Source organism: Flavobacteriales bacterium, assembly GCA_025210295.1.
Classification (GTDB): domain Bacteria; phylum Bacteroidota; class Bacteroidia; order Flavobacteriales_D; family Parvicellaceae; genus S010-51.
Window position 1 is genome coordinate 115,344 of sequence record JAOASC010000047.1, and the last position, 57,671, is coordinate 173,014.

A 57,671-nucleotide genomic window follows, 5' to 3' on the forward strand; every position below is an offset into this window, starting at 1 on the left:
ATTTTTGAAATCTTAGCTAAACTTGATCAAATTCCTACAGCTACTGCTATTGACTATATGAAGACTGAATTTCAAAAGAGTGTTCGATAATCATCTACCCCATGAAATTAGCTATTGATACACCTAGTTATAATCATTATACCAATACTGCTTTAAACTGTTTGGTTGCTATAGAACGTTCTCATTCAAAGCTAATTGGTAAGACTTTTAAAAAATATAAAAAAGCCGAACTAATTCCCGAGGAAATTACAATTGAGGGTTATCAATTTATTCTCGATGAAGAGTATCAATCTTTGAAAATTGATTTTTCAGAAGTGTTAACTTTCCAAGTGAAAGATTTAGAAAAGGCTGATATTCGTTAAACCTTATTGAGTGTAAAATGCTGCCCAGTTTCAGCAACTAAAGAATAACTTGACCCCTCACCTTTTTCTATATCTAATACTAATTCATCAAGGTTATAAAGCGAAGGTTCAATTGTTGAATCTACATATAATTCTACTCCTCCAAAGGATTCAATACATACTGCGTCTTCTTCTAAATATGCTTTTTCATTAGGCAACAGTATAGGTGATAATGTATTTTTTTCATCTTTTACATAATGTAAAATCAATTCTTTATACTTTTCCTTATAGCTTCTTAAAGTCGAGGTAGCTTTTTCTGTAGCTTTAATTGATAACATATTTTACTTTTTTAGTTAGTTCTTTAAAAAACAAACTTTTCTATTCATAATAAAATGAAGCACCTACGCTAATAAAATTCCTTACCTAATCATCAACAACCTTATTCTATTAGCATAGGTACAAATCATATAGTTTTAATCGCCTCTAATCAATTCTCACCCATATTTATTGATATGATTTCTGCTCGCTTCATATTACTTTTAATTGCACGAGTTAATCTTTTTAACAATAGTCTATAATCTTAGTATAAAGGTATTTATAAGTTGTTTTAGTATGATTGAACATATCTATTAATAAATTGAACATATCTATTTTTTTTGCTTACATATTTTTTGTATCATTGATATATGGACGCATTATTAAGGCAACATCTTTCCAATCGTAAACTGTCAACACTTGTTGAAAACAGAACGATTTATAATGCCCAGTATGCTGAGTTAAATATTTTTGAAACTTTCGAATATGCTGAAAAAGTCAACTTAAAGTTTAATTATCCCATTATAGCAAGTATGCTAACTGGAAAAAAGATTATGCATACTGCCGATAAGCCTTTTGAATTTTTACCTGGAGAATCGCTCATCATGCCAGAAAATAATGAGTTGATTATTGATTTTCCTGATGCCGAATTGAATGCTCCGACCCAATGTTTAGCCCTTGGAATAGATACACATAAGATCGAAGAAATTGTACACTATTTTAATAAACGTGTTGAAATTGAACATGAAAATAATGGTTGGGAATTAGATCAAAGTACCTCACCTTTAATCAATAGCATGGCTGTGAATCAAGTACTCCATCGATTGATACATACATTTACTTCAAATGATAAATCTAAGGATATATTGATCGACTTAACGATTCAAGAGTTAATTGTTAGGCTCTTACAAACTAAGGCCAAAACTGTGATTCTAAACGATCTAAATGCTTCTTTTGAAGATACAAGAATTGGAAATACAATCCAATACATCAAAAAGAATTTTACGAACAAAGATATTACCGTCGAAACGCTTGCTGAAAAAGCGTGTATGAGTGTTTCTAATTTTCATAAAAAGTTCAAAAACACCTTAGGAATATCACCTATAGACTATCTCAACTCTGAGAAAATTAAATTCTCCAAAAAACTATTAATGGAAAATAAAGGAGATACTTTATCAGAAATAGCCTTTAAAACAGGATATAATAGTGTCAGTTATTTTATCCGAAAATTTAAAGAGCATGAGTTGATGACTCCTAAACAGTACATCAAATTATTTAACCCTAAACAAAAATAAGGTTATAAATTTTGATAAAGATTTACCAATTGCTCTGTTAATGCTCTTGGGTTGAAACGTTGCACATATTCATAGCCTTTTTCTTTCATTAAAACTTGTTGATTCGTATTCATTAACAAATCATCTATCGTATTCCCCAATAATTCAAAGTTATTGGTATCTAAGTATAAACTATGTTCGCCACCAGCTTCTGGAAAACATCCTCCTGCTGTAGTAATAACAGGTACTTTAGAATATAAAGCTTCTATAATTGGTATTCCAAAACCTTCAAAAACAGAAGGGTAAACAAACACTGATGCCATTTGATAGATTGACGGAAGCTCATGAATAGCAACATTTTCTAAAAAAATAAAACGTTTGCTATCTACCTTTAATTTGTCCATTTGAACTTTTAAAAAGTTCATATACTTTGTCTTTCTGCCTACCACTACAATCGGCAAATCATTTTTCATAGTGGGAACAGCTTGTAAAATTGCATTTAAATTTTTTCTTGTTTCAATTGTTCCTACATTCAAAATATAATTATCTGGCAAGTTAAACTTACGTTTTACCTTTAGTTTAAAATCATTTGAATATTGCTCTTTAAAATTTTGATGACAGGTTTGATAAATGACCTCTATCTTCGATGAATCTACTTTATAAAAATCAATAATATCTTGTTTTGTTTGTTGACTGATAGCAATTACCTTATCAGCATTTTGTGCAGCATATTTAAACTTTGTATTGTAAACATTTCGATCTATTTTTTTATACGTATTCGGAAAACGCTTAAAAATTAAATCATGAATTGTTACTAGATGCTTTACATTACTTTTTTTCTTTCTTCTTGGTATCTCATTGCTTAATCCGTGAAAGATATCTATACCATCTTTAACTAAAAACTTCTCTAAATCAACAGAACGCCAAATACCTTTAAACGTTTTATGTAAAGGTGATTCTGGAAAATGTGGATAAACATTATCATACTGCTCAACGAACTTAAACCTGGGATTATTCCCAATTTTTGGAGCATACAAATGATACTCAAAATCGGGATAATAAGTCAATAAGTTTTGGATTAAATCTCTACTATAGTTTCCCAACCCAGTATAGTTGTGGTAAGCTCTTTTGGCGTCAAAACCTATTTTCATTTTATCTTGTTGTTACAATCAATTTTCTGGCGTTAATTGATATGATTCTCGACAAAAATAACAAACCTAACAACAATATTCAAATGCTTTTGTGACAGTAAACCTGAGTTGAAAATGCTATAAGCATAAAATATAGTATATTTGTGTGAATTTTAGTGAAGCGTAGATAACATGGAAAATAACGAAGTCATAACCAAAAAGGCACCCAACCTATTAAAAAAATATACCAAAAGACTAAGAACTGATGTTTGGAGAGCTCATGAAGCTTATAACTTGTTTGAAGACGGGGACAAAATAATGGTTTGTATGTCAGGAGGTAAGGACAGTTATACCATGTTAGATATCTTGATTCATTTTCAGAAATACTCAGATGTAAAATTTAATATAGTTGCTGTAAACTTAGATCAAAAACAACCTAATTTCCCAGAGCACATCTTACCTGAATACCTTTCTGGATTAGGGATCGAATATAAAATCGTAGAACAAGATACTTACAGTGTAGTAAAAGAAGTGCTTGAGGAGGGCAAAACGACGTGTAGTCTTTGTTCAAGATTAAGAAGAGGTGCTTTATATGAAACGGCTAAAGAGCTGGGATGTAATAAAATTGCTTTAGGACACCATAGAGAAGATATTTTAGAAACATTTTTCCTCAACTTGTTTTTTGCAGGAAAACTTGAAGCCATGCCTCCAAAGTTTATTACCAACGATAAAGAATTACAAGTAATACGACCATTGGCATTCTGTAAAGAAGAAGAAATTATTATTTATGCACAAGAGAAAGACTTTCCAATTATTCCTTGTGATTTATGTGGTAGCCAGCCCAATATGCAACGTCAACTGACCAAACAATTGTTAAATAACTGGGAGAAAAAATTCCCCAATCGAAAAGCAATTATGTTTAACGCACTGAAGAACGTATCCCCTACTCACCTTTTGGATAGAGCGATCTATAACTTTCAAGATTTAGAATCTCTTATTATGGATGGGAAAGAGATTGAGGGAGAAGATATTGAAAAATATATCTAATACTCATTTTGGATTGAAATTTGATTTATTGAATAAAAAAAACGATTAACATGTTGAAATATATCATTGCGCTATTGTCAATTAGTTTAACCCTACAAACAATTGCACAAAATAAAAAAATCACCAATAAAGACATTTGGGCTTCCCGTACATTTTCTGCTAAAAATGTTTATGGAATCAATTCGATGAATGATGGGGTACATTTTACAACGCTGGATTACGACCAAAAAGGCTCAATGATTCAAAAAGCGAGGTACAACTCACCTACTCAAAAAGAAACCATTATCTCTGATGCTATTTTTGAAAAAAATGGAATCAAAGGGGTTAGTATAGAAGATTATCAGTTTAACCCGTCAGAATCTAAAATTTTAATTGCTACAGAAAGTGAAAAGATCTATCGCCACTCAAGAAAGTACAATTATTATATTTACGATCTTGCTACCAAAAATTTACAACCACTTACCGACTTTTCTAAAGGAAAACAAAGTTTAGCTGAATTTTCTCCTACTGAAGATAAAGTAGCTTTTACAAGAAAAAATAATTTATTCTTTGTTGATTTTACTACAGGAAAAGAAACTCAAATTACTACTGATGGAAAATATAATGAAATCATTAACGGTGGGACTGACTGGGTTTACGAAGAAGAATTTGGTTTTGACAAAGGTTTTGAGTGGTCTCCAGATGGGAGTAAAATTGCTTATTACCGATTTGATGAAAGTGAAGTAAAAGAATTTCAAATGGAGATTTATGGTACATTGTATCCAGAACATCAAAGATTTAAATACCCTAAAGCTGGAGAAGCCAATTCTCTAGTAACTGTTCATGTATATGAAATCAACCAAAATAGAACAACAGGTTTTTACAATGGCAGTGAAACTGATATTTATATTCCTAGAATCAAATGGGCAAATGCCAACACATTGAGTGTACAGAAACTGAACCGTTTACAAAACGAATTGGAGATCTGGATGGGTACTTTTTTACCAGATCGTCCTAACAATAAAAGTGTAGAGACTAAAGTTGTTTACGCTGAAGTATCTAAAACCTATATTGATATTCATGATAACATAACATTCTTAAAAGATGGAAAATCATTTTTATGGACCAGTGAAAAAGACGGTTTTAATCACATTTATAAAGTAGACTATACTTCTGGAAAAGAAGAACAAATTACTTCTGGAGAATGGGAAGTTACCACTGTTTATGGAATCAATGAAAAAACAAATAATATCTACTTTCAAGCTGCTCATAAAACTCCAATGCAAAGAGAAGTTTATAGTATAGACCTCAAAAGCAAAAAAGAAAATATTTTATCCAAAAAAGATGGTGTCAACTATGCTAATTTTAGTAATACTTTCGATTATTATTTCTTACACCACTCTGATGCTAACACGCCATTTACCGTAACAGTTCAAAGTACCCACCTTAAACACGCTCCAATTGTATTAGAGGATAATAGAATGTTAAAAGCAACTTTGGCAACTTACGATATTAGCCCCAAAACGTTTTTTACGGTAAAGAATAATGACGGAACAGCATTAAATGCTTGGATGATTAAACCTTCAGACTTTGATGAGAAAAAAACTTACCCACTTTTAATGTTTGTGTATGGTGGACCTGGAATCAATACCGTGAATGATAAATGGGAATATGGAAATTACTTTTGGTTCCAATCTTTAGCTCAGCAAGGATATGTCGTTGTTTCTGTAGACGCCAGAGGAACAGGATATAGAGGTAGGGAATTTAAACACAGTACTTACTTACAATTAGGGAAGTTTGAAACTGAAGATCAAATAGCGGCAGCTAAAAAATTAGGAGCAATGCCATATATTGATCAAAATAGAATTGGAATTTTTGGATGGAGTTACGGAGGCTACATGTCTTCATTATGTATCTCTAAAGGAGCAGATGTCTTTAAGTCAGCAATTGCAGTTGCCCCTGTAACCAACTGGAGGTATTACGACAATATTTATACAGAACGTTTTATGCGTACTCCTCAAGAAAACGGGAAAAACTACGACAGTAACTCCCCTATTAACCATGTGGATAAAATTAAAGGGAACTATTTATTAATACACGGATCTGCCGACGACAATGTTCACTTCCAAAACGCAATGGAAATGGCTAATACTTTAGTTGAAAAAAATATTCCTTTTGACTTTATGGCTTATCCTAATAAAGATCATGGAATTTATGGTGGTTTAACTCGTTTGCACTTGTATAACAAAATGACTCAATTTATCCTTAATAAACTCTAACCATGAAGCAGGTCTTTTTGATACTTATATCAACAAGTTTATTAATCGCATGTGCCTCCAAAAAAGAATCATCAACTAATCAAGGCGAAACAGTTGAAGTTGTCAATACTGAAAATGACGACTATGAGTTTAAAAACGTCAGTACTAGCGATTCTCTATTTGCTTCTATAGAACGTTCTCCTTGTTTTGGCCAATGCCCTGTATATTCGATGCAAATCTACAATAGTGGTTGGGTTAACTATAAAGGGAAGAATTTTGTACAGAGAACTGGAGAATTTACCCTTCAACTGAGTAGCTCACAAATGCTAGCGTTTGTCAACAAAGCAAAAGCTATTCAATACCTAGAAATGGACGATTCTTATGACAACCCGAGTGTAACAGATGTAGCTAGTGCTACCACCTCCATTGTGCTCAATGGAACTCGCAAAAAAGTATATCGTAGATTTGGTTTTCCTAAAGAACTTATCGAATTCGAACAACTATTTGATGACTTGTTAAATTCTGACCAGTGGAAAGAGGTAATCAATGAAAAGGATAAAAAGTTTTAATGACACTTTCATTCGTTAAACAATCTTAATTTTTCCTTGCTTCTTTGAAAACTTTTAAATAGTCTTTGTACCTTTAAGAAAAACAATGGTTATGAGTGAAGAACAATCAAAAGAGGAGTTTATTAATCCCATTGATGATGATCATATTACAGAAACCCCTAATACACTAACTTATGGTCACCATAGGGGCAGTCTTCCTATAATACCGACAAAAGAAGGGGACATTAAATCTAAAGCCCTCAGTGCAATGGAGCATCAAACTGATATACAATTGCTCCAGATAAAAGAACAAATGGCTTTATTAGCTGAACAAGCACAAAAAATTCAAAAACGAGTCGATATTTCACAACAAATATATAGTGCCAAAGTCCGTTTTGAACCACTCATTAACCATGTATATCATTTGTATAATAATGGAGATGAAAGCTTATTAGTGATGGTCGGCCCAAATGATTGGGGTAAAAAAGGTTGTCCTTATGAATTTGTCGCTTCAGTTCGTTTATTAGCTGATCATACCTGGGATGTTATGGATGGTTAGATAATTAGATGATGGGATAATGAGATAATTAGCTGATGAGATAATGAGGTAATTAGATGATAAATACACAGACTAAAACTGATAAAGACGTCTTATACAACAATTAATCAATGGATGTAAACCTTTTAAAGAGATACGAAACAGAGCTTCATAAAGCTCAAGATCAAATCAAAGTTGTTAAAAATAAAATCAACAGCATTGTCCTTGCCCGAGTTTTAGTCTTTATAGGCACTATTTTAGGATGTTATTTCTTAAGTAACCATACACCTATCGTTATCCTTCTGGCTATTACAGGTAGTTTAGTATTTGTCTATTTGGTACAAGTACACGCTAACCTCAGCAGAAAAAAACAATATTTTGTTAACAAAGAGAAATTAAATCAAACAGAAATTAATGTACTAAATGGACAATACAATGACTTACCTAATGGTAAAGAGTTCCTAAATCCAAAACATGAATACAGTTACGATATTGACCTTTTTGGTGACGGTACTTTTTTCCAATACTTTAACCGTACAAGCACAGATGGAGGAAAATTAGCATTAGCAAACTTATTACAAGAAAATGCTACTCAAAATATCATCGAAAAACAGCATGCCATCCAAGAGCTAACGCCAGATTTAGAATGGCGACAACATTTTCTAGCAACTTCTTCTGCTATTGATAATGACTACGCCTCCCAAGATGTCATTGACTGGATCAGTACTTATCAAAGTTATATACCAAAAGCATTTATTCCTGTTTTAAAGTTATTTCCATTTGCTTCCATAATCATTATTCTATTGCTTTCTGTAAACATTATTCCAACAACGTTATTTATTGTTTGGTTTTCCATTGGTATGTTTATTACAGGAAGATATATTAGTAAAACAAACGAAGTTTACCAACAAGCCAATAAAGTGGTTGATACCATTAACGAATATGCAGAGCTCCTTGAAGTTATTGAATCCAAAGACTTTCAAGCTTCTATCAATTCAACTAAAAAAGAAGCGATTAAAACCAATACAACTCCTGCTTCAACAGTCTTAAAAAAGCTAGGAACTATTCTCAATCGCTTAAACAGTAGAAACAATTTGATCGTTGGAATACTAGGAAACTCATTATTTTTATGGGAACTAAACGCAGTTGCTCAACTCGAAAAATGGATTGAACAACACCAAAACACTGTAGCCAATTGGTTTGATACTATTTATTACTTTGATGCTCAACTCTCGTGTGCGAATTACAGTTTTAATCATCCGAATCATACTTACCCCCAATTAACCAAAGAGGCCATTATCCTCAAAGCCGCAGCCGTTGGCCATCCACTGATTAACACTAACAAACGGGTTAACAATAATGTAACCATTCGAGATAATAACTTTATTATTGTAACTGGTGCCAATATGGCTGGAAAGAGTACATTTTTAAGAACCATCTCCTTAAACATAATATTAGCTAATGCAGGTATGCCTGTATGCGCAAACCATTTTGAATATCGACCTATACAATTGATTACAAGCATGAGAACTTCTGATTCTTTAAAAGATGAAGAATCTTATTTCTTCTCTGAGCTAAAACGTTTAAAATTTATTGTTGAAAAGATAAAAACAGCGACCTACTTTATTATTTTGGATGAAATTCTTAAAGGAACCAATAGCAAAGACAAAGAAATTGGCTCAAAAAAGTTTGTTCAAAAATTAGTCTCTTCTGGGTCTACTGGGATTATTGCGACTCATGATTTGGCATTATGTACTATTTCAGACGAATACCCTCAAGTTATTAATCATTATTTTGACGCAGAAATTATAAATGACGAATTATCATTTGATTACAAAATGAAAAATGGTGTTTGTCAAAACATGAATGCTTCTTTTTTACTAAAGAAAATGGAAATTGTGTAAGGATATATCAACTTATACAACTATTCTTTAAAACCCAAACTTATGAATAAAATTATTGCTGCGATCACTTTATTAGCCACTTTTACAACAATAACATACTCACAAGCTCCTGTAGATGGTTTTAATAAAGGAAAGGGTAACGCCACAATAGTTGGAGCATTCTCCAATGAAAATTACACGAAATATTATGCTGCAAATGGTTTAAGGAACTTAAAAAGAGGAACCCAAGCCTATAGCTTTTTTGGTGTTGTAGGGGTCTCAGATAGATTTGATGTTCAAATGAGTTTACCATTTGTAGTGTCAGGCCCTGAACAAAGCTTACAAGACCTTTCCATCTATATGAAGTATGCTCTACTGAGTAAAGGGAAAACAAAGCTATTGGGAGCTTTAGGACAAGCTACTCCTTTAACAAATTATCAAACAGAGGGGCTTTATGCACTAGGACAACAAGCAAGTGTCTTAGATACTCGACTAATCCTTCAACAAGACTTAGGAAATGGTCTTTTTGTAATGGCTCAAAGCGGCTATAGCAAACGTTCTTACCCTACTCCATCTTCTGTCCCTTTTTCTGCAAAAATTGGATACGCTTCTAGTAAAATATATGCTGACTTATGGCTAGATTATCAACATGCTTTTGGAGGAAGTGATTATGCAGATGGACAAGGTTTAGCTTTTACAACATTAGGAGTTGGGTATACCAGAATTGGAGGTCAACTCTATAAACCATTCAATCAGCATCTTGGCTTATCTGTTGGAGGTAGTTATGTTTTAGCAGGCAGAAATGTAGGTAAAGCTATGGTTCTTTCAGCTGCTTTGATCTATAACCTTTAAATAAACTTTTTGGATCTTAAGTTATAGGCAATTAAGGCTCGATTTTTGTTGAGTAATCGTTCCAAATTGTTTTAATTTTATGAAGATTACAGCTTTAATCACATTACTTACCATTGCGCATGCTTATTGCTCGCAAAACCTTAATGCTTACCTTGATGATAGAGGGTACTTTTATGGTTATTTTAACCAAAGTAAAATAAGACTTGAACATCAACCTATTAACTCTTTCAAAGTTGGATATAATGCGATAGCTTATGAGGACACCCGAGGCAGCCTTTTTTACTTTACCAAAGACCAACAAAAAATAGAGGTTGGAACTTTTCCTATTTATTATATTCCAACTGATTACTTATTTGGTTTTCAAGGTACCACTAGCTTAGGTGTAATAGATGGAACTGAAAAAAAAATACTTACCCACAATGTCGGAAAATATATCATCACAGACAGCTTAATTGTTTATAATGACAACATCAAAAAAGGATTTTATGTTTATTATAATGGGGCTAGTGCTCAACTAGAGAATAATATTATTGAAAGTGAAGTCACCAACTTTAAAGCAAAAGAAAATACAGTTGCTTATTTTAATGCACAAGGATATTTTAAAGTGTTTAACGCCAATGCTACCCTCGAAATAGACAGGCCCTCAAGTCCATATCACTATAGCGTAGGTCGAGATATTGTAGCTTTTACTGATTACGATAACGAAACGTTTAACATTGTTGAAAACGGAGAAGTCTTTCAATTAGAAGAAACCATTCCTCAATCATTTTATTGTGGCGACGGATTGGTAGCATATATTACCAATCAAGATGTATTTAGAATATACAAAGATGGACAGGTACAAGAAATCTGTGCCTATGCCCCATCCTATTATTTCACTATAGACGACCTCATCATTTATGAAAACCTAGGACGTTTTACTGTATATGTAGATGGTCAAAGTTATGAGCTTGAAAACTATCGGGTAGACAACTTTCAAGCTGATGGCCAAGCTATAGCTTATATTGATAATCAAGGTTGGCTGATCTACTTTTTTGATGGTAAAAAAGAAAAAATCACCAATCAAAAGATTAATAACTTCTCCCTCATAGGAAACACCCTTCAATACAGTCTAGGGATCAATCAATTTATGTTATTTGAAAACAAAAGGAATATTCAATAATTTATCCTGTTTCTTTAAACTTTTATCCAATAAAAATGTAAGTACACATAAATAAATATCTTTTTTCGAAATATAATTGTTAAATTTGGAGTACCCTAACCATAAAAATTTTTTAAGATGAGACTATCCCAACTGACTTATTCTAAAAAATGGATTTGTACAAAAGCTGCTCAACATGGCGACAACAAAAAACTGATTTTGTTTTTTGCAGATCGATTAGTTTTAGAAAACGACAAAACTGTTTATAATTCATTAAGAACGTTATATCCTAACGACGATATTATTTCGATATCAACATCAGGACAATTAAACGATACAGAGATTTACGATACGGAATCTGTGGCAATCGTTATTGAATTTGAAAAATCAACCTACAAAATATACTCTAAAGAGCACACTAAAGCTATTTCAAGTCAAGAAATAGGTCAACAGCTTGCCAACCAATTAAAATCAGAGCATTTAAAGCATGCCTTAATTTTTTCTGAAGGAACCCACATCAATGGAAGTGATTTAACCAAAGGTATTAGTCATTTATTTAACCATAAAATGTCTGTCACAGGTGGTATTGCAGGAGATGGAGTACGTTTCGAAAAGACATTAGTTGGATTGAATGACCAACTTTCTTCCAATTTAGTTGTAGCTATCGGTTTATATGGTAATCACCTTAATATAGGTTTTGGTGAAAAAGGTGGTTTTGAAACCTTTGGTCCAATAAAAACAATTACCAAATCACACCGCAATGAGCTGTATGAAATTGACAATCAAAATGCTATTGAGTTGTATAAAAAATACCTTGGTAACCATGCCGAAAACTTAGCAGAATCCTCTTTATATTTCCCTTTGTCTGTAAGAATTGATGAAAAAAAAGATTGTTTTGTTCGAACAATTTTATCCATTGATGAAGCAGAAAAAAAAATGACTTTCGCCGGGGATATCCCTGAAGGAGCGAATTTACGGTTAATGCGCACCAATATTGACAACTTATTGGTCTCTGCAGGAGAGGCTGCTGAAAAAGCAAAATTACCCAATGAACAAAAAAAAGATGAACTGGTATTAATTGTGAGTTGTGTTGGAAGAAAAGTAATTCTTGAGCATAGAGTTGAAGAAGAAATTGAAGAAGTAAAAGAGGCTATTAACAATCCTAATGCTTGTATTACTGGCTTTTACTCTTATGGAGAAATTTCCTCTACCTCCAATTTTAAAGGTTGTGATTTATACAACCAAACGATGACTATTACTACTATTTACGAAGACTAGCCCCACTATGAATTCGAACTATCATAAATTACTAAATAGGCAGATTAAAAAATATCTGAAAGACCCTGATTTGCAGCAAAATAAAGAACTTCAAGACTTTATTAATGCTGTTAATTCATCTTATATCAATAACGACAACTATTTAGAACTCAATAAAAATGCTTTTGATGTAGCCAGTCAAGAGTATGAAGAAATCAACCAAAAATTACAAATTGAAAAACAATTTACACAACAAGCTTTTAAAGAGTTACTAACGGTTTTAAGAAACTCTAGAACACTCTATGAAAAGGAAAAACTAGAAGAAGGCGATTTATTGACCATTACCTCATTGGTTCAACAAGAAATTAAAAACAGAAAACGTACAGAGGAACAATTAAGAAAGGCGAAAAGTGAAGCAGATAAATCCAACCAATCTAAATCGGATTTTTTATCTACAATGTCTCATGAAATTCGTTCACCTCTAAATGTCATCATTGGTATTTCACATCTTTTAAGTGAAGAAAAACACTTAGAAACTCAGCAAAAATACCTTTCTGCGCTAAAAATTAATGCAAACAATCTAAAACTGATTATAGATGATATTTTAGATTTCAGTAAAATTGAATCTGGGAAAATAGAACTCGAAGAAAGTAGTTTTTCAATTGCTCAACTCCTTGGGGAGATCAAAGATGGAAACCTGTTATTAGCACAAGAAAGAGAGAATCAAATTATTCTTTCGCACGACAACAATATTCCAGACCACTTACTAGGTGATAAAGTAAGATTGGGACAAGTGGTAACCAACCTTGTCAGTAATGCTGCTAAATTCACTTCAAAAGGTAAAATATTCATTACCTCCACCCTAGTGGACGAATCTCATTCATATAGTAAAATTAAAATCTCTGTAAAAGATACTGGAATTGGTATACCTGAAGAAAAACAAAAAGCCATTTTTGAAGAATTTAGACAAGCCTCTTCGTTTACTTCTAGAGAATATGGAGGAACTGGACTAGGGTTGGCCATCACAAAGAAACTCTTGGAAATGATGGGTGCTACCATTCAGCTAGAAAGTCAATCTGGTAAAGGAGCGGATTTTTTCTTTATACTTGAAATAGAAAAAGACTTAACTAACCATATCAATAACGAACAGTTAATGGATAAAGGAAGCAGCATTCTTTCTGAAGAACCTGCTAAAATTCTAGTAGTTGAAGATGCTTCTTTCAATTATTTAGTCATTAATGACTTACTCAAAAAAGAGAACATTGAGACTGTACATGCCGAAAATGGACTTATTGCTGTAGAAGAAATCAAAAGAAATGAGCAAGAATATGATCTTATTCTAATGGATGTGCAAATGCCTGTTATGAATGGCTTGGAAGCGACACAAGAAATTAGAAAATTTAACAAAACTCTGCCAATTTTTGCGTTGACAGCCTCTTCTACAACCGAACAAAAAAATAAAGTGTACCATGCTGGCATGAATGATTTCTTAACCAAACCTATAGATCCTAATGAGTTTGTTAAAAAGATAAAAAAGGCATTAGTTAATATCAAAAACAAAAAAATCTCAGTGAATTAATGCACTGAGATTTTAAGGTTATTCTTATCAAATAATGATTACTCTTTAGTTTCTAATTTAGAAAAGAGTTTAAGTTGTTGTTTTAGCTTTTCAATATTAGCTTTTCCATTTTCAATTTTTCCTTGCACACCTTTAAACAACGACTCACTTCCTTTTGAAGCTGAGAAGAATCCTAAGTTATTCTCATAATTAGCAATTTCTTTAGTCAACTCTGTAATACGTTTTCTAATCTTGTCTTTTTCAACTTGAATAGCTTTTACTGGATTAACACTAGACTTTAATGTCTCAAGTTTTGCCTCAAACATGGCTTTTTCTTTCTCTACTTTATCCAATTTTAAACCATCATAGAGTTTATCTAAGGCAGATTTATAAGCTTTGTATACACGATCTTTTTCCTTAAATGGAACGTTTCCTATAGCCAAAAATTCTTTAGAGAAATCCTTTAATTGAGTTAAAGTTGCTTTCGCATCATCTAAGGGTTTAAAAGCTTCTATCTTAGCGATCAACTCTTCTTTCAATTTTAAGTTCCCCTCATTTGAAGCATCCATAGCTTCAAAATGTTTAGCTCTTGCATCAAAAAAGGCATCACATTTACTTCTAAAGGCTTTCCATAACTTTTGTTCACTAGATCTCCCAGCATGTCCAATTTTTTTCCACTCGTTTTGAATCTTTTTAATAGACTCAGCAGTAGCACGCCATTCTGTAGAATCTTTTAATGCATCTAATTGATCTACTAAGCCTTGCTTTAACGCTGCATTCTTAGCAAATACATCATTTCTTCCTTTATAAAATTCCGACTTACGGTCAAAAAAGGAGTTACTCAATGTCCTAAATTCACTCCAAATGGTTTCGTTTTCTTCTTTAGGTACAAAACCAATTTTTTTCCATTGTTCTTGTATTCCTATAATTACCTTAGTTGCAAGCTCCCAATCTTGATGCTTCTCAAATTGCTTTGCTACTTCAGCTTTTAATTCTTCTATCAGTGCTTTTTTCTTTTGTAAATTTTCCTGTTGTACTTCTTTTTGAGCTTCATAATGTGCTTTGATTTTATCATAAATCTTTTGCACATTTGTCCAATACTCTTCTTTTAAATTTTCCCAATGTTCCTTATATGTTGGTCCTATTTCATCCCATTTATTTTGCAAAACACGAACTTGCTTTTCCAACTCTTTAATTTGAGGATGCTCTACCAATTCTTTAACCTGATGAATAACTTGATTTTTAAGTGAATAATTTTTCTTTAAATCATTATCCTGTAATGCTTTGTAGATATTAACATTGTAATTAAAGTCCTCATTAATTTTACTATACTCAGCTTGAAGTTTCTGAAACACTTTCTGCGGGACGTTTCCAATAGTATTCCATTGGTCTCTAATCTCTTTTACTTTCCCAAATAAAGCACCTAGATTTTCCTCTTCTTCAACTAGTTTTTTGAAATCAGCTATGATCTCTTTTTTCAAAACAGCATTTTTTTCTTCTTCAGCCTTAACTGCATCTTTAAATGCTGTTTTACTGTTCTTAAAATCCTGGATTAATTGCAAAATTTCAGCATTCAAAGCCTTATTTTGTTCAAATAGTTCTAGCGCTTCTTTATTCTCTTCATCAATCTCTACCTCCTGTTCTTTTTCTTCACTAAATAGCGCATTAAATGATGCTATTACACTGTTAAACTCCAATTCTAAATCTTGAGAATAAGGAGTCTTGACTAATTCACTTAATTTTTCCTTAATCGAAATCTTATCTGTCATTCTTATAATTACTTATGGTACAAAGTATCAAATTTAATAAAGATGTTTCTTAAAGTTAAATTTATACACTAAAATTTATCTTTTTTATCACTACTCCCTTTATTCTATTATAGATAAGACGAATTTAAGCCTATAATTTAAATAAAAACTCATTTTGTTTTTTGATCATTGCTTCAGGTGTCTGTTTTAACAAAAAGTTTCGAATAGCTACAAAAATTGGATGAGTATAATGCGAGACTTTACCAATTTTCCAACTCATATTTGTCACTTTATTGGCCTTTTGAATACGATGGTTTTGATAATTTAGAAAAGCTGCTTGAATATTTTTTGTTTTCGCTAACTCTTCTGATAATACATAAGCATCTTCTATTGATTGACAAGCTCCCTGGCCCATATTTGGGGTTGTGGCATGAGCGGCATCTCCAATTAAACAAATATTCCCCTGAAACCATTGAGTTAACGGCTTCAAATCCAACATTTCATTCGTCAACAGCTTATCTCCATCGGTTTGGGCGATTATCTTGTTGACAACCGGATGAAAATTTTGAAATAAAACCAATAACTCTTTTATCGTTATCGTCTCTCGTTGCTTACTATCTTTTAATGCGTACCAATAGACTTTATCTGTTGCAATTTGAACAAATCCAAATCGTTTTCCATCCGCCCATATTTCATGTAATTGGTGAGTATATTCCTTAGGCAATTCTATATTTGCAATTCCTCTCCAACAAATTTGATGTGCATTTCTTATCTCATTTTTGCTCCCAATGCTTTGACGAACTTCTGAATGAATACCATCTGCTCCTATTAATACGCTTGCTTTAATTTGAGTTCCATCATGAAACTTGACAATAGTAAACGCTGCTTGTTTTTCAATAGCTGCTACTTTTTTTCCTAAATGTAATTTTTCAGTAGGAACTTGCTTGAGTAAGACCTGCTGTAAAGTACTTCTATGAATCGCATAACTCTCGATTTTATGTTCAGAATAAGTATTTGCTCCCATAGAAGAGAGTATATTCATTTTTCCATCAACAATATTTAAGGCATGGTATTCCCTCCCTTTTGCTGCAATTTCTGATGTTAACCCCAACTTTTGATATACCTGCATTGCATTATTTGCCAACATGATTCCCGCTCCTAAATCTTTAACGGTATCAAAAGCTTCATAAATTTCAAATGCGATACCTTTTTTTTGAAGGGCAATACCTAATGTTAGCCCCGCTATTCCAGCTCCTATAATTGTTACTTTTTCCATCTTACTTTGTATATGCTTGTTTTACCATTTGCCTGACCACTAACGCATGAAATGGGCGAATTAAAAAGAAATAAATATGTCCTAACCGATTATTGTAAGTTACCAATGTTGTGACCTTAATATTGTAGTCTAAAATTGGATGCTTTGCTATAACTGCCCTAAAATTTAAATGCTTATCATCAGCTCCTAATACCATGAAATCTGGTTCGAGTTGATAGATTTTGAAAAAATGAATATATCCTCCCTCTTCTAACGACTCGTTAAAATCTTTTGGGGGATCGGTTTTTAGCCCTATAAATCGTACTAGAAAATTCCGAAGATTAAATAACCATTCGACCCATTTAGGGGAGGTATTAAAAATTTTTAATCCAACCTCTTCTATTGTATCCTGATGATTAGTTGTTGAAAAAGTATCATAAAAATCAATACCATCCAGTAGCTCTAATAGCTTTTCTGAAAGTTCTATTTTTTCTTTCTTAACCATACTCAAATATTTTAGTACAAATATACTAATATTTTTCAACTTAGTACAGTTATACTATTTTTTAATATCTTTGAAAGATGAATAAGACCAAAAGAAAAATATTGGATGCAGCATTAAAACTTTTCAATGAACAAGGTATAGCCAATGTATCACAGCATACAATTGCCAAACATTTAGGAATCAGCCCTGGTAATTTAACTTACCACTACCCTAAAAAAGCGGCTATCGAAGAAGCTTTATATTTTGAATTAGTAGGATTAATGGATGATGCTTTTGATCTTTTTTCTTCTCAAAAAACAGCTGTACAATCCCTAATTAAAAGTTCAGAAACGCTGTTTGAACACATGTATCATTACCGTTTCTTTTTCTTTGATATTGTTCATATTTTTAGGACAAACAACATTATAAAGGAGCATTATACACAATTACAAGCCAACCGTAAAGTACAATTCAAAGAAATAATACAACAACTTTCCACCAAAGGAATTCTTCGTCAAGAAGAATTACCCAATGAATACGAAAAACTTTATGAACGCATTCAATTAACGTTTGATTTTTACCTCGCCTATAGTGGGATCACAAGAAACAAAATCAACAAAGAATTAATAAATGAACAAAGTACATCATTTATTTATACGCTTTATCCCTACCTAACTGATAAAGGAAAACTTACTGCTATTTTTTAGCTTCAATATGCTCCATAGCATGTTCTGCTATGGCTGTTATCGATAAAGATGGGTTAACTCCTGGGTTAGCTGATATCATTGATCCATCTATGATATACATGTTGTGATAATTAAAAACCTCGTTGTATTGATTAATCACTCCCTCTTTTTCTGTTTTTCCCATTACAGCACCTCCAAGTATATGAGCTGTAGATGGAATTCCTGCTAATGTTTCTAAAGCAAAAGAGGTTGGTTTACCATTAACTATTTTACTATATCGTTTAGCCAATTCAACCGACTCTGGGATATTTGGAGTTGGCTTTTGTCCTTTGCTTACCGAAGTTTTTAGTCCTCCAAAAATTCCACTGTCAAATTTCAAAGTACTATCCAGGGTTTGCATAAAAAGCAATACAGAAGTTTGTTTCGACCAACTACTTAACCAATATACTCGAATATAAGAAAAAGGAGCTTTAATCAGTTTCAGCGCTATTTTACCCAATCTAACAAAGGTATTCTTACCAGTAACTAGCGGTAAATGTAACAACCGCCAAAACCCAGAACCCTCAGCATATCGTACAATTTCTAAATGACTATTTTCGTCTGTATGCAACAGACTTCCTATTGCTACTCCTTTTGAAAAGTTTTGTTGCTTATTTAATGACGAAACACTAATTAACGTTTCATTATTTGTTCGAATATTATCTCCTAAAGTCTTTGAAAACAAAGGAAGAGACTGCTTCTTTAACTTTAAAGCAAGTTTGATTGTTCCTAAAACACCTCCTGAAAAAACAACCCCTTTGGTTGTATATTCACGCTTTTTCTTCAACCATTTGGTACTAGACTTAGTTTGAACAATGTAACCATCTTTACCATTTTTATCTAGGATAGGCTTTACGTCAATAACTTCAGACTCTGCAATAATCTTTACGCCTAATTTTTGAGCTAAGTATAAATAATTTTTATCCAATGTATTTTTGGCATTATTCCTACAACCTGTCATGCAGCCTCCACAAAAATTGCAGCCTGTTCTATCCGGCCCCTCACCATTAAAATAAGGGTCTTTTACTGTTTTGCTTTCTTCTCCAAAATAAACTGCTACATTTGGTCGCTCAAAATCTTGGGGTCTACCAATTTGTTGTGCCAATTCTTCTAAACCTTTATCCCCATCAAAAAGCTTAGGGTTTTGAGACGCCCCTAACATTGTTAAAGCTTTTTGATAATAAGGTTTTAAAACGCTCTCCCAATCGTTTAAGTCACTCCAAGTTCCCGTTTTATAGAAGTTTGTTTTGGGCACAGGCAATGTATTGGCATACACTAATGAACCTCCACCAACTCCAGCACCAGAAATAACTGCAACATGCCTAAAAATAGACAATTTCATAATTCCAAAGAATCGAAGCCTTGGTAGCCACAACCATTTTCTTAAATTCCAATTGGTTTTTGCAAAATCTTTGCCTTTATACCACTTCCCTTTTTCAATGACTAAGACTCGATATCCTTTTTGCGCTAATCTAAGTGCGCTCACAGAGCCTCCAAAGCCACTTCCTATAACAATATAATCGTAATCCTTTTCTACAGCCATTGAAATCCTAGACTTATTTTCCTACAAGATATTGATTCTTTGGCTGAAAAACAATGGAAACACAACTCCTCCCATGAATACATTAGTATTTTAGAATCTTTTTATTCAAAACAAAATCATTTCCTTCTATTTTCAAAAGATAAACCCCATTTACTAAACTTGTAATATCTAGAAAAAATTCAGTACCACTAGCAAACTGCTGTAAAGGAATATTTTGTCCATTGATCGTATACAATTCAATTGTATAATTACCCAAACTCGAAGGAACATCGATAAAGAGTTTATTTTGAACAGGATTAGGATAAACATGAATTGCTTCCGAATCAAGCTCTTTAATAGTCACTGGTGTACACATTGCTATAGGATCAAAAAAGACTTCTCCTAATGTTGCATCATCCACAACATGAGAGATCACATCTTCTGCATGTTGTAAAGTTGGAGTCTTGGTTAAATCCCAACAATTATTCGTAGCATAAATCGTATTGGGAGTATTATTAAACAATGCATAAGTATCTCCAGAATTTATATTCGCTCTAAAGGTATTCAATCCAGGGTTACTTCCTCCTATATGCGCATCCCCCATATTAACCTTAAACGTTTGTTGAACTGTAATTCCCCATAAATTTCCACTAATAGCATTATCAGTGATTACAGCTAAACTTGATGAATCTCCACTTAAATTAATTCCACTTCCTCCTAAAAAAGGGGCATTTTGAATGTTGTTATCCCAAATATTATTTTGCTCGATTAACGCAAACAAGTTATTTCCTAAAATAGTAATACCATATCGGTTTTCTCCTATTTCATTATCCCTTATAATAACATTACCGACACCACCTGCTAAAGCAGAAAAGGCTATACCTCCTGCCATTTCGTTACTAGAAACTCCCGTGATGGTGTTTCCCTCAATAACTGTTGTATCATTAGCTCCAGAAGGACTTAAATTAATTTGTGGACGATTCGTATTCCCAGAAACGTTGCCATAAAACACATTATTTTTGATTAATGGTGCAACTGTTGCATTCGCTGCAGAAGCAATAGCTGAAACCTCATTATTCTTAAAAGAGTTATTAATGATTTTTGGTTTCCCTGATGACAATTCAATAAACCCACTAGTATTGATATCCGCAGGATTACTTTCGATGGTACTATTCTGAATACCAAACTCTGGTGTTAAGACCTTGATCCCTCCACAATCACTGAGCATTACATTGTCCATAAATACATTTGAATTCCCCTCTAATCGAAAGCCTTTATAGTTTTGACCTTGATTCTCAGCTATTAATTCATTTGCGATTGAATTACCTAGCACATATAATCCAGCGTCTGTTACCGTAACCAAAACATCACTAGCGAACATTACATTTTTACCTATAATAAATACAGAATCACTTGCAGAGATGGTCAAGTCTTCAGTTACCAAATAAGAATTAGTCCCCGTATTTTGAACGATTGTACTATGCAGCACTAAAGAATCCATATTCCAAACTACTCCTGTTCCAGGTGTAGCATACTGTGCTACCAATTGCCCAGTAAGACTTAACATTAAAAAAGTGTAAATCGCTTTCATAACTTTATGATTTTTAATTGCACAAAAATAAAAAAGAGGATAGATCAACTACCCTCTTTTCTAATAAATTCTATCTGATATAAATTATTTTGCTACTTTTTCTTTCGCTAATTTTACAGCATTGTAAACATTTACAATCCCTCCTGTACTCGATAATGTACCAAAAGCTACTTTTTTAGAAGGGTTTCCTGGCAATGGTGTTTCCATTTGACTTACATCCTTAACCGATTCTTTGATAATGTCTTTAATTTCGATCATGGTTAATGAAGGAAAGTATGATTTTAACAATGCTGCCACTCCTGCAACCATTGGAGCTGCCATACTTGTTCCTTGTGTACTTAGATACTCACTTTGAGGAACAGTTGAATAAATTTCTAATCCTGGTGCAAAAACATCTACTGTTTCATCTCCATAATTAGAAAATGAAGCCGCTAATCTTTTCTTATAACGTGTAGAAGCTCCTACTTCTAACCAGTTGGTAAAACGTTCTGATTTTTGCATTGATGGATAAACAGGTCTAGGGTAATTGCTTTCAACATCTGTATCTTTGTTACTGTTACCTGCAGCATGTACCAACAATACTCCTTTACTTTCAGCATAACGAATTGCTTTGATTACCTCAGCATCATTTTCAGAGTAGCCTTTTCCAAAACTCATATTCACCACTTGTGCCCCATTATCAACTGCGTAACGGATTGCTAAGGCAATATCTTTATCTCTTTCATCACCATTTGGCACTGCTCTAACTGACATAATTTTAACATTATCAGCTACTCCATTGTTTCCTTTTCCATTGTTTCTTACCGCAGCAATAATTCCTGAACAATGCGATCCGTGCATAGCATCTGGACCTTCTACATCACTGCTTCCATATTTTGTATCAGAAAAATCAGATGGATTATCACCAATAATATCTCTATCTTCTGTAAAGTCTTTGTTGTAATGATAGTTTACAGCACTGCTAAAATGGTGCATTCCTTGCTCTAAATATGCAGGATCCATCCCCATTGCTTTAAACCCTATCATGGCATTCGCTGCTTTTTCTAACTCTGGATCTTTTGCTGCTTTCTTTAAATCTTTAGTTGTATAATCTTTTCCATAAAGTTTAGTGAATTGCTCATCCATACTTTTTACATATTGTTGCATTTGAGCAATTTGCTTCATTTGCATTGCTGCTCCTTCACGCTCCTTTTCAACAACTGCTTTTACTTCTTTATATTTAGCATAATCAGCTTTATCAGCACTGCTGATGTCTCCCTCTTCTTTTCCTGCAAACTTTTTATCTAATCGTGCATAAATACGTGTAACTTCCAACTGGGCATCATTGGCGTTTTTCCCATTTGGATTACCTAAAAAACTCCAACCATGTACATCATCAATGTATCCATTGTTATCGTCATCAATACCATTATTTGGAATCTCATCTTCATTGGTCCAAATTACTCCTTCTAAATCTTCATGCTCTATATCTACACCTGAATCAATTACCCCAACAATCACTGTTTGGCTTTCCATGCCTTTCAATAACTTCTTGTAAGCTTTTTCTGTTTCCATCCCATACTTCTTACCATTATACCAGTTTAAAGTACCTTTTTCTGGGCCCTGAGCTACTAATGTGTTTCCTACCGAAGCTAAAAACACTCCTGCCAATATTTTTGCTGTAATATTCATTGTATTATATTTTTTTATAGATAAACGCCAAAACTAATTATTTTAATTCAATACCAACTGAAATATCATCCTAAAAATCAGAATTTAGAATTTCTTAACATTATTTCGGAAATAATCCCCAAGATGGCACCCTTAAACCGCTTATCTTCTGAAAAATAATCGATAACTTTGCATCAATTTTCAATACTAGTGCTGTTATGAGACACTTATTTCTTTCCCTAATTCTTTTCATAGGAAGTTCTACTTTCTGGAGCCAAGATGATTTATCCATAGAAGACGCGATTAAATTGGGTCTTGCTCAAAACTTTGACATTGTGATTGCCAATAAAAATGTTGAAATTTCAAAAAATAATAACAACTGGGGCCAAGCGGGAAGATATCCTAGTATTGACATTAATCTTCAACAAGGCAACTCCATTTCTGATCAAAGTAATAACCCTACTGCCTTTATTCAACAAGCCATACGTTCACACTCCTTTCAAAGTGGTTTAAATCTAAACTGGACACTTTTCAATGGTTTTAAAGTTATGGCCAATAAAGAAAAATTGGATCTACTTCAAGAACAGAGTGAGGGGAACGCATCGATTGTAATTGAAAACACCATTCAAGGCATTATATTGGCCTATTACAATGCAAAGTTACAACTTGAAAAAATAGCTTTATTACAGCAAGTATTAACACTTTCTAAAGATAAATACGAGTACCAAAAAGTAAAACAAGCTTTGGGTACTGCTGTAACTGTTGATCTACTTCAATATAAAACAGCTTATTTAACCGACTCTTCTTCTTTTGTAATGCAAGAACTTGCTTATAAAAATGCAGTAAGAAACCTTAATCTATTAATGGGAAACGAGATTAGTAAAACATGGAACCTTACCTCAAAGCTTACCACTGAAATGCCTGTTTTTGAATCCAAAGAGCTGGAGAACAAAATGATTAGTAACAACAATAACCTTAAAAATCAACTGATCAACTTGGAGCTTAGTCAAAAAGAACTAAAGCTAGCCAAAGCCAACCTCTACCCTGTTCTTTCATTTAATGCTGGAGCTCAAAACAGCAATAGTACTTTTGTCTTAGGCTCACAATCCGCCAATGGTACCACCATTAATTATTTTGGAAATTTCACCTTAGCCTTTCGTCTATTTGATGGTGGAAAAATCAAAAGAGCAATCAAAAATGTAGCCACCCAAGAGGAAATTACTAACCTTAATATCGAAAAAACAAAACTACAATTGAATCAAGAACTACAAATACAATTGGAAAATTACAATTCAAGGGTTGCAATTTTTGACATTAATAAACAATCCTTTGCAGCAAGTAAGCAAAATTTAGAAATCGCTCATTTAAAAGAAAACAGTGGTTTAATTAATTCTTTCAACCTCCGAGATGTTGAACTTGCATACCTCAGAGCTGGCGTTTCTTTATTTGATTCAATGTATGCTATTATCGAATCAAAAACGAACTTAACCAAATTAACAGGTGGTATTGTTGAAGAAAACTAAATCATTGCTTCATTTAATCAACGACTGAAACGAAAGAAACTCAAAGAGAAAGAACAATCCAACCTAAGCAATCTCCTGATTATCAAAAAATAAAACATTGTAATTTTGGATGACCTTTATTTTATTCAAGGTACTAAGAGAATATACCATGGTTTAACGGCTATGACTGTCTATCAAGCAGTTGATTTATACCTAGACAATATCCTCATTCAGAAAATTAATTGACGATAATAAAGCAGCATCCAATTAATGTTAACAGTTCTGCTTATCTAAATAAATATTTGCTTTTAAAATCGTTCAATTTCTCGTACCTTCGGCCTTTATCAAAAGATAGAAGCATGGAAAACGATAAAATGATTGACTATTTAAAGCATTTACTACCTACCATTCCGTCGGATTGGTTAACCTTAACTACCCACCGCTTAGATATTTATGATGAAGCTCAAGCAAAATTTCAGTTTCTAGAGCAACTTGAGTTACTATATAACAATAATGATTATAGTACTGCTTCGCTTAACCAATTGCCAACAGCATACGATTACATACGATTAGGACACCCATTATCGAGTGTATTAGAATGGGGAATCGCTAAAATTAACGCTGTTCCTTCAAAAAATGTAATTACATTTTCGTCTCAAACCATTCCTTTATTTGCGATCTTAAGAAAAAATTTAATTTTAAATAAAAAAACACAAATTCTATATACTGATAAACTTCCATCAGAATTGGATACGGAGATACTCCAACGTGTTTATCATTATGATTTTGAGCTGAAACAAATTGAGAATATAGACCATATTCCTGCTTTTGATGGAAGCACAATTCTCTTAACAGAAAATAACGAATTAAGTCAGTTAAATTTAACTGATGCGGTTGATTTTTACATCAACTTGGTTCCTAACTTAGGCAGTATTCTTGTCGTTAATGGAACAAAAAATAATGCTTACGTCTCTTCTATTCAACATGTTCGTAGAAGAGAGACAATAGCCATGACTCCTGCCAACACCCTTGTGGCTTTAAAACAATTAGTTGGAACTGCTTCAACAGCTAGCCCATCGCATAATAAAGCAAAAGACAAGACTAGTGTATTGCAATCTATTCAAGAAATTACCAACACCACCAGCAAGGCTATTGTGGCTTCTAGTGGACTTTCAACACAATATGCAATTGTAATGGGGTTAATTGATTATGCCTTTGAAAACTATGAAGGTAAAGCTATTAAAATTGTTGTTCCTCCCAACTGTTATGGAGGAACAAACGACCAAGCAAGAAGAATTGCTGCTTGCTATGACAATGTTTCGGTAATGGACCTACCAGTAGACGGTGACCACGATATGGTACAAAGTACTGATATGGTTTTGGATAGTATAGCTAAAGAAGACGCTGTCCCATTAATCATTGCTGAGATCCCAACAAACCCAAGGGTTGAGGTGCCTGACCTCATTGCATTAAAAAATGTTTTGAGTAGACAACGTACTACTGAGAATGGGGCTATAGCCGTTTCACCTGTTTTTATTTTGGATCAAACTTTCTGTCCAAACGTTCACTTCCTAGGAGATGACAATGTTTTATCTACAGTTCAAAGCATTGCCTATGTAAGTGGTTCTAAATTTCCTAGCGGTGGTAAATGTACAGCTGGGTATTGTGTTGCCAACAATAAAGCTGCTCATTTGATGGATAAAATTGAACAACATTTGTTGTTATGCGATAATGAAGCTACAGATTTACAATACGAAATCTTAGCACAGCAATTACCTTCTATGAATCAACGCATCAAAGATGCTTACAGCAACACTCGTAAATTTGTTGATTTTATTCAGAAAGAATTACCAGCAGCAAAGATCAACTTTGTATCAGAAGCACTTGCTAACGAAGGGTTTACCCCATCTGTTTTTTCATTAGACCTCCCTACTCAAGGTGATACTGCTGAGGAAAGAGAACTATACAAACGTACACTCAACAATCATTTAATTAACCTAATGATTACTAAAATACCACATGAAAGTAAGTATTGCGTAAGTTATGGTCAATTAAAGGGATGCTATTGGACCATTCCGGCAACATCAACTCAAGGAACAACAAAAGAAGATGATAAAGATTATATAGCTCGTGTTGCTTTATCTCCTAATATGGATTTAGAATTGCACCAAAAAATCTTTTTAGACTTTGTAGAAAAGCATTGCCCTAAACAAACCATAAGCACCTAAAAACCAACACAATAAACCCACCTAACTAAACAATAAGTATTTATACTTAGCTTGAAAGATATTGGGATTTATTTCATTTCCCTCAATAATTTGTGTTCTTTTGAATTGCATTCTAAAAAAATAGAATGCTCAAGTTTATATATAATCTAGGGGGAATTATATATAAAAATTTAGGAACTCTAGTTGTTATACTTCAACTATAAAAACAGAACACAGAAGCTCTATCCACCATACCACCATACAAAATCTACATCAACAGTTAACAACGAAAAAGATTTAAGTTCATCCATCTTCTGGAATAAATATACCTAGAGAAATCAAAAAGTGAGTTGCACAAGCTGTTATCTCGGTCGAAATAAGCTGAAGAGACCCTAAACCAGAAGTAGGCACAACACGTTTAATCATAATTCAAAATGAAAAATTTTTTAATTACCCCAACAATTATTATTGCTCTTTTTCTTTTTTCTTGTAACAAAGAAAAGAGACTTACTCCTGAACCAATTCCCTCAGAAAAAAAGACATATACTGATCAAAATGACTACAGTCAATTAACAATAAAGGATAACCTATTAGAGTTTACTTCTTTTGAGTATTACAAATCTTTTATGGGCGCTAAAGATGAACGCAAAACAGACTTCTTAATTCAGAAAATAAGGCAAAGTAACTTTAATTCTTATGAAAAGTTGATGCAAACAAAATCGAGCAAAAACTCCATTGATGATTTCATTGTAAACATTTTAAATCAAGACAATATTGTAAAAATTGACCAATGGTATCTAAAGTTAAATTTTGAAACTGAAAAAGTTTATGCTGTACCAGCTGAAACCACTAATGCCTATCAACTAGCAGCCAATGAAAAAACAACTAATGGCTCAGTTTATGAATTTTCATTTGAAGATGAGGTCATCACGCTACTAGAAGAAGGACAATACCAGGGGCAATCTACTTTTTGTTCTGATCGTAGAGCTAGCAGCAGAAGTCACCTAACCCCTGTACATCGAATCATTACCCATGGAAACATATATGTTAACGGAGAACTAAGAAGCGATTACAAGAGGTATGGAGTTTATTTCACCTTAATCTCTGAAGGGGCTTTGGTCAGCAACGACTTAAACTTTAATAGTAAAACGACAATGTGGTTTTATTTATCCAATTGCAGTTATGAAATCCGTTGCGGAGGAAGTCAAACTGGACGAACATACCCAACCAATTACCCTACCTATTTTAATGTTGTCAACTCTTCTACTGTTATCGGGAGATATAGATGGTATGGAGGTTCTAAGCAGTTAAAATCTTATGATTATAAAGTAAAAATGAGAATTGACCACACCTACACAACTACACCTCCTAACAGTTTCACTCCTACGTATTCATATTGGACACACATCGCTAACTCCTAACAAGTCAAAGACCAAAATCCAAGACAACAAACTACCCAATACGATTTATTATTTAAAATTTTAAATAAAAAAGGTCCAGACTCAATTGAATCTGGACCTTTTTACTATTTATGAATAGCGAGCTCTATTCTTCGGTTACAGGAGTATCTTCTCCTCCTTCACCGTCAATTATCTCTTCCTCATTTTCGTCTCGTTCTACTTTTGCTACTGCAGCAATAGTATCTTTCCCTTTAAGGTTGATCAGTTTTACTCCTTGAGTTGCTCTACCCATCGTTCTTAAAGAGTCAACATGCATACGGATCATAATACCTGATTTATTAATAATCATTAAGTCATCATCATCTGTAACTACTTTCATTGCAACCAACTCTCCTGTTTTATCAGTAATATTCAGTGTTTTAACACCTTTACCACCTCTATTTGTAACACGATAAATGGCTTCACCTGTTTCAGGATCATTCAATAAAGTACGCTTACCGTAACCTTTTTCAGAAACAACTAGAATCGTATGGCTAAAATCCTCTACACATACCATCCCAATTACTTCATCACTTGGATTCGTAATCGTAATTCCTCTTACACCAGATGCAGTACGTCCCATTGAACGAACTTTCTCTTCAGGGAAACGAATTGCACGTCCAGACTTCAATGCCATTAAAATCTCATTGTTTCCATTCGTTAATTTAGCTTCTAAGAGCTCATCTCCCTCACGGATACCTATTGCATTAATACCATTCGTTCTAGGTCTAGAATAAGCCTCTAACTTCGTCTTCTTGATAATACCATTCTTGGTACACATCACGATAAAGTTATTATTTACATATTCTTCATCTCTTAAGTCCTTAGTACTAATATATGCCTTAACCTTATCGTCTTGCTCAATATTAATCAAGTTTTGAATGGCTCTACCTTTTGCTGTTTTAGACCCTTCTGGAATTTCGAATACACGCATCCAGAAGCATTTTCCTTTTTCAGTAAAAACTAGCAGGTAATTGTGGTTAGTTGCCACAAACAATTCCTCTAAGAAATCTTTATCTCTCGTTGTCGAAGCTTTAGAACCTACTCCTCCTCTGTTTTGAACTTTATATTCATCCAAACGCGTTCTTTTAATATAACCTGCATGACTAATTGTTACAACCATTTCATCATCAGGGATTAAATCCTCTATACGCATTTCATTGGCTGAATACTCAATTACTGAACGTCTCTCGTCACCATACTTCTCTTTAACCTCAATTAGTTCGTCTTTGATGATCTGCATTCTTCTTGATTCATTTGCCAAAATATCTTTTAAATCAGCAATTGTTTTCATTAAGTCATCGTATTCAGCTCTTAACTTATCTTGCTCTAGACCCGTCAACTGTCTTAAACGCATTTCAATAATCGCTCTAGCCTGAATTTCAGATAGTTCGAATCGCTCAATTAAAGATTCTCTTGCAGCCTCAGGACTTTTAGAACCTCTAATAATTTTAATGACCTCATCTATATTATCTGACGCGATAATCAACCCTTCTAAGATGTGTGCTCTTTCTTCAGCTTTCTTTAATTCATATTGCGTTCTTCTAACGATCACATCATGACGATGTTCCACAAAATGGTGAATCATATCTTTTAGATTCAACATCTCAGGACGCCCATCAACTAAAGCAATGTTATTCACTGAAAATGAAGTCTGTAACGCAGTATATTTATATAATTTATTTAATACTACATTTGGAATTGCATCACGTTTCAATTCATAAACAATTCGCATTCCATTACGGTCAGACTCATCTCTTAATTCAGAAATACCTGTTAACTTTCCTTCTTGAACTAAACCAGCTGTTTTTTCAATCATATCAGCTTTATTTACCTGATATGGAATTTCAGTAACAATGATTGCTTCTCTACCTTCTCTAATCTCTTCTATTGCAGCCTTGGCACGCATAACAATACGCCCTTTTCCTGTCTCAAAAGCACTCTTTACACCTTCATACCCGTAGATAATTCCTCCAGTTGGGAAATCTGGTGCTTTGATATACTCCATTAAACCAGCAACATCAATATCTCTATTGTCGATGTATGCTATAGTTCCATCAATTACCTCTGATAAATTATGAGGAGCCATATTTGTGGCCATCCCCACAGCAATCCCTGCAGCACCATTAACCAATAAGTTTGGTATTCTAGTAGGTAATACACTTGGCTCTTTTAACGAATCATCAAAGTTAGGTCTAAAATCAACGGTATCTTTTTCTAAATCAGATAGTAATTCTTCTGCTGCTTTTCTTAACCTAGCCTCAGTATAACGCATAGCTGCTGGGCTATCTCCATCTACAGAACCAAAGTTACCTTGTCCATCTACTAACGGGTATCTCAACGACCACTCTTGGGCCATACGTACCATAGTATCATATACTGAAGAGTCTCCATGTGGGTGATACTTACCTAAAACCTCACCTACGATACGCGCAGACTTCTTATAAGCACTCGTGGATTTAACTCCCAAATCTAACATTCCATATAAAACCCTACGATGTACAGGTTTTAATCCATCTCTAACATCTGGTAATGCACGAGAAACAATAACCGACATCGAATAATCGATGTATGCAGATTTCATTTCTTCCTCAATACTTACCGGAATAATTTTTTCTCCTTTTTCTTCTGCCATTTTAATTTATAATGGTTAATTTTATTTTATATCTTGTATACAATTTTTACAAGCATTCGAAGATAATCAATAGAACGCTTTTTTTACCGCTTTAAAACGACGATTTGCTAACAAACAGTCTACCAAACTCAACTTACTGTTAATAACTATAATCCAAAATCCAATTTAAGGGCATTTTTAAGCGTTCTAATGAAAGATATTTTTTTTCTCGTCTATTTTTATGACTTCATATCCTTTTAAGATTTACACCTTGTTTTACTTTAATTGATTAAAAAGCTAATGCTTACATTTGTCAAAAAGATTAACAAAATGAAGCGCATACCATCGATTTCAATAAAAATACCAATTGCTCTAGTGCTTACTAGCCTGCTGTTACTACAAAATTGCTCCTCATCTCCTCAGCTCCCTGACCCATTAGCTGCAGGATGGAAAGGTGAAAAAGTCTGTAAAGTATTAAAAGAAAATCCTTCTATCCGCGTATTGGAATGCTCTTTCCCTCCTGGTGTTGGACACGAAAGACATTTTCATGCTAAACACTTTGGCTATACGCTTAAAGGAAGCAGATTTAAAATAACAGACCACAAAGGGACACGAGAAGTTGATGTTCCAACAGGTTATGATTTCTTTAACGAGGGGATCGAATGGCATGAAGTCCAGAATATTGGCGACAGTACCGCTGTATTTTTAATTGTAGAACCGAAATAGACAATGAGGTAATGAGATAATGAGCTAATTAGATAATTAGATAATTAGATGATGAGCTAATGAGATAATTAGATGATGAGATGATTATTAAGATTAAAGACCATTAGACTCTAGACTCCCCAATACTCTATAAACAACACTATGCTAGTCAGTTCGAGTAATTTATTTTGAAAAAATTAATTGTATCGAGAAGTTGACGACTTATTAAACTAGATGATAGAAAAGAGAATAGAGAGCAGAGACAATTAGACAATGAGGTAATGAGATAATTAGCTAATGAGACGATTATTGAGATTGAAGACCATTAGACTTAAGACTTCCCAATACTCTATAAACAACGCTATACTGGTCAGTTCGAGTAATTTATTTTGAAAAAATTAATTGTATCGAGAAGTTGACGACTTATTAAACTAGATGATAGAAAAGAGAATAGAGAATAGAGACAATTAGACAATGAGGTAATGAGATGATTATTGAGATTAAAGGCCATTAGACTCTAGACTCCCCACAACTCTATAAACAACACTATGCTAGTCAGTTCGAGTAATTTATTTTGAAAAAATAATTGTATCGAGAAGTTGACGACTTATTAAACTAGATGATAGAAAAGAGAATAGAGAACAGAGACAATTAGACAATTAGACAATGAGGTAATGAGATAATTAGCTAATTAGATGATGAGATGATTATTGAGATTGAAGACCATTAGACTCTAGACTCCCCACTACTCTATAAACAACACTATGCTAGTCAGTTCGAGTAATTTATTTTGAAAAAATTAATTGTATCGAGAAGTTGACGGACTATTTAACTAAGAGGATAGAAAAGAGAATGGAGAGAAGAGAATAGAGATGATAGATTAAAGACCACAAGATACAGACTCAAGACTTTTCTATTATTCAATAAACAGTTTTTAGTCTACACAAAAAAATTAGTGAATTATTTCAGAAACTTTTATCTTCGTGGTTTTTGGTATAGAATATGCCATTACCTATCTATATGATTAAATTTATTCTCTTTTTTGCATTTACTTTTTGCTCAATCCTTTTGATTGGACAGGAGAAAAAAATACGTATCATTCAAGCAGATAAATTGCAATACGATGAACAAATTAAAGAGGCTCAACAACTAATCGGTAATGTCATATTTGAACACGACAGTGCCTATATGTACTGTGACACCGCTTTACTCTATGTAAAGAGTAATAGCTTTGAAGCCTTTAGTGGAGTTAAAATTATTCAAGGGGACTCCATTCAAATGACAGGTGATACTGTAGTCTATTCTGGAGAAGAAAAAATAGCTAGACTAAAAGGAAACATTCACTTTTCTGACGGAAAATTACAACTAGTAACCAATCAACTGGATTATGATTTAACTACTAAAATTGGCTCTTATACCAATGGAGCAACGATCACAAGTTTAGAAAACAATAATGTTTTAATCAGCAAGATTGGATCCTATCATAGCGACGCTAAAACGTTGTTTTTTAAAGACTCTGTAAGGCTAACTAACCCTAAATATGTTATTGAATCTGATACCTTAACTTACAACACAGAATCGGAGGTCAGTTATTTTCATGGAGCCACAACAATTACATCTGATAGTAACTTTATTTACTGCGAGCATGGATGGTATGACACTCAAAATGAAAAAGCTGCGTTTTGGCAAAATAGTTATTTAGAGACCAAAGAACAACGTTTATCTGGCGACAGTATATTCTACGACAGAACAGCTGGGATTGGAGAAGCTTTTGGAAATGTATTAATACAAGATACAACCAATAAAGTTGACATTCAAGGAGGTTATGCTTTCTATAATGAAATCATTGATTCTTCCCTTGTTACAGATTGCCCTGTTTTTGTACAATACTTTGAAAAAGACACCTTATACCTTGTTGCTGATACACTTTCAATCCAACAGGACTCTACTACATCGCTAAAATTATTTAGAGCTTATCACAATGTTTTGTTACATAAGCCCGATCTGCAAGCTAGTTGTGATTCTCTAATATACTCAGAAACGGATTCTATGATGTATTTTATGAAAACTCCTATTATCTGGTCGGATAACAACCAATTGAGTGGGAAGAAAATAAATATTAGAACGTTCAACGGTAATGTTAAGCAGCTATACATTAACAAAAAAGCAACAATTATATCTGAAGCTGACTCTTTAAACGCTAATCACTTTAACCAAATACAAGGAAAAACTATTGAAGGCCTTTTTAATGATGAGAATAAATTGGAAACGGTATTTGTAAAAGGAAATGGAGAAGTCATTTACTTTATGGGAGAAGACCAAAAACCATTGACTGATATGAATCATACTCAATGTGCTGAAATGAAAATACTATTAAAGAGCAATGAAATAGACAAAATCAAATTCTATAACAAACCTACTGCTTCACTTAAAGCTATAATTGAAGTGAATGAAGCTGATAAAAAGCTTTCTCAATTTAGCTGGAATACTGAAAAGAGACCTCAATCACCTGAAGATATTTTGGACTAACTATGTTAACCACTCAAAGAGCTATTATTAGACCACTTGAAGAAAACGATTTTGAATCATTAATTGAAATGTACTTGGAACCTGACTCCAATAAATTCATAGCCCCTTTGAGAGATAAAAATAAAAATTTCTACACCTCTTTTTTAAAAACAAAGATCAAAAACAACCAAGAAAAAATAGGTTTTTGGACTGTTGTAGAAACTGCTACTAATAAAATCATAGGAACGGTTAACCTTAATTATTTTGAGCCTTTAGCTATTCATCATATAGGTTGTCATTTAAAAAGAAATTATTGGAATCTTGGTTTTGCAACAGAATTACTCCATACACTTATCGAATATGGAAAAGATCAGGAAAACTACTCTCCTATTCATGGCTTGGTTGAATCTGGGAATGCTGCTTCAAAAAAATTAATGGAAAAACTTGGCTTAACTTATTCAAAAACTGAATGGATAAAGGATTCTGAAATCCTTGTTTATCAACTTGCTAACTGATTACGACATGTCATTGCTTACCCGAAATAAAGATTTTATCTTATTACACTTTATTGTTTTACTTTTTGGGTTTACAGGTATTTTAGGCAATCTTATCCCTCTAAGCTCCTTTATTTTAGTTTGGGCTAGGATTGGTATCGCCATTCTTGGTATTGGCTTATATTTATACTTTTCTAAAACAAAAATTAAAATAGACCTTAAATTACTACCCAAACTCATTTTTGCAGGGATAATTATTGCTTTCCATTGGATCACATTCTTTGAAGCAATCAAAGTTTCTAACGTTTCTGTTGCATTAGCTACATTTTCCTCCAGTACATTATTTACGGCAATACTGGAACCACTTTATAACAAAAAAAGGATTGTCGTTTATGAACTTCTTTTAGGAGTTATCATCATTTTTGCGATCTCTCTTATTTTTAATATCGACCTCAAATACAAACAAGGGATTTTATTGAGCTTGATTTCTGCATTTTTAGCCTCTTGGTTTACTGTTTTAAACGGTAAACACATCAAAGTTGCTCCTGCAACAGTTATCTCCTTTTATGAACTTACAACAGCTTTTTTGATTTTATGTTTTGGGTTGTTTTTTGTCCCCATAGATGAACTCTTTTTACTTTCCTCACTACAAATAAGCTATTTATTGATCTTAGGACTTGTTTGTACTTCTTTTGCTTTTATCGCTAGTGTTGCTGTTATGAAATCAATTTCAGCTTATACTGTTACAATGACGGTAAACCTCGAACCCATCTACTCTATTCTTCTGGCAATTATGATTTGGCCTACATCCGAAAAAATGCCTCCACTGTTCTATTATAGCTTTGCAGTGATCTTATGTTGTTTATTTTTAAATGCCTATCTAAAGAAAAAATATTCTAGGTAACAAGAGTTATCTAAAAGAAAGTCTTATTGCATTGAATAAAATCATTTACTTTGCCTAAAATTACCTAACCATGAAAGAAATCATCTTACAAAAATTAAAGGATTGGAACTTTAACTTTTTAAATGAAAACCTTGTACTCACCCTAATTCACCTATTAATACTTGTCATCGTTTGCTATGCCTTATACTGGGTAACCAAAACTATTATTTTAAATAAAGTTCACGACATTGCTGAGAAAACAAAGACGAAATGGGATGACCTGTTAGTCCAAGAAAGTTTTTTTAAAAAATTATCTGGTTTAATTCCTATAACAATTGTTTTGTATTCGGTAAATTCAATTTTAGAATTTTATGAAGACTACATTCCTTTTACGTATGCCATTGTTGAAGTCTTTTTAGCAATTGCTATCCTTCGTTTAGTTATTTCGTTTTTAAATGCTTTACATAAATTTTTAGAAACCAATGACAGGTACAAAGACAAACCTATCCAAAGCTATATACAACTAACCAAAATTGTTGTTTATATCTTCTTTGGGATTATCGTTTTCTCTTTGGTTACAGGAAAAACACCAATGTTCTTCCTTACAGCCATGGGGGCGATGTCTGCTATTTTATTGTTAATCTTTAAAGACACCATACTAGGTTTTATTGGAAGCATTCAATTAGCGACCAATGACATGGTACGAATTGGTGATTGGATTTCGATGCCTAAATATGGTGCCGACGGTACTGTTATTGAGATCAATCTAGCGACTATAAAAGTGCGAAATTTTGATTTAACCATCACAACAATCCCTACCTACTCTATGATTTCTGATTCTTTTAAAAACTGGAGAGGAATGGAAGAATCTGCCGGACGAAGAATCAAAAGAGCATTAAACATTAAAATTAGTAGTGTTAACTTTTGTGATGAAGCACTAATTGCTGACCTAAAAAATATAGCACTCATCAAACCATATATTGAAGAGAAACAAGCTGAAATTGAAAGCTACAATAAAGCTAACAACCTCGACAACAGTTTAAAACCTAATGGCAGAAGCCTTACCAATGTTGGGGTTTTTAGAAAATATGTCGAACTCTACCTAAAAAGTAACGAAAGCTTAAATACGGATTTAACATGTATGGTTAGGCAGTTATCCCCTACTGAAAAAGGACTTCCTATTGAAATTTATGCATTTAGCAAAAACAAAGAATGGGTAATTTATGAAGCAATAGTTGCCGATATTTTTGACCACTTACTAGCTGTTGTTCCTGCTTTTGAACTAGAAGTCTTCCAAAGCCCAACGGGTAGTGACTTCACTAAAGTAGCCCTATAAACACAAGACATAACCCTTTAATTTTTAACGAAATAAATAATTTTAGTTATATTTATAGTTATGACAAAATTAAATAGCTTAATCTTTCTTTTACTGCTTTGCTTTGTGGCACAAGCGCAACAATTAGTTAGTATCACACCTTTATCTTCTCATTCTTTAAATATTGTTCAAGCCTACCTTGGGGGATATGGATGGAACTATAGCAACATGAATTTAAACCCTGTTAGGAGTTATAAAGTAACGTATAACACGACAGACGTCCATGGAAATCCTACGGTAGCTTCTGGAGCAGTATACATTCCAACCCTAACCAACTGTACCTATGCTCCTATTATCGCTTATGAGCACGGAACCGAATTCGATCGAAATAATGTTCCTTCAAAAAACAAATATGTAGGACAAGGTATTTACTTCTCAACGACGGGATATATTACTGTAATGCCAGACTATTTGGGGTTAGGTGATAATCCTGGAATCCACTTATACCAACATGCAGAAACAGAAGCTACTGCTACTCTCGACTTAATTAGAGCTGTACGAACTTATTTAGACACTACATCTACCCCTTCTGTTAAAGATAATGGACAAGTTTTTATTACTGGCTACTCTCAAGGTGGTCATGCAGCAATGGCTACATTAAAGTATATTGAAGACAACGCACAGGAAAACGACTTTGATGTGATGGCTTGTGCCCCTTTATCTGGCGCTTTTGATCAAACTGGTGCACAATTTGATTTAATTTTCGATGGTGATTCTAACTACTACGCCTCTCCTTTTCTACCTTATATTCTTGGTTCTTATCAAGAAGCTTACGCCAACCTCTATCAAAATTACAATGAAATTTATGATGCTTCTCATGCTACATCAATTCAAAACTACTTAACAAGTGGAACTAATGACTTTAGTCAATGGCTAGGAATGTTGGGGACTAATTACTACGGATTTATGCAAGACTCTGTACTTCAGAATATTCTTGCGGATGCCAATAGAGATAGCCATCCTATTAATATAGCTCTAAGAGCCAACAACCTTTATGATTGGGCTCCAAATAATCCTGTAAGAATGTTATACTGCGGTAGTGACTCTATGGTAGCACCTGAAAATTCAACCAACACATTGGATACAATGCTAGCCTTAGGAGCAACAGATGTACAAGCTCTAAATTTAAACCAATCTGGAGACCACAACACTTGCTTTATTCCCGCTACAACTTACGCCTTAAATTGGTTTGATAGTTTGGCTTACAAATGCTCCAACTATGCTGGTGTTATTGCCTTGAATAACTTAGACATTACACTCTACCCCAACCCAGCTAATCATCAACTTACCATTGAGGGGCTAAAAAAACAAAGCTATTCTATTGTTATTCAAAATGCACTAGGACAAACTTTTCCTGTACAGCATTTATCTTCCAATCAATTAAGCATTGAACATTTACCAAACGGTGTATATTTTGTTGTGATACGAGATGAAGAAAAAACACTATTTAAACGTTTAAAATTTATTAAGAACTAATGGAGCAGCTACAAAAGCAATTGGAAAAATCTGGAGCTCAATTTATTTTACCAATAGCAAAACTCACACAGAAGTTAAAGGGAATTAAAGCGATCATATTTGACTGGGATGGTGTTTTTCATTCTGGATATAAAGACGAAAGTAAAAGTTCTGCTTTTTCGGAAGCTGATTCCATGGGGGTTAACATGTTACGTTTTGCATACTATTTAATCAATAAAGAAATCCCCTACTCTGCTATTATTACTGGAGAGCATAACAAAACGGCTTTTTATTGGGGGGAGCGAGAACACCTTGATGATATCTTTTACAAAATAAAGGATAAAGTTGAAATCTTAAATTGGTTAGAGCAACACAGAGGTATAAAAAAGGAAGCGGTTCTTTTTGCTTTTGATGATATTTTAGATTTAAGTATGGCTAGAGAATGTGGAGCTCGATTCCTCATTAACAGACCTGCTAGTTTTGCTTTACATCATTTCTGTATTGAAAACAATTTATGCGATTATATAAGTGCCAATGATGGAGGGAATCACGCAGTTCGAGAGATTTCTGAATTGATTGTTTCTTTATTAGGTAATTGGAATACCGTTGTTAACGAACGTATAAAATTTAACGATTTATATGCGCCATACATCCAAATGCGACAACAAATCAACACTAATTTTTATACGTTGGAAAGTGGTCTAGTCGTTAAAAAAAAGTAAAAAGCTTATTCACAGGTTGATTGCTTTTCAAGTTTACCATCTTTGTCGTAACGTTTCCACTCTCCTGTTTGCTCATCATTAGTGTATTCACCTTCTAGAAAAACTAGGTTCTTTGTATCATTATGGTAAAATTTCCAGAAGCCATGTTTTACACAATTTTCAAAATTACCTTCTGAGGCTAAATTTCCATTCTCAAAGTACTTTTTTGCAAAGCCATCAACTTTCCCATTCTCAAAGCTCACCTCTTTTAACAGGTTTCCATTCTCGTAATAGAACTTCCAAAAACCTACCTGAACTCCATTGGTATAATTTCCCTCACTTTCTTTTTGGGTGGTATTAGGATAATAATTAACAATAAAACCATTAACATTAGCTCCCATATTTACTCCTTCACAAGCTATATTTACAGTAGGAACATCTGTTGAACAAGCACTTTCTTTCTTCTTGCAAGAGGAGAGTTGAAAGTTGAAGATTATTAAGGCAGAAACAACAATTAATTTTCTTTTCATACCAATTTGACGGCCCTCATCGTTTTTCCTTACTAGTAAAGTTTAATATTTCACTAAATAGTACAACAGTTTAACATACTCATTATTCACCATAATCAACCCTGCTTCGTATTTCCACCAATAATCCTCTCTATAACTCGAGTTTGGTGCTCCACTCAACAAAACCTCTATTCCTTTTTCTTCAAAAGGAGCTTTAAAAGTTGTGCTAATACGCCTTAAGTGAAACTTATCCGATACCACAATAATTCGTTGATACTTATGTTCTATAGCATAACTTAAAATTGCTTCAGCCTCTTCTTTAGTAGATGTTCCCTTAATTATTGGTTTTACATCTTGTGCTGGTGTATTCAATTCATTCACCATATAATACTGAGACAATACGGCATCAGGCTTTTTATCATCTGTAGTTAATAATATTTTTTCTACCACTTCGCCCATTGGATGAATAGTTGAAGCATATCCTTGTTCATAAAGGTAAACTCCGTGTGTACTTCGATCAAAAATATTTCCTCCAAGCACAAAAATGGCATCTGATTTTTTGAGGGGGTCCTCTTTAATCAAAAAATTACCAATTCCTTGCAGGATAGGAGCTCTAAAAACAATAGCCCAACATCCTATAAAAAAGAGTAACAGCCACTTTTTACCCCAATTTTTAGGTAACAGCTTCCCTACTTTCCATTTAGCTATATCTATTATTTCTGATCCTTTCATTTTGACAAGTCTAATTTAGCTATTTTAATAATTGGTGAATCAAAAACTTTAATTCGGGCAAAACCTCTTGTTTAAACCATTCATTTTTTGCTTGCCAAATATTATTCCGAGGAGATGGATGAGGCAATACGAAGTATTGGGGTAAATACGCTTTAAAGTTCCTCACTGTCTGTGTTAAGTTTTTACACTTTCGATCTTTGAGGTAATAATCCTGAGCATATTTTCCTACCAACAGGACTAATTCCACTTGTTGAAGTTGGTCAAACAGCAATTGATGCCATAAAGGAGCACATTCTTTTCTGGGAGGCAAGTCTCCTGTTTTTCCTTTTCCTGGATAGCAAAAGCCCATTGGTATAATACTTATTTGACGGGTATTATAAAACTGCTCAACAGAAATCCCCATCCATTTTCTAAGATTATCACCACTTTTATCGTTCCAGGGAATATTGGTATTATGTACTGCTAGGCCTGGTGCTTGACCAATAATCACGATGCGACTATCAGGGTGAGCTGTAAAAACAGGATTAGGTCCCATTGCTAATTCTTTAGCACATTCAGTACAACTTTTAACCCTATTGATTAACGCTTTCAACTTTTATTTCACTAATACCACTAAATATTTAGACACGCTCCAAAATTCCTCAGCGTTTTTGATTACTAATTTTTCAACTGGGTTTTCTCCAATCAATTCATAAGAAGTAGAAGGATGTGTTGTAATAACGTCTACCTTTTTGACTCCTAAAGGAATTTCGTTGATCGCATCAATACTAACTTCTGTAAAATACGATTTATTAAAATCACTTTTTAATTCTTTACTCGTTCCAATACCTAGTACTCCTCCTTCTTTAGAAATCACTCCATTTTCTAATAATTCAGATTTTGTTCCTATGGTATAATATGCCGCATTTAATTTCGCATTTGCTTCATTCAACATGGCTGTTTTATCAGTATAGGCCTCAAATAATTCAGCAAAAGCAGCATCTACATTTTCCAACTCTTGTTGCAATTGGAAAATTTCCATGTTTTTTTCATCAACATCTTCGGTTAATGACAAAATCATTTCATCCAAGCCATCCATTTTAATATTAGCATCTTTTACATTGCTTTTTAATTGCTTAATTTTCGTTTGATTTTCAGCCATTAATTGCCCCAGCAACTTAATTTCCTCAACTAAAGAAGCGTCATCAGCCTGTAATGATTCTGAATTTGCTTTCTTATTGATGATAAAACGTTGTTTATCTTTAATTAGATTTAAGTTTGAACGAATCTCATTAATATATCCTATATAGTTGGTAATGGTAGAATCTTTTTCAGCCAATTCTACTTTTAGCAATTCATTCTCCGCTTTGAGTTGTTCTACTTCCCCACTATTTTCTTGGCTTTCCCCTCCAAGAGTTGTTGCACCATCTTCATTCTGGCAAGCCATAAATACAATACTCAATGCACCAATCCAAATATATTTTTTAATCATTTTATTAGCAATTTTATCTTCTACTCAAAAATAACAAATATAATTTGCTTTAATATCAAATTATATTTAAATATTTATTGAAGTTGGATTATACACTTTTTTAAGTGTTATAATTTAAAAGCAACTCTAGAGCTGAAAGCTTTAACACCATACACCTATTATAACCAGGAGGGCAACATACAATGCTTTCTTTGTACATTTTTCTATCAATTATAAATACTTCACTATGAATTGAATCCTTATAAAAAGAGAGTTGATAGACTCTTTCAGACGGACAATGATACCTTCTATTATACTTATCATGAAGAAGACTATAGAACCTCTCAACTATTTTTTGATCAACGATCTCACTTACTATACTATCGTTCTTAGTTAAAACTAATTTAGTTGGAGTAAACTTTTTAGAAAACCTATTGGCAAACAACTCAAATTCATCAGCATACAATGAATCCACCTCCTTTTCTGCTGTTACTTTTTCGATAAATTGGCTCTGGTTAACACCTACTCTATCACCACCTGAGCAACTTGTCAAAAACACAGCTATTAACCCTAAAAAGCTAGCCCAATTTATTACCATGAATAGTTATTAGACCAACTATAAAACGCATCTATTTTTTCTTTATGCTTAGCAATCCATTTTTTTACATATTTTTCATCAGAGGATGAATAAACAATATAACTAAAGGTTTCAATGTAGTTATTCTTATTCATCTCTATAAAATAAGGAGCAAAGTAATCCCAATATAACCCATGGTTATCTGCTTTAAGTTCTTCTAAAGAACTACACAAAGTCTCAATATTTCCCTTTAACAAATCAACTTCTGTTTTCTTCTTATTAGCTTTCGTAAAATCCATTCCAGAATTTAATGCCAAGACTAATGCTGTTGTTGTAAAGTCATTTTCTTTTTTTACCGCTTCTTCCCCCTCTTTAGGAATATCATTGACATCAATATTTATTGTTACAGAATTACGTCCTGTTTTTTGGGCATTTCCCTTAGTTAAATCTTCCATATAAGGGATATTCAGCTTAGCTCGCTTTCCATTAGGTTCTAAAATAAAAAATCTTGCCAACACCATTAATGCTGGAATCTTTTGCTCTTGTATATAAAGTACTCTAGCAAGTGCATTATGAGATCCAGGATGTTGAGGATTCAATTGTATTGCTTTCTCAAAGTTTTGAATAGCCTTTTTATAAGCCTCCATTTGCACTAATGTAATCCCTTTGTTAAAGTATAAATGGTAAAAACCTGGAAATCTTTTCAACCCTTCATCGTAAACACTTAGTGCTTTTTTAGGCTGTCCCATCATATCAAAGGCATTGGCATACGTTGCATATACCGTTTTTAACTCCTCCGAATCTGGTGCAACGGCAATACATTTTTGACATGTTTTAACCACTTCATCATATTCATTGAGCATCATTAAAGAAAGTGCCTTTTCGGCATAAGCTGTGACATTATTGGGATTTTGAGCTAAAGCCTCTTGGTATTTAGTTATAGCAGCTCGATAAGCCCCTTGATCATGTAATGCTATTCCCTCTCCTACAATTTTCTGGTCAGATTCAATTTGAGCAAAAGTAAAAGCTGTATAGCTAATCAATAATAGTAATAATATCTTTTTCATATAGTTAGGTAAGAAATTAAAATACAAATAAAAGACATACAAACGAATATCTATCATAAATATTTGTTAATATGCTTTATTCGATTATTTGCATAAAAAAAGCTGATTATCGTAGATAACCAGCTTTTCAATTCTAAACTTATAAATTCAATTAAGCACTTAATAATTTGCTTAACTTTTTATTCATTTTCTTTTCTTCTTCTTCAGCTAATGCAGCATCAACTAAGATCCTACCACTATGCTCATCGATAATAATTTTTTTACGAGCTGCGATATCAATTTCTCTTTGTGGTGGGATTTTAATGTAAGAACCTCCTGAAGCACCTCTTTCAACAGGAACTACTGCTAATCCATTCACTGCAGATTTTCTAATTCTAGTGTAAGCTTTTAATAACCTATCTTCTACTGCTTCAGCAGCAATTGCAGATTGCTCAATTAAAACTTTCTCTTCTTTAGCATTCTCAGCAGTAATCTCTTCTAATTCGGTTTTCTTAGCCACTAAAGCTTCTTCTACCTCAGCTAATTTTGCTTGACTACCTTCTAAAACTTCTTGCTTATGAGCTATTTTAGCTTTATACTCTTTAATTCTCTTTTCTGCCAATTGCATTTCTAACTCCTGGAACTCAATTTCCTTAGATAATGCATCATACTCACGGTTATTTCTAACGTTATCTTGCTGAGATTTATATTTTTCGATAAGCCCTTTAGCTAATTCAATTACATTCTTTTTATCAGTAATTTGAATATTTAAATCGTGAATTTCAGAATTAATCTTTTCTATTCTCAATTTTACACCTTCGATTTCATCTTCTAAATATTTTACCTCTAAAGGTAATTCTCCTCTTACCTCTCTAATAATATCTATTTTAGTATCGATAACTTGAAGTGCTAACAAAGCTCTTAACTTTTCTTCAGGTGTTGCGTTTTTTTTCTTTTTCGCCATATTACAAAATTACAAATATTGAATAGGATTCGTTTCCTTTTCTGTTAATCGAACTGCAAAAGTAGTAAATTTTTCTTTTAAAATCGAAACTAATAGCTCAATTGTGAATTGTTCACTTTCAAAATGTCCTATATCCGCTATAATTAAGTGGTTCTCAGCATCAAAAAACTCATGATATTTAAAGTCTCCAGTGATATAAACATCTGCTTGTTGCCCTATTGCAGCCCCCAATAAAAAACTACCAGCACCACCACATACAGCAACAGTTTTTATTTTTTTACCCAATGTTTTGGTATGACGTACACAATCGGTTTTCATTGTTGTTTTTAAACTTTTTAAAAAGTCTAAAGCGTCAACTTCTTCTTCCAATTCCCCTATTATTCCTGCTCCAATTTGATTAGATGTATTAGAAATAGTAATTAAATCATAGGCTACTGCTTCATAAGGGTGACTTTGCTCCAAAGCTTGAATTAAACCTCTTTCAATATTTTTAGGATAAACCACCTCTACTCTTTCTTCAACTTCATGATGCCTCTTTGAAATATCACCCTTATAAGGATTAGCTTTTTCATTGGCTAAATAGGTACCTTGACCATTTGAAGAAAAACTACACTCAGAATAATTCCCAATATTTCCTGCACCTGCTTTAAATAAGGCCTCCATCACTTGATCTTTGGCTTCTAATGGAACATAAGTTATCAACTTTTTTAACATCCCTCCTTTAGGAGCCAATACGCTTGTATTTATCAACCCCAACTTTTCACCTATCTTTCCATTAACACCTTCTATTACATTATCTAAATTAGTATGAATGGCATAAATTGCAACATCATTCTTAATGGCTTTAATTACGGTGCGTTCTACATAATTTTTACCCGTAATTTTCTTTAATCCACCAAATACAATTGGATGATGAGCAATGACTAAATTACAACCTTTTTCTATAGCCTCTTCTATAATTTCCTCCGTGCTATCCAAACAAACAAGCACTCCTTTAACTGCTGTATTTTTATCTCCTACTATTAACCCTGAATTATCATAACTTTCTTGATAAGCTAAAGGAGCTATAGATTCTAAATAACTGGTGATATCTTTAATTTTCATAAACTTTCTTTTTGATGGTCAAATTTCACTCCTAAAAAAGTAAATAGTGCAATAGGCAACAACAGCACCCATTGAGGAGCAAAAACACCATTGAATAAACTCACTGCAATAAAACTCAACGAAAATAATAAATAAAGTAATGCAATTTGTTTCAATGTACCATATCCTCCTTGCCTAATTGAGGAAAAACCTTTTTGTAATAAAATAAATGTTGTGGCAAACAATAGAATTGTTGTAATATGCCATACTCCTGTTAATTCGGTAACCACTTGTCTACTTAGCTCACTATTTTTTAATGGTATTATCAAATCCAATTCTCCTAAAAAAGTATGAATTAAAGCGGTCAACAAATTGATACTCCCAGCAATGATCAACGCTATTCTTGATTTATTCATTGTGTTATTTTTATAAAATGTACATCAATAGTTTCCATTAAGTATTCCTTGAATTGTTTTTCCCCTTTCACGTACACCTATTAAATAACAATAGAGAGAGAACTTTTCTATTGATAATTATTGAACGATTAACTTCTTAATTCGTCTATTATTCTCATTATCAATTTGTACATAATAAACGGCAGGAGAAAGCTGATCAAGCGCAATGCTTTTGATTTCCTCCCCTTTACTCATAGTCTCATTGAATATTAATCTCCCCTCTGTACTATAGATTCTAACCTCGGCAGCTGTTTTTAATCGTTCATTAAAGATTATTTTAGCTTGATTTTGAGCAGGGTTTGGGACTAACATAAAATTAAATGACCCTAACAATGGTTCTTCAATTGCTGTATAACCTCCATAAGCTTTTACATTAATATTATCCAAAAACAATTGTTGTCCATATCCTGTGATATTAACTATTCTAACAATAAGGGTATCAGCGCTATGAGTTGTTAACAGCACAGAATCTGTGATCCAATCAGTAGCTACTTGTGGTTCCCAACCTGAACTGGTTACAGCACTTCCATTAGCAATAGCTGTACCTCCTTTGTAATACACTGTGGAAAAAGACTGGCCACAATCTGTTGATAACAGAACTTTTATACTATCAGAGTATGCATTACTGTATTGGCGATAGGCAACATCAAAATACAATACTGCACTGTCTAAATGCTGCAAAGACGAAAAATTAAAATCATAAAACTCTAAAACATCTTCTTCTCCTTGATTATTGTATGCATAGTTGTTTACTTTAACGGCACTGGTTAGTTGTCCATCTGAACCTACAACATTAGTTGAGTCCCAGGTTATATTATTATCTGTATTGATTATTCTCGACAAAAATGAATGATTAGTATTTTCTTCAAAATCTTCTTTTAACGGAAAATTTGAAATGGACTCATCAATAACTATTGTTTGGCTATATGTTCCTGTTCCAAAGCTATTGGTCGAATTTAATGTTACCGTATAACTTCCTGTACTTGCGTAATTATGAGAAGGATGCTGCATAGTTGATGTATTTCCATCTCCAAAATCCCAAAACCATTGTGTAGGAGAACTTATTGAATGATCTTGAAACAAGACTTCTTTAGCACAACTATTCACGCTTAAATAAGCAAAATCAGCCACGGGAGGTCCTACAACTGTTATATTAATATTGTCTAAATATAGATTTTGTCCATAGTCACAGCTATTGATAAACCTAACAAATACTTTACCTCCAATGTAAGCACTTAAATTAACTTGCTCTGCTCTCCAATCTCCGGCGTTTGTTGGTTCCCATGAACTTGTTGAACTTCCTCCTGTAGAAAGTGTTGAACCCGATTTTAAATACAATGGTGTATAAGTGATTCCACAATCGGAAGAAACTTCAACAATTAAAGAGTCAAAATAGGATGGACTATAGGTTCTATACGCTACATCAAATGTTAAATTCACTATGTTATTCGTATTGAATGAAGTTAAATCGAGTACTGGCAATTTAAGGGCATCGCGTTCTCCCCTATTATTGTATGAATAATTATTAACATACGCTGCATTTGTATTTTGTCCATTAGCACCTGTAACTTCTATACTCTCCCATGTTTTATCACCATCAAAATTAGAGATGGAAAAATTAGCAGATGGAAAAAGTCCACTTTCAAAATCTTCTGAATAAGGCAGATTAGCAGAAGCATTGCTAATTTGAATTGCAATAGCGGAAGTGTCATTGCAAAATGTACTATCCGTATTTAACGTGGTCCAAACTTTTAAATTCTGTGTACTACTCGTGCTAATATAAAATGCTGGAAATGTAACTGTTGAAACACTTCCTACAGCTAAGTTATTGGTATAATTCATCGAAACCACTGGCTGATTACCATATTGATAGTTTAACTGAAAATTATTTTCATTGTGCAGTCCTGAATTTTCAACTTCTATTTGCACACTTACACTTAATGAATCCTCGCAGATATGCATCTCTTCAGTTGGATATAGAATCGACTTCACCCCAATGTCATGATCACTTGTACAAGATAAAAGACATCCTCCCTGACTCGCCCCTACTTGTTCGATTGCTATTTGTCGTAAACTTACAGCTCCATTATTTCCTCTTGCTCTTACAGATACCCAATGTGATTGATTGACGTCAAATACTGGAATGGAATACGTTAATGTTGCTGTATTTCCTACAGAGTCCATGTATTTATTTCCTAACAAATAAACATCGTAACTTGTTGCTCCTACAACAGCATCCCAGCTAACTTCAATGGTATTAGAACTATAGCAAATTCTATCTATAGACAAGTTATCAGGTCGATTCATAATGGTGAAATTTTGAATACTTTCTCCTACATTTCCTCCCCTTGACACTCGAACTTTGGCTTGCCCTGTTAGTGTATTCGGAACAGTCCAATTAATAAAACGACTACTTCCAGAAACATTGCTTTGAATGGTATTCCATGTTAGCCCATTATCTTCTGTATACTCCACTAAAAAACTCCCCATAGTTCCATCTGCATCCCAATGTATTCTTTCTAAAGTATTGGGAATTAATCCCTCTCCTCCAATTGGATAGATAACATCAATCGCATCTTCAATAAATTCATAAACAACAAAATAATCTTGCGTTCCAAAAGGTATAGTTGTACCATTGATCGAAAGTGTATAGTTCCCCGCTAAAGGATTTACAATTTCAATTTCTTCCATATTATTCAAGTGATCGACTCCTCTGGTAGCAGGAAGTGCTAATAAGCTTGGATTGGGAGTGTGATCTAATACCCATGGTAAATGTGAACCTCCACTAGGATCAGTAACTGCACAATCTAAATCATTGACTAATGCTTGACTTGCTGTGGTAGAAGCTTCTTTATCGACCCAATAAACCATTACTCTAGCTCTTTTAATATTATTAGGTATTGTTATCGAATGATTTATAGTTGCTCCTTGTGAAATAGAGCCATTAAAGAATCTATTTTCTTCTATTAATTTTAAAGCTTTTAGACCATTTACTTTCCCCCATCCATAAATAAAGTCTGGTCCCTCATTTCCTAAATCATTTGCTGTGACCAACATTGCAGCTTTTAATAACCCTGAATGTGCAACGTTTCCATTTAACACCCTATAAGCATGATGCAATTGTGCCATAACTCCTGCTACTCCAGGGGCAGCCGCAGATGTTCCTCCTCCAGCAGCATATGTATTATTGGGATCTGTTGACATATGTCCTGCTCCATGAGCAGCTATATCTGGCTTAATTCTTCCATCTGAAGCTGGACCTCGACTACTAGAAGCTCTAATATTATCGTCAGCTTCTAAATTTGCCACTGCAATTACATTTTTACCGATTTTATGTCCTCCTGTAATATTTCCCCAACTTGTTCCAGCTCCATATCCGCAATCATTATTATTACTATTCCCTCCAGAAAACACTTGCATTAAAGCGTAATTATCAAAAATTTCTTTATCCACTAACTCTGTTGTTGCGGTATAACCTCCATTACAACCGTTACTATACGATGAAGAAAACACCAACACATTGCTATCTAAATAAAGAGGTATGGTTCCTCCCATTGCTGAGCTATATTGTCTTACATGAATATAAGCACCTGTCGCCATTCCTTTCATTAAAGGGTCTAGGTTTCCAGCTCCTCCAATGATTCCTGTAGTCATATCTCCATGTGTTCCAGTAAGGTCGCCTAATACATCCAACTGATTGGTTCTTCCTGTAAAATCGATATGAGGGCCTACAAAGCCATCGTCATTTATTGCAACACTTACGCCCTCTCCATTATATTTTCTCCCTCCTAAAAAATCAACATCTATGGCGTTGGAACGGTGTAGGTTTCTCCCGTCATTAGACTCTGGTTCACCTAATTCTTGTACTGTCTCTAGATATTGTACACAGCCCAATCTTGCTAAATCTTTAACCATAGAGCGGTGAACTTTTCCTATAACGGCTTTATTAGCGATCATTTCGCCAGTACATTTAACTCCAAAACCTAACAATTCTTCTTTTAGGTCATCCAGTTCAATATCTGGATATGTTTTAATCACCAATTCTACAACATCACCTTGAATTGCCCATGAAGGATAATTTTCCAACGCAATGCTTTCCTCCACTTTATCGACCACATTGATCGTTTGTATCGAACGAATATTTTGAGTTTTCAAATCGTTTAAATTGATTTTCACAGGAAAAGATGCAATGTAGGTGTTGGATGGAATATAACTCAATAAACGCACTCCTTTTTGTTTCAATTCTTGGATTTCTTTTTGAGTTGGAATACTATAAAACTGAACAAACTTATAGAAACGTTGAGCAAAAACTTCTTCTTTTGCCACGTCTTTTTTGGCCATAAAACGTTGGCCATTTTCTTCAAAAGTTACGGTTCCTCTTTTAAAATAAACCTGGTTATTTTGAGCATAATAGGCTCCTAACTGCAAAAGGACAACAAAAATTAAATAAGTATTTTTCATGGTTAAAATATTAGGGAGTATCCCTCCAAGATAACAAGAAATCCTGAATATCTTCGACAAAGTTTTAAACAAATTCATTTATAACAGTACATTTGTATTATGCCAACAAATGTTCTCTTAATTACACCACCATTTACGCAACTTAACACAAGTTACCCCGCTACTTGCTACCTCAAAGGTTTTTTAGAACATAAGGGGATTCCCACACATCAAAGCGATTTAAGTATTGAGTTATTCGATCGTATATTTTCAAAAAAAACGATTGAACAAATTTTTGAGCTAGCAGGTCAGCAGCATCCAATTCTATTACCTCAAGTTTGGGAACAACGTTCAGAATACATCAACAAAGTTGAAACGGTTATAAACTTCTTAAGAACACATGAAACGACAACTGCATACCAACTCATACACGATAGTTTTTTACCGAGAGCTCATCGATTCGAAAAGTTAGAAGAAGACTTATCTTGGGCATTCGGGAACCTTGGGATACTTGATAAGGCTAAACATTATGCCACCTTATTTATTGAAGAATTAGGGGATTTTATTAAAGCCAACATTGATGAGTTTTTTTCGTTTACACGATATGCTGAACGTATATCATCTTCGGCAAGTAGCTTTGATGAACTCGACGAATACCTTTCTTATGAAACAACTATCATTGAAAACGAATTACTAAAACTTTTAGCAGAAAAACTAGAGACATACTCTCCAGACTTAGTTTGTTTTTCTATTCCTTTCCCTGGTAACCTCTTTGCAGCATTGCGTTGTGGGCAATTCATTAAACAATACTTTCCCAAAACTAAAATAGCTTTTGGAGGAGGATATTGTAATACCGAATTACGTTCATTATCAGATGTAAGGGTCTTTAACTATGTAGATTATATTACATTAGATGATGGTGAGGCGCCTTTACTAAGATTGGTTGAACACCTTAACGGTTCTATCCCCAAAGAACAACTTGAACGCACCTTTTTATTACATAAAAACGAAGTTGTATACCAAAACCACATCCCTAACACTATATTTCACCATAAAAACCTTCCTGCGCCAAGTTACGAGGGACTAAAACATCACCTCTATTTATCTTTTCTAGATGTAATGAATCCTATGCATCGTTTATGGAGTGATGGGAGATGGAATAAATTGACCATAGCTCATGGGTGTTACTGGAAACAATGTTCTTTTTGTGATGTCACATTAGACTATATTGGAAATTATCAAAACACCACAGCAGATGACTTAGTCAATAAAATAGAAGCTATCATTAAGGAAACAGGCGTTACTGGTTTTCATTTTGTTGATGAGGCTGCACCTCCCAAAATGTTAAAAGCACTTGCGAATCGATTAATTGAGCGAAAAGTATACATTACTTGGTGGACCAACATTCGATTTGAAAAAACATTTACACCTGAACTTTGTCAACTCTTAGCAAAATCAGGATGTATTGCTGTTACAGGAGGATTAGAAGTAGCATCAGACCGCCTGTTAGCAAAAATGAAAAAAGGAGTAGATATTGCTCAAGTTGCTCGTGTTACGAATAGTTTTGCCAATGCAAATATTATGGTCCATGCTTATTTAATGTATGGATTCCCTACGGAAACTGAACAAGAAACCATTGATTCACTTGAGGTTGTTCGCCAATTATTTATTAACGGGTGTATTCACTCGGCTTTTTGGCACCAGTTTTCAACAACGATACACAGTCCTATTGGTCAAAACCCTGAAGCTTATGAAATACAAATAACGGGACCTCAATTTCAGGGATTTGCAGAGAATGATTTAACACACCTAGATCCTCTTGGAACTGAACATACTGACTTTACTGAGGGCTTAAATTTAGCACTCAACAACTATCTAAATGGTTTAGGTTTGGAGGAGGAATTACAAGCGTGGTTTGCTTTTGAAATTCCAGTAACTACTGTTCCAGAGCATCTCATCGAAACTGCTCTAACTTTCGAAAACTGATTTTATTCAATAATTTAATCCAAGACCTTTATTAACTTCGTTTAAAAATTGTTACTATGAATTTCACCAATCTTAAGGTCATCGAATTAGCCAGTGTGTTAGCTGGTCCATCTGTAGGAATGTTTTTTGCTGAGTTAGGAGCTCAAGTAATCAAGATTGAAAACAAAAGAACCAATGGTGATGTAACAAGAAACTGGAAACTTCCCAACGAACAAAAAGATGCTGTTTCTGCATATTTTTCTAGTATTAATTGGGGGAAGCAACACCTTTTTATTGATTACAGTAATGATGAAGATTACAATACCGTGTTACAATTGTTAATGGATGCTGATCTTGTAATCTGTAATTTTAAACAAGGCGCTGCTGCTAAATTTAATTTAGACTACGCTTCAATCAAAGCATTAAACCCCTCTATTATTTATGCCCAACTTAACGGCTTTGAATCTACTCCTGAACGAGTTGCGTTTGATGTTGTTCTACAAGCTGAATGCGGTTATATGTATATGAACGGACAAGCGGACTCCCCTCCTACTAAAATGCCACTGGCTTTAATGGATATTTTGGCTGCTCATCAGCTTAAAGAAGGAATCTTAGTTGCATTAATTAATAAAGCAACTACAGGTAAAGGAGCTTATGTTGAATCCTCATTAGAAGAAGCTGCTATTAGCTCTTTGGCAAATCAAGCAACCAACTGGCTCATGAACAAGAAAATACCTCAACGCATGGGATCTCTTCATCCCAACATAGCGCCTTATGGAGATGTATTTCAAACAAAAGATAACAAAGAATTGGTTCTTGCTATTGGTTCGGATGCTCAATTTCAAAAGTTTTGCAAATTATTAGGAAGCGAAGAACTTTCTAATAAAGCGATATTTCTCACTAACGAGGCTAGAGTTAAAAACCGGTCTTTACTTAAAGCTGCATTAGCTGATCTAATTATTAACTATAATCGAGATGAATTGATTGAAGCTTGTATTAAAAATGGTATTCCAATGGGAGCTGTACGTAACATGCAAGAAGTTTTTGAAACTCCTATTGCTCAAAAAATGATTCTTGAGGAGCAAGTTGGTAACCAAAATACAAAACGTGTAAAAACGATAGCTTTCAACATCTCAGAATAATACTTTTCATTTCTTAATTTAGCTTAAGTATTTTTCATTTTCTATTTCTGAACTTTGTATAAACATTAAAAACAAAGACTTATGAAAAGTACAATAGCATTTGCAGGAAGTAATAGTTCAAAATCGATCAATCATCAAATCGTAACTTATGTTGCTTCATTAACAGCCAATACCACTACAATTAAATTAACCGATTATGAAGCTCCAATCTATTCTGCTGACCTTGAAGAAGCAAGTGGAATTCCGTCGGGAATTGTTGCATTAAATGAAAAAATAGCCACTGCCGACAGGCTGATCATTTCTGTTGCTGAACACAATGGAAACTTAACTGCATTTTTTAAAAACATTATTGATTGGTTATCCAGAAACGATCGTGATTTTTTAAAAGGGAAAGAAATCATTTTATTCAGTAGTTCACCTGGACCAGGAGGGGCTGCTTCTGCATTAGCAACAGCTGAGAAAACGCTTCCTTATTTTGGGGCAACTATTAAAAACACCTTAAGTATTGGTAATTTTTATCAAGTATTTGAAGATGGAAAAATTAACGACACATCTATTCTCGAACAAATAAAAGCGGCTTTATTATAAAGTTTATCCCACTATTTTTATTGTGTTATGAATCGTAAAGCATTTATCTATCAACTTTTAGCAAGTATTCCTGTAACTGGATTAGCCATGAACTTAAAACAACTCTCAAAAATATCCGAGGTTCTTCCTCCTACCCCAAAAACACCAGTTCTATTCTTAGGCCATGGTAGTCCTATGAACGCGATAGAAGAAAATGAATTTGTAAAAGGCTTTAGGAAAATTTCAACAACATTTGAAACTCCTAAAGCCATTTTATGTATTTCTGCACATTGGGAAACGCGTGGAACTCAGGTTACCGCGATGCAAAGTCCTAGAACGATTCACGATTTTGGAGGTTTCCCTCAAGAATTATTTGAAGTACAATATCCAGCACCAGGAAGTCCAGAATTAGCCCAACAAACTCAACAGATTATTCAATCAGAAAAAATTATTTTAGATGAGAGTTGGGGGCTAGACCATGGTGCTTGGTCTGTAATTAAACACCTTTATCCCAAGGCTAATATTCCTGTTATTCAAATGAGTTTAGATCATCGTAAATCAGCCAAAGAACATTATGCTATTGCTAAAGCGCTTAACCAATTGCGATCAAAAGGCATTTTAATTGTTGGTAGCGGTAACATTGTTCATAACCTCAGACAAGTTGCTTGGAATAAATTAGACCAACCTTACGGCTATGACTGGGCTTTAGAAGTACAGTCCAAGGTCAACCAATGGATTCTCGACAAAAACCACGATGCCCTCATTAACTTTAACCAACAAGGAAAAGCTTTTCAACTAGCTATTCCTACTCCAGAACATTATCTTCCATTACTATACACCCTTGCATTACAAGAAGCTCATGAACAGGTAACTATTTTTAATGATCAAGCTATAGCTGGTTCTTTAACGATGACTTCATTAAAAATAGGATAGCAGCTTTTCTGTCTATGGATTGATACACTTAAAAACGATTTAGCTCCCCCTATTCTTACATTAAAATTCATTTTTTAATTTTTTTCAAAAAAAAATGCAATAAAAGAAAAAAGTTACGTCTTTATTAATGAAGCGTAATTAAAGCAATGCTTTTTTTAAATGTCAGAATTAGAGAATAATAAAAAATTAGGTGCATTTTTCGGAAGTGAGTACGATCAGTTAAAGTCATACGTACACTCTAAAATTGCCGATTCATCTGAAAGAGATGCTGAAGATATTATCCAAGATGTTGCCTTAAAACTATTTTCTCGTTCAAATGATATCTCTCCGATTAATAATGTTGCGGGGTTTGTTTATAATTCTATTCGGAATAAGATTGTAGACATTTTACGCGCTAAAAAAAATGAAAGGCAAATACAAAACGAAAATGAACAAAAACTCATTGAATTTATTGACCTTTTCTATGGAGAATCAGACAATAGTTATTCTGTTGCGATAAAAAACGAGTTAATACATTGTATTGCCAATTTAAAGCCACATTATAAAAGCATCATTATAGCGATTGATTTTGAGGGTTACACTTATAAAGAACTCTCAAAGATTACTAACGTTCCTGAGGGGACTCTATTATCGAGAAGACATCGTGCCCTTTCGATATTAAACAAACAATTAAAAAAGAATATTAACATTTAAAACTTAAAATTATGTCTAATTTTTTCAAACACAAAATGCGTTCAAAATCTCCAGCTGTCATTGCTGGATGGATTATTGTTGGAATTGTGGCTGTTACAGGTTTAGCTATTTTATTCGGCTACATCATTATGTGGTTATGGAATTGGTTAATGCCAGAGTTATTTGGGTTAACAACCATTAATTATTGGCAAGCTGTAGGATTATTTATTCTTTCAAAACTTCTTTTTGGTGGATTTGGTAGTGGTGATTCTAGCAGCTCTAATGATGACTCGTGTAAAAGTAAAAAACATAAAAAGAAAAGTGACTTTTCTAAATGGGAGCTATACGACAAATTCTGGAAAGAAGAAGGTGAACAAGCTTACCAAGAATACCTGAACAAAGAAAATTTTTCGGAAACTGATAACGAAACAACACATGAATAATACGCCTCAACTTTCGATATTAAAAACTGATATTAAATCTAGAAAGAAACTAAAAATTGTTCAACCCATCTTTAACAATCATAATGACATCTTTAAATGGACTGTTGATTTGGAAGACATTGACAATGTATTAAGGGTAGAGCATCACAAAAACTTAAGTGAAGACGACATTATTCAATTAGTCAAAGTTTGTGGTTTTTATGGTGAACCATTAGAAAGCTAAACCTTTATTTTATGGTCAGAGGAAGTACAGAAATATCATAAATAATTGGTGTAAAAGGTGGAATAACCTTTCCTGGCGACCCCTCACTTCCAAAGCCTTTATAGGAGGGGACCAACACCTTGGCTTTTTGGTTGTAGTACATTTTTGATAGTGCATTACTCAGCCCTTCTACCATTTGTCCCTCTTTTCCGAGTTGAAACTCATCTGGAAAACCATTTTTATAAGTACTATAGAATGTTACTCCATTAATAAATGAAGCTTCATAATTGAGCTGTATAACTGAGCCATAAACCAATTTTGTACTATCCAAAGGTTCTGCCAAGACCATGTAAGAACCGTCTATCTCTATTACAGAATCATACTTGGCATTCCATTGCTCCACTACACGATTAACTTCCTTTAACTCCTGTAATTCTAATACTTCTTTTTGTTCTTCTATTTTTTGTAGATAAGCCTTTTCTGATTCGATTGCTAACAACCTTAATGTTATGACCATCTCTTCTTCTCCCTTTAGAAACTGAGGGACTTCTTGAAGTGCTAAATAATCTTGATAAAAACGTTGAGGATTGATATAAAACGATACGCTATCACCTTGTTGTAATTTAGCGAAACCTTCTTCAATACCTCCAAGGTGTTTAGCCTTACCTAGCATTATAACATCTTTTCCTGAAGGAGAAATAGTCCTTGAATCGTAAAAAACAGAATCTGTTAACGTTTTCCACTGCATATAAACGGTCAAATAATCGCCACGTTTAGGTGTTATTTCATCACTATTAATGTCATGATATTTATACTTTAATCCATGTTCAGTTGCATAAAACTCGGGCGTTTCACTCCCACAACTTCCCAGTAAAAATAAAACGATATAAAACCCTATCTTTTTCATTTTAGTTCTATCAATTCTATATCGTACAACACAGGGGATAGAGGCGGAATTCTATCCAAATCTCCTACTAAACCATGTGCTAAATAGTGTGGTAAAATAACATAAGCTGACTCTCCTTCTCTGAGGTAAGTTAACGCCTCATGCAAGCCTGATTCAACATTATCCATTTCGATTAAAATATCCTGAGGGGCTCCTTTTTGAGAGGCATAACATAAGGTAGTATCGGCATCCAATAGACGAACCTTAAAATTTACAACTGCCACATCTCCTCTTTTAGCTTGCTTTCCATCTGCATTTTTAGCGTAAATATAACAGTATAAACCAGTCTCAGAAACAATAGCATCCCATTGATTCCTTTCAACAAAACGTTTTATTTTGTAGGCTTCATCTTTAGTCCAAAAGCGACTAATCGTTGTAGATTCTTTTGTGGTAATTTTTGGTGGTTGATTAAAATCTTCTGGCATAGGAATATCATTAGATTTATTGGATTTGCACATTACAAATCCCAACCCTATGCACCAATAAAAAATAAAGTTCCTCATGGTATTTTTTTTCAAAATAAACCTATCCTATTTCTTTAAAGAATGTACGTACATTTTCATTAA

General features: G+C 33.5%; 52 protein-coding genes (2 of these 52 cut by a window edge). 30 read left to right on the forward strand and 22 right to left on the reverse strand.

The genetic code is table 11. The features are described 5' to 3' along the window. Together N4A35_15910 and N4A35_15915 are read left to right on the forward strand one after the other, a co-directional pair. Nucleotides 1–90, forward strand: partial view of a hypothetical protein gene (locus tag N4A35_15910; GenBank protein ID MCT4582898.1) — the end only. The gene continues 456 nt to the left of window position 1, outside the view; only the last 90 of its 546 coding nucleotides appear in the window; the start codon falls outside the window, past its left edge; the stop codon is at nt 88–90. Nucleotides 91–101: 11 nt separating this feature from the next. Beyond that, entirely contained in the window at nt 102–362 is a 261-nt protein-coding gene (locus tag N4A35_15915) for a hypothetical protein (protein MCT4582899.1), read from the forward strand. On the opposite strand, the gene N4A35_15920 is transcribed toward N4A35_15915, so the two are convergent. Then, entirely contained in the window at nt 359–679 is a 321-nt protein-coding gene (locus N4A35_15920) for a DUF779 domain-containing protein (GenBank protein MCT4582900.1), read from the reverse strand. The two genes, N4A35_15915 and N4A35_15920, sit on opposite strands and share 4 nt — an antisense overlap. Before the next feature lie 348 nt (nt 680–1,027). On the opposite strand from N4A35_15920, the gene N4A35_15925 reads away from it, so the two are divergent. After that, nucleotides 1,028–1,951, forward strand: coding sequence for an AraC family transcriptional regulator N-terminal domain-containing protein (locus tag N4A35_15925; GenBank protein MCT4582901.1), 924 nt, complete (start codon nt 1,028–1,030; stop codon nt 1,949–1,951). A gap of 2 nt (nt 1,952–1,953) precedes the next feature. On the opposite strand, the gene N4A35_15930 is transcribed toward N4A35_15925, so the two are convergent. Further along, nucleotides 1,954–3,081, reverse strand: a complete 1,128-nt coding sequence (locus N4A35_15930; protein MCT4582902.1) for a glycosyltransferase family 4 protein — start codon at nt 3,079–3,081, stop codon at nt 1,954–1,956. Nucleotides 3,082–3,252: 171 nt separating this feature from the next. Between N4A35_15930 and ttcA the strand changes: the two genes are divergently transcribed. The 9 genes from ttcA to N4A35_15975 all read left to right on the forward strand — a co-directional run bounded on the left by ttcA (nt 3,253) and on the right by N4A35_15975 (nt 14,142). After that, entirely contained in the window at nt 3,253–4,107 is an 855-nt protein-coding gene (ttcA, locus tag N4A35_15935; GenBank protein MCT4582903.1) for a tRNA 2-thiocytidine(32) synthetase TtcA, read from the forward strand. A 50-nt stretch (nt 4,108–4,157) separates the two neighbouring features. Next, complete coding sequence (locus N4A35_15940; protein ID MCT4582904.1) at nt 4,158–6,365, forward strand: S9 family peptidase; 2,208 nt, start codon at nt 4,158–4,160, stop codon at nt 6,363–6,365. Nucleotides 6,366–6,367: 2 nt separating this feature from the next. Beyond that, nucleotides 6,368–6,913, forward strand: coding sequence for a DUF6438 domain-containing protein (locus N4A35_15945; GenBank protein ID MCT4582905.1), 546 nt, complete (start codon nt 6,368–6,370; stop codon nt 6,911–6,913). A gap of 91 nt (nt 6,914–7,004) precedes the next feature. Next, nucleotides 7,005–7,451 carry a DUF2452 domain-containing protein gene (locus tag N4A35_15950; protein MCT4582906.1) on the forward strand — a complete coding sequence of 149 codons (447 nt, stop codon included), beginning with the start codon at nt 7,005–7,007 and terminating at the stop codon, nt 7,449–7,451. Between the two features lie 110 nt (nt 7,452–7,561). Next, on the forward strand, nt 7,562–9,334 hold the full coding sequence (locus N4A35_15955) for a DNA mismatch repair protein MutS (protein MCT4582907.1): 1,773 nt from the start codon (nt 7,562–7,564) through the stop codon (nt 9,332–9,334). Between the two features lie 42 nt (nt 9,335–9,376). After that, nucleotides 9,377–10,165, forward strand: a complete 789-nt coding sequence (locus tag N4A35_15960) for a hypothetical protein (protein MCT4582908.1) — start codon at nt 9,377–9,379, stop codon at nt 10,163–10,165. 79 nt (nt 10,166–10,244) lie between these two features. Continuing rightward, the gene (locus N4A35_15965) at nt 10,245–11,327 is read left to right on the forward strand and encodes a hypothetical protein (protein MCT4582909.1); all 1,083 of its coding nucleotides are present in this window, start codon (nt 10,245–10,247) and stop codon (nt 11,325–11,327) included. A 117-nt stretch (nt 11,328–11,444) separates the two neighbouring features. Next, nucleotides 11,445–12,584, forward strand: a complete 1,140-nt coding sequence (locus N4A35_15970; GenBank protein ID MCT4582910.1) for an FIST C-terminal domain-containing protein — start codon at nt 11,445–11,447, stop codon at nt 12,582–12,584. Between the two features lie 7 nt (nt 12,585–12,591). Continuing rightward, nucleotides 12,592–14,142: a response regulator gene (locus N4A35_15975; GenBank protein MCT4582911.1), complete on the forward strand. Its 1,551-nt coding sequence runs from the start codon at nt 12,592–12,594 to the stop codon at nt 14,140–14,142. Nucleotides 14,143–14,180: 38 nt separating this feature from the next. Here N4A35_15975 and N4A35_15980 read toward each other — a convergent pair whose 3' ends face one another. From N4A35_15980 to N4A35_15990, 3 genes are all read right to left on the reverse strand, one after another. Next, on the reverse strand, nt 14,181–15,890 hold the full coding sequence (locus tag N4A35_15980; protein ID MCT4582912.1) for a DUF349 domain-containing protein: 1,710 nt from the start codon (nt 15,888–15,890) through the stop codon (nt 14,181–14,183). A gap of 130 nt (nt 15,891–16,020) precedes the next feature. Continuing rightward, nucleotides 16,021–17,145 carry an FAD-dependent monooxygenase gene (locus N4A35_15985; GenBank protein MCT4582913.1) on the reverse strand — a complete coding sequence of 375 codons (1,125 nt, stop codon included), beginning with the start codon at nt 17,143–17,145 and terminating at the stop codon, nt 16,021–16,023. Between the two features lies 1 nt (nt 17,146). Beyond that, nucleotides 17,147–17,629: a DUF2867 domain-containing protein gene (locus tag N4A35_15990; protein MCT4582914.1), complete on the reverse strand. Its 483-nt coding sequence runs from the start codon at nt 17,627–17,629 to the stop codon at nt 17,147–17,149. Between the two features lie 77 nt (nt 17,630–17,706). Here N4A35_15990 and N4A35_15995 point away from each other — a divergent pair, with 77 nt between their 5' ends. After that, nucleotides 17,707–18,315: a TetR/AcrR family transcriptional regulator gene (locus tag N4A35_15995; protein MCT4582915.1), complete on the forward strand. Its 609-nt coding sequence runs from the start codon at nt 17,707–17,709 to the stop codon at nt 18,313–18,315. On the opposite strand, the gene N4A35_16000 is transcribed toward N4A35_15995, so the two are convergent. The 3 genes from N4A35_16000 to N4A35_16010 all read right to left on the reverse strand — a co-directional run bounded on the left by N4A35_16000 (nt 18,305) and on the right by N4A35_16010 (nt 23,117). After that, nucleotides 18,305–19,876 carry a GMC family oxidoreductase gene (locus tag N4A35_16000; protein MCT4582916.1) on the reverse strand — a complete coding sequence of 524 codons (1,572 nt, stop codon included), beginning with the start codon at nt 19,874–19,876 and terminating at the stop codon, nt 18,305–18,307. The genes N4A35_15995 and N4A35_16000 overlap by 11 nt on opposite strands. A gap of 82 nt (nt 19,877–19,958) precedes the next feature. Then, nucleotides 19,959–21,446 carry a T9SS type A sorting domain-containing protein gene (locus tag N4A35_16005; protein MCT4582917.1) on the reverse strand — a complete coding sequence of 496 codons (1,488 nt, stop codon included), beginning with the start codon at nt 21,444–21,446 and terminating at the stop codon, nt 19,959–19,961. An 84-nt stretch (nt 21,447–21,530) separates the two neighbouring features. After that, nucleotides 21,531–23,117: a S8 family peptidase gene (locus tag N4A35_16010; GenBank protein MCT4582918.1), complete on the reverse strand. Its 1,587-nt coding sequence runs from the start codon at nt 23,115–23,117 to the stop codon at nt 21,531–21,533. A 197-nt stretch (nt 23,118–23,314) separates the two neighbouring features. On the opposite strand from N4A35_16010, the gene N4A35_16015 reads away from it, so the two are divergent. The 3 genes from N4A35_16015 (at nt 23,315) to N4A35_16025 (ending at nt 28,226) form a co-directional block, all read left to right on the forward strand. Continuing rightward, nucleotides 23,315–24,619, forward strand: coding sequence for a TolC family protein (locus N4A35_16015; GenBank protein MCT4582919.1), 1,305 nt, complete (start codon nt 23,315–23,317; stop codon nt 24,617–24,619). A 338-nt stretch (nt 24,620–24,957) separates the two neighbouring features. Next, nucleotides 24,958–26,826: a PLP-dependent transferase gene (locus N4A35_16020; protein MCT4582920.1), complete on the forward strand. Its 1,869-nt coding sequence runs from the start codon at nt 24,958–24,960 to the stop codon at nt 26,824–26,826. A gap of 413 nt (nt 26,827–27,239) precedes the next feature. Continuing rightward, nucleotides 27,240–28,226, forward strand: a complete 987-nt coding sequence (locus tag N4A35_16025; protein MCT4582921.1) for a hypothetical protein — start codon at nt 27,240–27,242, stop codon at nt 28,224–28,226. Nucleotides 28,227–28,350: 124 nt separating this feature from the next. Here the strand turns inward: N4A35_16025 and gyrA are convergent, their stop codons facing one another. Next, nucleotides 28,351–30,879 (reverse strand): DNA gyrase subunit A, encoded by a 2,529-nt coding sequence (gene gyrA, locus N4A35_16030; protein MCT4582922.1) that lies wholly within the window; start codon nt 30,877–30,879, stop codon nt 28,351–28,353. Nucleotides 30,880–31,188: 309 nt separating this feature from the next. On the opposite strand from gyrA, the gene N4A35_16035 reads away from it, so the two are divergent. From N4A35_16035 to N4A35_16065, 7 genes are all read left to right on the forward strand, one after another. Next, on the forward strand, nt 31,189–31,584 hold the full coding sequence (locus N4A35_16035) for a cupin domain-containing protein (GenBank protein ID MCT4582923.1): 396 nt from the start codon (nt 31,189–31,191) through the stop codon (nt 31,582–31,584). A gap of 999 nt (nt 31,585–32,583) precedes the next feature. Further along, on the forward strand, nt 32,584–34,092 hold the full coding sequence (locus N4A35_16040; GenBank protein MCT4582924.1) for a hypothetical protein: 1,509 nt from the start codon (nt 32,584–32,586) through the stop codon (nt 34,090–34,092). A gap of 2 nt (nt 34,093–34,094) precedes the next feature. Next, the gene (locus tag N4A35_16045; protein ID MCT4582925.1) at nt 34,095–34,586 is read left to right on the forward strand and encodes a GNAT family N-acetyltransferase; all 492 of its coding nucleotides are present in this window, start codon (nt 34,095–34,097) and stop codon (nt 34,584–34,586) included. Between the two features lie 7 nt (nt 34,587–34,593). After that, nucleotides 34,594–35,469: a DMT family transporter gene (locus N4A35_16050; protein ID MCT4582926.1), complete on the forward strand. Its 876-nt coding sequence runs from the start codon at nt 34,594–34,596 to the stop codon at nt 35,467–35,469. Between the two features lie 70 nt (nt 35,470–35,539). Beyond that, complete coding sequence (locus N4A35_16055; protein MCT4582927.1) at nt 35,540–36,784, forward strand: mechanosensitive ion channel family protein; 1,245 nt, start codon at nt 35,540–35,542, stop codon at nt 36,782–36,784. Between the two features lie 60 nt (nt 36,785–36,844). Next, nucleotides 36,845–38,299: a T9SS type A sorting domain-containing protein gene (locus tag N4A35_16060; protein MCT4582928.1), complete on the forward strand. Its 1,455-nt coding sequence runs from the start codon at nt 36,845–36,847 to the stop codon at nt 38,297–38,299. Next, nucleotides 38,299–39,000, forward strand: coding sequence for a hypothetical protein (locus N4A35_16065; protein ID MCT4582929.1), 702 nt, complete (start codon nt 38,299–38,301; stop codon nt 38,998–39,000). Before N4A35_16060 ends, N4A35_16065 begins: the two co-directional genes overlap by 1 nt. Before the next feature lie 5 nt (nt 39,001–39,005). Here the strand turns inward: N4A35_16065 and N4A35_16070 are convergent, their stop codons facing one another. The 10 genes from N4A35_16070 to N4A35_16115 all read right to left on the reverse strand — a co-directional run bounded on the left by N4A35_16070 (nt 39,006) and on the right by N4A35_16115 (nt 50,256). Continuing rightward, nucleotides 39,006–39,509, reverse strand: a complete 504-nt coding sequence (locus N4A35_16070; protein ID MCT4582930.1) for a hypothetical protein — start codon at nt 39,507–39,509, stop codon at nt 39,006–39,008. Nucleotides 39,510–39,551: 42 nt separating this feature from the next. After that, nucleotides 39,552–40,220 (reverse strand): YdcF family protein, encoded by a 669-nt coding sequence (locus N4A35_16075; protein MCT4582931.1) that lies wholly within the window; start codon nt 40,218–40,220, stop codon nt 39,552–39,554. Nucleotides 40,221–40,239: 19 nt separating this feature from the next. Further along, the gene (locus N4A35_16080) at nt 40,240–40,812 is read right to left on the reverse strand and encodes a uracil-DNA glycosylase family protein (GenBank protein ID MCT4582932.1); all 573 of its coding nucleotides are present in this window, start codon (nt 40,810–40,812) and stop codon (nt 40,240–40,242) included. A 3-nt stretch (nt 40,813–40,815) separates the two neighbouring features. Next, on the reverse strand, nt 40,816–41,691 hold the full coding sequence (locus N4A35_16085) for a hypothetical protein (GenBank protein MCT4582933.1): 876 nt from the start codon (nt 41,689–41,691) through the stop codon (nt 40,816–40,818). Between the two features lie 100 nt (nt 41,692–41,791). Then, nucleotides 41,792–42,268 (reverse strand): hypothetical protein, encoded by a 477-nt coding sequence (locus N4A35_16090; protein MCT4582934.1) that lies wholly within the window; start codon nt 42,266–42,268, stop codon nt 41,792–41,794. After that, nucleotides 42,262–43,314 carry a tetratricopeptide repeat protein gene (locus tag N4A35_16095; protein MCT4582935.1) on the reverse strand — a complete coding sequence of 351 codons (1,053 nt, stop codon included), beginning with the start codon at nt 43,312–43,314 and terminating at the stop codon, nt 42,262–42,264. Before N4A35_16095 ends, N4A35_16090 begins: the two co-directional genes overlap by 7 nt. A gap of 151 nt (nt 43,315–43,465) precedes the next feature. Further along, complete coding sequence (locus N4A35_16100) at nt 43,466–44,257, reverse strand: hypothetical protein (protein ID MCT4582936.1); 792 nt, start codon at nt 44,255–44,257, stop codon at nt 43,466–43,468. A 9-nt stretch (nt 44,258–44,266) separates the two neighbouring features. Beyond that, a complete protein-coding gene (locus N4A35_16105) occupies nt 44,267–45,361 on the reverse strand; it encodes a Nif3-like dinuclear metal center hexameric protein (GenBank protein MCT4582937.1) in 1,095 nt (364 codons plus the stop codon). Next, nucleotides 45,358–45,756, reverse strand: coding sequence for a hypothetical protein (locus N4A35_16110; GenBank protein MCT4582938.1), 399 nt, complete (start codon nt 45,754–45,756; stop codon nt 45,358–45,360). Before N4A35_16110 ends, N4A35_16105 begins: the two co-directional genes overlap by 4 nt. A 117-nt stretch (nt 45,757–45,873) precedes the next feature. Next, nucleotides 45,874–50,256 carry a S8 family serine peptidase gene (locus N4A35_16115; GenBank protein ID MCT4582939.1) on the reverse strand — a complete coding sequence of 1,461 codons (4,383 nt, stop codon included), beginning with the start codon at nt 50,254–50,256 and terminating at the stop codon, nt 45,874–45,876. 99 nt (nt 50,257–50,355) lie between these two features. Here N4A35_16115 and N4A35_16120 point away from each other — a divergent pair, with 99 nt between their 5' ends. The 7 genes from N4A35_16120 to N4A35_16150 all read left to right on the forward strand — a co-directional run bounded on the left by N4A35_16120 (nt 50,356) and on the right by N4A35_16150 (nt 56,180). Next, nucleotides 50,356–52,221, forward strand: coding sequence for a radical SAM protein (locus tag N4A35_16120; GenBank protein ID MCT4582940.1), 1,866 nt, complete (start codon nt 50,356–50,358; stop codon nt 52,219–52,221). A 56-nt stretch (nt 52,222–52,277) separates the two neighbouring features. Then, nucleotides 52,278–53,342: a CoA transferase gene (locus N4A35_16125; protein MCT4582941.1), complete on the forward strand. Its 1,065-nt coding sequence runs from the start codon at nt 52,278–52,280 to the stop codon at nt 53,340–53,342. 81 nt (nt 53,343–53,423) lie between these two features. Then, the gene (locus tag N4A35_16130) at nt 53,424–53,930 is read left to right on the forward strand and encodes an NAD(P)H-dependent oxidoreductase (protein MCT4582942.1); all 507 of its coding nucleotides are present in this window, start codon (nt 53,424–53,426) and stop codon (nt 53,928–53,930) included. 27 nt (nt 53,931–53,957) lie between these two features. Beyond that, complete coding sequence (gene ygiD, locus N4A35_16135) at nt 53,958–54,842, forward strand: 4,5-DOPA dioxygenase extradiol (GenBank protein ID MCT4582943.1); 885 nt, start codon at nt 53,958–53,960, stop codon at nt 54,840–54,842. A gap of 159 nt (nt 54,843–55,001) precedes the next feature. After that, nucleotides 55,002–55,535, forward strand: coding sequence for a sigma-70 family RNA polymerase sigma factor (locus tag N4A35_16140; GenBank protein ID MCT4582944.1), 534 nt, complete (start codon nt 55,002–55,004; stop codon nt 55,533–55,535). 11 nt (nt 55,536–55,546) lie between these two features. Next, entirely contained in the window at nt 55,547–55,957 is a 411-nt protein-coding gene (locus tag N4A35_16145) for a hypothetical protein (GenBank protein MCT4582945.1), read from the forward strand. Next, the gene (locus tag N4A35_16150) at nt 55,950–56,180 is read left to right on the forward strand and encodes a hypothetical protein (GenBank protein MCT4582946.1); all 231 of its coding nucleotides are present in this window, start codon (nt 55,950–55,952) and stop codon (nt 56,178–56,180) included. Before N4A35_16145 ends, N4A35_16150 begins: the two co-directional genes overlap by 8 nt. 4 nt (nt 56,181–56,184) lie before the next feature. Here N4A35_16150 and N4A35_16155 read toward each other — a convergent pair whose 3' ends face one another. The 3 genes in view from N4A35_16155 to N4A35_16165 are tightly spaced (at most 22 nt apart) and all read right to left on the reverse strand, a layout consistent with a single transcriptional unit that may run on beyond the window. Continuing rightward, the gene (locus tag N4A35_16155; GenBank protein ID MCT4582947.1) at nt 56,185–57,066 is read right to left on the reverse strand and encodes an FKBP-type peptidyl-prolyl cis-trans isomerase; all 882 of its coding nucleotides are present in this window, start codon (nt 57,064–57,066) and stop codon (nt 56,185–56,187) included. After that, nucleotides 57,063–57,608: an FKBP-type peptidyl-prolyl cis-trans isomerase gene (locus N4A35_16160; protein ID MCT4582948.1), complete on the reverse strand. Its 546-nt coding sequence runs from the start codon at nt 57,606–57,608 to the stop codon at nt 57,063–57,065. Before N4A35_16160 ends, N4A35_16155 begins: the two co-directional genes overlap by 4 nt. A 22-nt stretch (nt 57,609–57,630) precedes the next feature. After that, nucleotides 57,631–57,671 carry the 3' end of a DHH family phosphoesterase gene (locus tag N4A35_16165; protein ID MCT4582949.1) on the reverse strand. 955 nt of this gene lie beyond the right edge of the window, so 41 of the gene's 996 nt are visible here — the last part of the coding sequence; its start codon lies beyond the right edge, outside the window — the gene reads right to left on this strand; it ends in the stop codon at nt 57,631–57,633.

Excerpts from the sequence above, each read along its gene's own strand:
- N4A35_15980 (MCT4582912.1), bottom strand. The coding sequence starts at position 15,890 with ATGACAGATAAGATTTCGATTAAGGAAAAATTAAGTGAATTAGTCAAG.
- N4A35_16085 (MCT4582933.1), bottom strand. The coding sequence starts at position 41,691 with ATGATTAAAAAATATATTTGGATTGGTGCATTGAGTATTGTATTTATG.
- N4A35_16005 (MCT4582917.1), bottom strand. The coding sequence starts at position 21,446 with ATGAAAGCGATTTACACTTTTTTAATGTTAAGTCTTACTGGGCAATTG.
- gyrA (MCT4582922.1), bottom strand. The coding sequence starts at position 30,879 with ATGGCAGAAGAAAAAGGAGAAAAAATTATTCCGGTAAGTATTGAGGAA.
- N4A35_16145 (MCT4582945.1), top strand. The coding sequence starts at position 55,547 with ATGTCTAATTTTTTCAAACACAAAATGCGTTCAAAATCTCCAGCTGTC.
- N4A35_16100 (MCT4582936.1), bottom strand. The coding sequence starts at position 44,257 with ATGGCGAAAAAGAAAAAAAACGCAACACCTGAAGAAAAGTTAAGAGCT.
- N4A35_15940 (MCT4582904.1), top strand. The coding sequence starts at position 4,158 with ATGTTGAAATATATCATTGCGCTATTGTCAATTAGTTTAACCCTACAA.
- N4A35_15990 (MCT4582914.1), bottom strand. The coding sequence starts at position 17,629 with ATGGTTAAGAAAGAAAAAATAGAACTTTCAGAAAAGCTATTAGAGCTA.
- N4A35_15965 (MCT4582909.1), top strand. The coding sequence starts at position 10,245 with ATGAAGATTACAGCTTTAATCACATTACTTACCATTGCGCATGCTTAT.
- ygiD (MCT4582943.1), top strand. The coding sequence starts at position 53,958 with ATGAATCGTAAAGCATTTATCTATCAACTTTTAGCAAGTATTCCTGTA.
- N4A35_16160 (MCT4582948.1), bottom strand. The coding sequence starts at position 57,608 with ATGAGGAACTTTATTTTTTATTGGTGCATAGGGTTGGGATTTGTAATG.
- N4A35_15950 (MCT4582906.1), top strand. The coding sequence starts at position 7,005 with ATGAGTGAAGAACAATCAAAAGAGGAGTTTATTAATCCCATTGATGAT.
- N4A35_15985 (MCT4582913.1), bottom strand. The coding sequence starts at position 17,145 with ATGGAAAAAGTAACAATTATAGGAGCTGGAATAGCGGGGCTAACATTA.
- N4A35_16015 (MCT4582919.1), top strand. The coding sequence starts at position 23,315 with ATGAGACACTTATTTCTTTCCCTAATTCTTTTCATAGGAAGTTCTACT.
- N4A35_16020 (MCT4582920.1), top strand. The coding sequence starts at position 24,958 with ATGGAAAACGATAAAATGATTGACTATTTAAAGCATTTACTACCTACC.
- N4A35_16105 (MCT4582937.1), bottom strand. The coding sequence starts at position 45,361 with ATGAAAATTAAAGATATCACCAGTTATTTAGAATCTATAGCTCCTTTA.
- N4A35_16050 (MCT4582926.1), top strand. The coding sequence starts at position 34,594 with ATGTCATTGCTTACCCGAAATAAAGATTTTATCTTATTACACTTTATT.
- N4A35_15945 (MCT4582905.1), top strand. The coding sequence starts at position 6,368 with ATGAAGCAGGTCTTTTTGATACTTATATCAACAAGTTTATTAATCGCA.
- N4A35_16110 (MCT4582938.1), bottom strand. The coding sequence starts at position 45,756 with ATGAATAAATCAAGAATAGCGTTGATCATTGCTGGGAGTATCAATTTG.
- N4A35_16120 (MCT4582940.1), top strand. The coding sequence starts at position 50,356 with ATGCCAACAAATGTTCTCTTAATTACACCACCATTTACGCAACTTAAC.
- N4A35_16125 (MCT4582941.1), top strand. The coding sequence starts at position 52,278 with ATGAATTTCACCAATCTTAAGGTCATCGAATTAGCCAGTGTGTTAGCT.
- N4A35_16055 (MCT4582927.1), top strand. The coding sequence starts at position 35,540 with ATGAAAGAAATCATCTTACAAAAATTAAAGGATTGGAACTTTAACTTT.
- N4A35_16155 (MCT4582947.1), bottom strand. The coding sequence starts at position 57,066 with ATGAAAAAGATAGGGTTTTATATCGTTTTATTTTTACTGGGAAGTTGT.
- N4A35_16095 (MCT4582935.1), bottom strand. The coding sequence starts at position 43,314 with ATGAAAAAGATATTATTACTATTATTGATTAGCTATACAGCTTTTACT.
- N4A35_16130 (MCT4582942.1), top strand. The coding sequence starts at position 53,424 with ATGAAAAGTACAATAGCATTTGCAGGAAGTAATAGTTCAAAATCGATC.
- N4A35_15925 (MCT4582901.1), top strand. The coding sequence starts at position 1,028 with ATGGACGCATTATTAAGGCAACATCTTTCCAATCGTAAACTGTCAACA.
- N4A35_16040 (MCT4582924.1), top strand. The coding sequence starts at position 32,584 with ATGATTAAATTTATTCTCTTTTTTGCATTTACTTTTTGCTCAATCCTT.
- N4A35_16065 (MCT4582929.1), top strand. The coding sequence starts at position 38,299 with ATGGAGCAGCTACAAAAGCAATTGGAAAAATCTGGAGCTCAATTTATT.
- N4A35_15920 (MCT4582900.1), bottom strand. The coding sequence starts at position 679 with ATGTTATCAATTAAAGCTACAGAAAAAGCTACCTCGACTTTAAGAAGC.
- ttcA (MCT4582903.1), top strand. The coding sequence starts at position 3,253 with ATGGAAAATAACGAAGTCATAACCAAAAAGGCACCCAACCTATTAAAA.
- N4A35_16140 (MCT4582944.1), top strand. The coding sequence starts at position 55,002 with ATGTCAGAATTAGAGAATAATAAAAAATTAGGTGCATTTTTCGGAAGT.
- N4A35_16045 (MCT4582925.1), top strand. The coding sequence starts at position 34,095 with ATGTTAACCACTCAAAGAGCTATTATTAGACCACTTGAAGAAAACGAT.
- N4A35_15975 (MCT4582911.1), top strand. The coding sequence starts at position 12,592 with ATGAATTCGAACTATCATAAATTACTAAATAGGCAGATTAAAAAATAT.
- N4A35_15960 (MCT4582908.1), top strand. The coding sequence starts at position 9,377 with ATGAATAAAATTATTGCTGCGATCACTTTATTAGCCACTTTTACAACA.
- N4A35_16060 (MCT4582928.1), top strand. The coding sequence starts at position 36,845 with ATGACAAAATTAAATAGCTTAATCTTTCTTTTACTGCTTTGCTTTGTG.
- N4A35_16075 (MCT4582931.1), bottom strand. The coding sequence starts at position 40,220 with ATGAAAGGATCAGAAATAATAGATATAGCTAAATGGAAAGTAGGGAAG.
- N4A35_16070 (MCT4582930.1), bottom strand. The coding sequence starts at position 39,509 with ATGAAAAGAAAATTAATTGTTGTTTCTGCCTTAATAATCTTCAACTTT.
- N4A35_16025 (MCT4582921.1), top strand. The coding sequence starts at position 27,240 with ATGAAAAATTTTTTAATTACCCCAACAATTATTATTGCTCTTTTTCTT.
- N4A35_16115 (MCT4582939.1), bottom strand. The coding sequence starts at position 50,256 with ATGAAAAATACTTATTTAATTTTTGTTGTCCTTTTGCAGTTAGGAGCC.
- N4A35_15970 (MCT4582910.1), top strand. The coding sequence starts at position 11,445 with ATGAGACTATCCCAACTGACTTATTCTAAAAAATGGATTTGTACAAAA.
- N4A35_16035 (MCT4582923.1), top strand. The coding sequence starts at position 31,189 with ATGAAGCGCATACCATCGATTTCAATAAAAATACCAATTGCTCTAGTG.
- N4A35_15995 (MCT4582915.1), top strand. The coding sequence starts at position 17,707 with ATGAATAAGACCAAAAGAAAAATATTGGATGCAGCATTAAAACTTTTC.
- N4A35_15930 (MCT4582902.1), bottom strand. The coding sequence starts at position 3,081 with ATGAAAATAGGTTTTGACGCCAAAAGAGCTTACCACAACTATACTGGG.
- N4A35_16090 (MCT4582934.1), bottom strand. The coding sequence starts at position 42,268 with ATGGTAATAAATTGGGCTAGCTTTTTAGGGTTAATAGCTGTGTTTTTG.
- N4A35_16010 (MCT4582918.1), bottom strand. The coding sequence starts at position 23,117 with ATGAATATTACAGCAAAAATATTGGCAGGAGTGTTTTTAGCTTCGGTA.
- N4A35_15915 (MCT4582899.1), top strand. The coding sequence starts at position 102 with ATGAAATTAGCTATTGATACACCTAGTTATAATCATTATACCAATACT.
- N4A35_15955 (MCT4582907.1), top strand. The coding sequence starts at position 7,562 with ATGGATGTAAACCTTTTAAAGAGATACGAAACAGAGCTTCATAAAGCT.
- N4A35_16000 (MCT4582916.1), bottom strand. The coding sequence starts at position 19,876 with ATGGCTGTAGAAAAGGATTACGATTATATTGTTATAGGAAGTGGCTTT.
- N4A35_16150 (MCT4582946.1), top strand. The coding sequence starts at position 55,950 with ATGAATAATACGCCTCAACTTTCGATATTAAAAACTGATATTAAATCT.